This is a genomic window from Lentilactobacillus rapi DSM 19907 = JCM 15042, from assembly GCF_001436255.1.
Classification (GTDB): Bacteria; Bacillota; Bacilli; order Lactobacillales; family Lactobacillaceae; genus Lentilactobacillus; species Lentilactobacillus rapi.
Genome location: NZ_AZEI01000086.1, coordinates 1 through 42,961, shown reverse-complemented (window position 1 = coordinate 42,961; position 42,961 = coordinate 1). Strand labels below are relative to the sequence as shown.

The following is a 42,961-nucleotide window of genomic DNA, read 5'->3' as shown; positions in this document are numbered from 1 at the left end:
TCCTTTTTTGCAAAAGTATACCAAAACTCAATTTAGATCTCAAACAGTTTCTTAGGCTGCTGGAAACCACCGTGATTTTTTTGATTTGCTTATTTTTCACTTCAATCGGGTGGCCGGACACAATTGTTCCCTTTGGAATCGTGATCCACCGACTTTGAAACATGTGGGCAGTTGGATTATCGACCCCAATCCAAGTCTTGATCGGTTTCTTTGTTTTAAAGTAATATTCGGTTAATTGGGCATCTTTTGGTGGGCAAACTTCTTTTTTGGCATACGTTTGGCTTGGAAATAGTACAAGTAAGAAAGCTGTCGCTAACAGCATCAGAATAAGTCGGCTTGATTTCAAATTCATGGGTTATCCTCTCCTCGGCAATACGAAGATCATTGAGCTATTCAATAGTGGCCAGCAACACACAAAAGTCCGTTGTTCGACCCTTCATCTGAATTGTACAGCGTTATAGCTTTAAATTACTAGCCATTTGTTTTTTTATATCTCATTAAGAATAATTTGTTTCAATTTGCGCGAATCTTCATCGACAATTGTCTGCATATTCTTAAATCGCTTTGAATATGACGGATGATAAAGTGGAAAAATTTTGCGCTTCGCAGTCGTGAGTTTAAATGAGTTTGAAGCTTGGTCAAATTGTTGAATAGGTCGCTCCAAAAGTTGACCATGCAGCTCGCCAATCTTGGCGTGATTCCCCAACAGCCGCTGCAGGCTGGCATTGCCCATCGGAACCAACAGGATGCCGGGAAATTGGGCCAGCTCCCAGTCAAACATCGGTGCTGACTTTTTCACTTCCGTTTGGTTAGGCCGCCGATCCCGTTTGCGGCCGGTTTTGCCAATCGAAAATGGGCGAGAATTCACGACTCCTGTGATGTAAATATCTTCCCGTGTTAAGCCAAGAGAGGCCAGCCAACGGTCGAGTTCCTTACCAGCGGGTCCCATGAATGGGCGACCCTGTTTGACCTCCTGATCGCCAGGAGCTTCTCCAAGCAATAAAATTCGGGGATGCAGTCCGCCTTCGCTGGGAACGAAACCCTCTAACCGCGGATTTTCCGCGGCGATGAGTTTGGCATTTTTGATCCAATCGGGGGTTAAAATTGTATGAAGAACCATGGTGTGAGCTCCTTTCACTTTGTCATTTCAATTATTAGTATAGACCAAATTTAAAAATAATGGTAAAAATTTTCATCTTCACTTATTGGCCATAATCGGCGCAAAATCAAGGATCATTGTCTCAGATAATTTTGATTTTACCTTTTTTTGATCCAGGTTCGTTTTTAAAAACGCTTTCGTCTGTGATATAATCTCACCTGTTATTTTATTTTTGAGGGAAAATCTGAAATGAATATGGAGAAAAGTCATGAGTATTTTATTAGCATTAATTCCACCCCTCGCATGGGGAGCTACTGGAATCATCGGTACGAAAATGGGCGGATCTGCTGCTCAACAAACCTTCGGGGAATCCTGTGGCGCTTTGCTACTGGGAATTGGTGTCTACCTGTTCTTTGTGATGCCCAATGGTGTTGAAGTCACTGGCCGAATTTGGCTGGTTGGTCTGTTTTCCGGCTTATTCTGGTCAGTCGGAACCGCCGGCCAATTTATTGCCTATAAAAAGATGGGCGTCTCGGCGGCCTTCCCACTCTCGACGGCTGGGCAAATCATTGCCAACGCCCTTCTCGCAGCTGCAATTCTCAACGAATGGATCACCATTAAGATGTGGATATTCGGAGTACTTTCGATCGCCTTGGTCACTCTTGGCGCATTGCTAATTGCAGCCCGTTCCAAGGCTGAGAAAAAAATTACCAAAAAGCGGCCAGTCTCGTACGGCGAAGGGATTGCCGCAATCTTAGCTTCAACGGCTGGTTTTGCCCTGTATTTTATTTTTCCAAACATGTTATTCAAGTTCGGTTTTATTAGCCCGGCCATCCATAACGCCAACAACGGCATCAATTACATGACGGCGATCGTGACCCCACAGGCAGTTGGCCAAGTTGTCGGTTCATTTTTAATCGGCTTCTTCTTCCTTCAGGAGCGCAAACTATTAACGAAGCCAGCAGCCAAGAACATCGTCACGGGAATCGATTGGGCGATCGGAAATTTGTTTATGTTTATCTCCGCCGCCAACCCATCAATCGGCCAAGCCACGGCTGCCACTCTTTCCCAGTTGGGAATCATTGTCGGCACCTTTGGTGGGATTTACATCCTTCATGAACACAAGACCGGCGATCAAATGGTCAAGATTGTGCTGGGAACTATTTTGGTGATTGTGGGAAGTATTTTGATTACTAATTTGAAGGTTATTTAGAAAACTTTCTTAGCATAAAAGAAAGGCTGGACATATATTGATTTTCCATCAGTAACCATCGGCTTTGATTGCCGCAACTATTCGGTAAGAAAGCTGTGACAAATAGTTGACCCTTGCCATTTAGCAAAAGCGGCGATGCATTCCAAAATCCGAATGCATCACCGCTTTTGTCTAAATTTTGAGATTAAAACACTATTCTCCCAGTTTTTTGACTACAATGCGTATGCCGATGGAGATGATGCTTTGTACGACATATTTGACCTACCTAAGCCTGCAAGCAAACCATAAAGATAGTCTTCAGAAAATTCGCCCAGATCCCAGGGGTCACCGTTAGCGTCATTATGCCTTGTTTGGTAATGGTTATATTGGCTTTGTGACCAAGTTGAAATTTCTTTTAACTTGCTGGCATATCGGTCGGCACCTTTTAAGGACTTCATTTCCTGCTTAAATCGTGGCCGGAAATGATGATAAATCTTGTAAAGATCGGCAGCTTGCCAAGTTGGATAAAAGTCCTCATCATCGGTTTCGATTGATGCATCAGGAATGGCATTTTCAATATCAGAGATTGTTTGTTCATTGTTCAGTGCCGCCATCAGCTTCTTCATATTTTTGGGCGTCATCCGACCAGACATGTCGCTATCAGTATAACCAGTATATGCAGTCCCCAAATGGATCTTGGAAAAGATTGGCAAAATCTGTTTTTGAGCGCTTTCGGGCATTGTGCTTACTAATTCTCTGAGATAAGCAAGGTCACGTTTAGGCTGAGCCTGACTTCTTCGATGATAAAGCTGTCCTTTCTTAATCCAACCGCCTAACGGTTTATAACCAGTTAACCCAGCATTTTGGTCAAGTTGTGGTATCGACGTCCCAATATAATAATAAACCACCTTTTTCCCATTAGGTTGACGAATGAGCGACTTCTGTTGAGTCTCAAACCAAGTAGCCTTCTGACGGTACTTGTGCGAAACAAAGCCAGAAAACGACTTTTTGTAAATTTCACCCTTCACGTGATATTGCTGCGGGCTGAAATAATAATTTTTAACGACTTTATATTTATTGTCAGCACTCACTGATGTCGTCGTGGCAACCACCGAAACAAGAATCGCAGTCATGATTGAAACCAATATGAGCACCCGTTTTAATATGGAATTTTTCATTAGACAGCCCCTCGTTTAATCCGGTAACTTTTCATAAAAATTGTCTGAAAACGAAACTCGACCATTCTTCATCACAACAGCGTTTCCTTCTGGGTTCCCTTTCGGTGCCTCATCCATAACATTCCACCAATATCCAAACGAAAGCAGCGCATTGTGATACTTACTTGGGTTCTTACCAAAGTAAGAAACATTCATGAAAATTGCGTCAGTAGCATCGTTGGTCATCCCTTTAACTGGAGTTGTCTGCTCATTAGCGTAAGATTTACCATAATACCCCATCACACGATTAAATGTGATCGTGCCTTTATAGTTTTTTCGCAGCAACTTAGCCGTCTTGGAATTAATCACAGATACCTTGGTATAAAATTTTGACCGTTTTTGATAATGTTTCTTATATTTGCTAGTGTTCTTAAGTTGATAAACGACCGAAACAATTTTACTGCCCTTCTTGTGAACGGTAACCGTAGCGTTATCGCGATGATCACGGTATGTCTTTGTACTAGCATTAGCGGTTGTTGAAGTAAAAAATAAGATAATCGCTAGTGTACTTAAGACTGCTATAGCTGCTCTTCGTAGTTTATTGTTTTCCATGTGAAATTCCCCCAATTATTTTACTTTCGATAATAAAGAGTATCAGTAGTTCCTTGCCAAACATGAATGGCCGAACCATTCACTTTTACAGTAAAACGATCCTTCTCCTTGCCAGCAAAACCAGTTAGTTTATAAGTCGTCCCGCTACTCTTCTTGTACTTAACATTCTTCCAGTATTCAGAAGACCCATAATCCGCCGCACTTTTATCATTGTTCCACGCTTTAATCTTTGTGGCTGTAAATTTCCAGTTATACCATTGGGACTTTCCATACCCTCGCCAAGTATGTCTCAATATTTTTGGCGTGCCACTATGCCAGCTGGCAGCATTGGCCGGAGTGACCGCTGTAACGCCCAAGCCGATTCCCACCGATAGCAATGCAACTGCAATTACTTTGTTTCCCCTCATAATTGATCCCTCCAATAAATGTAAATTGCTAACTATATTATCAACAGTTAACGATTTAATTATACAGCTTCCAAATATTACCAACACAATCATTTCACAGTTTGTTAAATTATTTCATGAAAAAAGAAGCCATCTCTGACTTCTCGTTTAAATTTCACTCCAATTAACTATCTAATCACTCAAATAAGCCCGCGTGTAATCATCCTCCCCAACTGGATGACGCAAAACGCCTTTCAAATTCGGATTAACCAAGTGGCTTTCAACCATTTGATACAGCGGGACAACCGGCATCGTGGTGTTCAAGCGCTCTTGGAGATTGCGCATGTTTTGCCAGTACTGTTTTGGATCCGCAGCATGAGAACTGCTTGCTTCCTGGTATTGTTTATCGAAGTAACTATCTTTATATTTCCCGTAGTCCTGAGGGTTACTGCTCTGCAAAATTCCCATGAAACTGATTGGATCAGCAAAATCAGCTAACCAGAATATCTGCTCCATGTCGAAGGTTCCGTTAGCTTCAGCCGATTGTTGGCCCTTCGTTGGCAAACTCTTAACAGCAACGTCTGCTCCCGGCAATGATTTCTTAACGGAAGCCTGAACAAATTGGGCAACGTTCTTCGTGATGGTTTGATCATCGCCAACGACATCCATCTTAACGGTTCCTTTTTGACCAGATTCCTTAACCCCCTCTGCCCACAACTTCTTGGCTTTGGCAACATCGTAGGTATCGGCTGGCTTGGTTTCTGTCGCAAAATCTTTGCCAGTTGTTGGATCCTTGGTTAAGTCGCGTGATGTATAGGTGTAAGCTGGTTCAGATCCGTCCGCAAGAACATCCTTGGTTAATTGTTCCCGATTCAAAACGAGGCTCAGGGCTTGGCGCATCTTTTGATTGGTCAATGGTCGGCCCTTTCGTAAATTCAATCGCAGATAATAGGTGCCCGCTTTTCGTTCATGAATTAAGTCCTTGTTCTTCTGAAGGCTCTTGGCGGTTACCCCGGTAATCGTCGCATCATCCAGTTTCTTTTGGTCAAATAGTTCATGAGCCGTATTGGCATCCTTGACCACACTATATTTCAATTCATTCAAGTGAATGGCTTTTTGATCGTAATAATACTTATTGCGCTTTAACGTCCAGTTATCATTGGTCCCATTCCAGCCGGTAACCTTAAACGGACCGTTGTAATACATATATTTCGATTGCGTGCCGTATTTAGAGCCAAATTTCTTTAATGCCGTTGGATTCTCGGGGAAGAAGGCTGGCAACACCATCATCTTGTTGAAATAAGGCATTGGGTGATCCAGCTTAACCTGGAAGGTATGTTTGTTTAAAGCATAGGCACCAAGGGTCTTAGGTGACTTTTTATTTGCTGTAATCGCGTCAGCATTTTTAATTCCAGAGAATATGTAATTGTATCCAGATTTAGAAGTTGGGGATACCGATCGCCGCCAGGCAGTCACAAAATCCTGGGCAGTCAACGGATCACCATTGCTCCATTTGGCATTTTTACGAAGATGGAACGTATAGGTTAACCCATGATCCGTGGGCTTAACCACGGAAGTTGCCGAAGCCGGCGCCGGTTCATTTTCTTTGTTAGCCCGATATAGGCCTTCCATACTGTTTTCCAACGTATTCCAAGTTGTGAAATCCGCATGCTCCGACGTATCCAGCGACAGGAGTTCCGACGTCTGCATGAGTGAGACTGAATTTCGTTTGGAACTGGAAGTTTTACTGCCACAAGCAGCTAGTAACACCGTTGAGGCGCCAACCATCAAAGTTAATAATAATTTTCTCATCTGTAATCCCTCCAACCATCAATTTTTGAATCATTAATCTTTAAAGTTTCCGGTTTCAACATCCGTGAGGAATTCTCCAAGGGTGCTGAAAAACGCCGTCGGATTGTCGATACTATGACAATGCCCGCCATCTGGGGTAAGTACCAACCGGGAGTGGGGAATCTCTTTGTGCATCCGTTGGGCGGTCGCTAGAGGCATAGTGTCGTGATCCCCAAATGTTAGTAGTGTTGGTACGGTGATGTTATGAATATCAGCTCGGCGATCCCACCCATTCAGGGTGCCAACCATCACAAACTCGTTGTTTCCCTGAAAAATGGTTATACACCGGGGTTGCCATTGTCTCGACTAAATGCCGTGGCGCTCGCTCCGGATGGCGATTGACATAGATCTTATAAAGTTGGGCAACCAATTCTTGATACTTCGGATCATCAAACCGCTCGTGTTCTTCAACATCTTTCATGTAATCAACTTCAAACTTGGAGAATGTTTTCTCGCGAAGCTGATTAATGTGAACCGTGTACTCCTCAATGTTATCGATCATGCTCATAACGACAACGCCTTTGAGATGGTCACCGTATTTCAAGGCATATTCCTGAGCTAACAAGCCGCCCCAAGAATGACCCAACAAGTAAAAGTTGTCTAGGCCAAGTTTCTGGCGAACCTCTTCTAATTCCGACAAGTAATAATCAAGGGTCAAATACTTTTGATTCTCCGGCTTGGTAAAGTCGGGTTGATCGGAATAAAACGACCCCAGCTGATCGTACATTGAAACTTGGACACCATATTTAGCAAGTCGTTCACCAAAGTTTTCAAACTCCTCGTGATTACTCCCCGGCCCGCCATGGACACAGAGCAACTTCACATCCCCTTCACCAACTGTTCTTGTAAATAAGTGGAATCCATTATCCAACGTTAAAATCCGACTACCTTCATGCATCTAACTGCCATCTCCTTTGATCTTGACAAGAAAAAAGCGCCCTCTCAGAGAAATAAGTCTCTGAAAGGGCGCTCAACGCACTGTACCACCTTTGTTTGCTAAAAAAGCCTCACACAAACGGCAATCCCGAATTGCTGGAATTGCGATTTGCCGCATTTGTAACGGTTGCGTACCGATGGTTACCTACTTAGTTCAGCCCATAGCTCAAAAGTGATTTTCGTCCACGAATTGTTGTCCCTGCTTTCACTCATCCAGGTTCGCTACCCAACGTCTTCATGCACTACTTTCTTCGTCAACGCTTTATTTTTTCTCATCAACATTTAATGTAACCACCATAATCCGTTTCGAATTATCTGTCAACCGTTAACTATATTTAATTTTTTGCACTGATTGTCTTGATTCTTTGTCATTTATAGAAGTAACTTTGCTACTTGTCTTTCGAATTTAAATGATTATTTTCAAATAATTCTCTAATTTTTATTAATTCGAGCATCAACTCGATTAACGCCTTTTAATTACTTTTGGGAAATATCTTCTTCCCTGGGCTTAGCAGGATCTATTGAAGAGGATGTTAATTTGTCCTGAATCACAGCATCATGACGTTCGGTGGGCTGGGCCAAATGTTTATAGTGGGCCGTCTTAGCCCAATCTCTCTTTCCAAGCAGCTCCCGACTCATTGAAATGTATACAACTGGGCTCTGAATAAATGCATACAATGGTTGTAGAAACAGGATAATTACTTTTTGCTTAGTTGTGTAAGTTTCTGTGGGCGCACTCAAATGAGCGGCATAAATCATTGCGCCATTGATAATTATACTCAAAGCCAGCAATAATCCGAGGACGATTAAAGTTGCTCCCAGATGAACCAATAAGCTATGACCAAACACAATGATCGATATAATTCCTGCTAACGTATAAATCAGTGATGCAAACGGCAATGCCAGGAGTAATAAAATGTCAATCTTCAACGAAGCCTTGATTTGTTTGCTGGCCACGATACGCCTACCGTATTGTTTGAAGCATTGAATGCCACCCTGGCACCAACGAGTTCGCTGTTTTATAAGCGGCCAATAATGATGGACACCCATTTGGGGAACACTCACATTTGGCAAAAAAACTGCTTTATACCCATGCAACATCCCTCTCAAGGAACAATCCATATCGTCCAACAAGGCTGATCTGCTCCAGCCAATTGTTGTTGCCATCTCATAAGTCATAAATTGCCCATTTCCACTGGCAATTGCGCTTTGCATCTGACTTCGGGCGGTCTGGGCTAATCGATTAATGGTATTGAACCCAAAGTTTTGCAAAATCGTCCACCAACTATGATCTTCATAAACATGAACCCCGGTTTGTAACATATCTCGATCCGAATAATTATAGGCATGAACGACTTGTTCGAAAAAAGCTTGATTTGGCTGCGAATCAGCATCAATGACCCCGATTAACGTCGCAGAAGCTTCATCATCCTGAACTTGATTTCGAATATACTCAAGACCGGTATTTAACGCATCTCCTTTGCCATGGCGGGCAGTCGGCATTTTTCTCGTAATGACATGCAAGTCAGGATCTTTAAAATGACGAAGCACCTCACCGGTCCCGTCATCACTGCCGTCATCGATCACGACCAGTTTTACCCGATCCAATTGAAGGTGTTTTAAATCTTTTAAAATGGTCTTAACAGTGAAACCAATCGTATTAGCCTCGTTTAACGCTGGTACCATCAGATACAGATTTCTTAAATTCCGTTGCTGATGTGGACTGATAGCTGGCGTTTTACCGCGAAAATGAAACAAAAACAGATCCCAAATAATGTATAAAATCGTGGCCACTAAACTTATGTATAACAAAATTTGCACGATAGACATCCTGATTCCCTCCCAATTATTGTCAACATCCCGAGAATACTGTCGTAACCTTTCATATTACCAATTAATAAGTTAAACCAAATAAAAGGTTAACACTTTAGTCACAACTATTTATGTTATCGCTCTCCTAATTCCAAATCAAGCACTCTTAAAATTCAAGGCCACCCCCAAATTTATTAGAACGGGGCTGGCAGGATTTGCTATAATGAAATTAATTACTGTTTGTGATCATTTATTCATTCTTTCTTTTGGGGGACTTAACATGAAATCAATATGTAAAGTGCTGACCTCATTGGGGCTGGCGTTAGGATTCTTATGTGCTTCGGCTTCAGTGGCGAACGCACAGACTATTAAAGCAATGACCGTTAATTATGTTTCAACGACCGGCCAACAAGTTCGCGCACCACTCACTTATCATCGGTCGGTCAACGGCGTGTCGGCATTTGGATCCGGTTTGGCTTATTCTGCAACCGGTGGTTATACCTCATCGAAGGGGTACGTTAAAAAGGTAAAAGGCTACGTCCCTTATCAGCTTCAGAAAGACTATGCCTACGCCCAAATGCCCGCCTCACTGACCGTGAAGTACATAAAAGAATCGACATTGGCTCGTCGAGTTGAGAAGCAGTACCTAAAGCAGATCAACGCCTACAGAGCAACCCAAGGCTTGAAGTCATTCAAGCACAACAAGTCTTTGAAATCAAAAGCAATTGTCCGCTCAAAGGAATTATGGCAAAAGACAAGCCATGTCCGTCCGAATGGACAATCTTACAATGCCAACCTCAGTGGGTACGCCGAAGTTATGGCAGTATTGCCAGCTTACTTTTTGTCGACAGGAATTGCTACAACCAATACCGGCCTAGGAGCAATGTTGGTCTATAACAGCAACGGCCTCGTTTCATACAAGAAGACCGCCAAAACTGCCAGCAACGAATTGTTGACTTGTGATCAGGAACACCGAGACACTGAATTAAATAAATGGGCAACCTATAGCGAGCCAGCATTTAGTTTCCACGCGGATGGCTCGGGCATGATGGCCCAGTTGTTTGAACTGGGTAAGTAGAAAAAATGTCTAGCTATCAATTGTTTTTTTAAATATGAATTGTCAGCCTCCGCAATAACTGTCAATTCAAACCTATTTTGGCCGCTTAAATCAGCGGCTTTTGTTTTACCTTCATAAACCGAATTGAATAAAGAAAAAGGCTGGGATCAAAATGCCTATTCCCAGTCTCGAGTGATTAATATTTGTAATAAGTATGATTAATATCCTTACGTAATTGATGCAATTGCTTAAAGTAGATCTTGTGGCGGTTATAAACTTTGATGCGATAAGAAACTTTAATGCCACCAGCTGGGGCGTTATTGAAGTCGCGCCCGACAAGATGGTAGACATGACCGACCTTCTTGTAATAGACCTTCATAACACTGGACGGATCGACGGGCGGTAAGGCAGGTGAATTAGTGAACCAGGTTTGATGAACTTTTAGATACGCGTGCCCAGTCATTTTATACTGCTTATATGGTCGCCAAGTTTTCGTCTTCCAGTGGCCACGTAATACGGTTGGTGTCCCTCGATGCCAAGTAGCGGCGTGAGTCGGCGCACAGGTTATCGTTAATAATAAAATTGGTAGCAATGCAATTAGTAAGAGTCGTTTAAATTTGATAATAATCACCATCTTTCATTTTGGGAACAAGAAACAATTTTATTATAGGATATTTTGAAACATTTGACGTGAATATTTTAAGTTAATGAATTCAAGAAATTGTTGGATCGGTGAACATTCAAAATAACGGGATTCTCACATGCGTGGGGAATACCGAATTATTGACGGTTCATTGACTGCACAAGGAGGATCACCCCCACATACGTGGGGAATACAATATCGCATCATCAAATTGTATAAGGATACTGGGATCACCCCCACATACGTGGGGAATACTCAAGTTCGTTTATCAGCAGCGTGTGGAACTCAGGATCACCCCCACATACGTGGGGAATACGGTCGGTCAAATTATCCAAATAGGTGTCAACCAGGATCACCCCCACATACGTGGGGAATACACCACGCCCACCTCGCAGAAAGATTGTGCTATAGGATCACCCCCACATACGTGGGGAATACGCGACGTTTTGGCATTGGGAGAAACCGTTATTAGGATCACCCCCACATACGTGGGGAATACATCTTCACCTTACCTAATCAGTTATTCCGTAGAGGATCACCCCCACATACGTGGGGAATACCTAAGTACGAGCAAACCGGCGGCAAGCTGAAAAAGGATCACCCCCACATACGTGGGGAATACCTGGTCAACAGATTCAACAACTGGCAATGGGTGGGATCACCCCCACATACGTGGGGAATACTCAACTTCCAAGTTCTTGAGTCGCTCCTCATGGGGATCACCCCCACATACGTGGGGAATACCTTTCTCAGCTATACCAGCCTGCATCGTAGTAAGGATCACCCCCACATACGTGGGGAATACTTGTTCCTGATTCGATATCAATGATCAATGATAGGATCACCCCCACATACGTGGGGAATACTTAGTAGAAAATATTTGCTGCTTACTAAAAGTAGGATCACCCCCACATACGTGGGGAATACACTAAAGAAAGCCTGTCATCTCGGCATTTGAAAATTCCAATTCAACTGTTTTTCATTAGTTTGAACTAGAAAGTTCCTTCCTACACCAATCCATACCCCTAGCCAATTAGCCACCTTAAGAATAACAAAAAATATTTGCTGGTGCTACGAAAAAGGGATTGTTGAAATGGCAAATGGTGGACCACTCACAAAGGCCCATCTCAAATCCCTAATCATTTTACAAAAGCACAAAAAAGCCCCCGCTAACACGCAGGGACTTAAGGGATTTTTTTCATATTGAGGGGTAATTCATGAAGTTAAGAAATCGTTGGGGTTTCTTAGTAATTATTTGAGGGGTGAATTATTATATTTGGGTGTATCGTTGCCAATCGGCTTATTGATTCACGGGCATCCCTTCTTTCAAAATAGATTTCGAGTTTCGGCTCACGGACCGGGTTAACTCACTTCGGTTTTAGTAGCAACTCCAAACAATAATCTTCTGATGATTGGAAGTTTCTTGTCGATCATATTTAAAATATAATTTTCGGTTTGTTGTTGTAGGCACTGTGTGCATCCTTCCTTTCGTATAAATCATTATTGGAGAAGCTGGGTTAGAAATCATGTTGGGTTGTGCTGTTGTTATCGCCTTCCTTCATATTTGATTGTCTATATAATATCGAGTTGAGCTTAACTGAAGCTTAAATCTGGAAAGAATCTCAATATTTTTTTATTTGGTCATCACCTTTCTTGTTGATCTCCTGTTTTAACTGGATTGGGTATATCTGATACTGCTTTGGCTGCTATTAACATTGCCATTGTCGGTCAATCCCGAATCAGCCGTCTTATATGATGAATTGGTGAGCTTTTCAGGTCGGTGCTCGAAGCCGCTGTTATTGGTTAAAGTTTCCGCCGAGGTTTCCGACTGAGTGGTTGCTATTTTAGGTGGTTCAACGTTCTTTAATGAATTGTCTTGGTTGATTGTGAGATCCACTTTAGCCATCAGGTCAGGATCGAGATGCTGACTTTCAGTTTCAACACTCGGCCGAAACTTTTTGGCTTGTTGAGGTTGTGTCGAGGTGACCGCTGCGTTAGCGGAAATCACCGATCCGAAGATAGTTCCCGTCATCACCAAGCTGGCACCTGCTGTAAATAATACTTTCTTCAGTTTAATCGTGTTCAATCTCCCCTTTGTTTCAATATAGGTATTTTGGTTGTTCTCTGCATCCCGTCCTTTCATATTTGATTATCCCTAGATTAATTGAACTGACTTAACCGAAGCTTAAAAACACAAACTAACGCTCAAAATTCACTTGAGTTTAAGAAAACCGCAAACTTCTTAATGGAAACTGAAGTTTGCGGTTATTTTTGGTTATTCGATTGGTGAAACATCATTGACTTTGTTGGGTTACTTGACTCACTACATGAACGACGGCTTGTCTCCATCCGTATTCGGCTGGTTAATGCCAACTGAATGGCGAACCTGAGCGCTTGGATCATTAATCAAATGCACGACAAAGTCTGCAATACTCTTACGTGACACCTTGGTACCTTTGAACGGCTCGCCCTTTTGAGTTGTTTCATAACTCACAATATCATCGTTTGACAACCAGGCTGGCCGGATGATGGTATAATCCAAGCCCGAGCTTTCGATAACTTTTGCGGCAGCAGCATAGGGTTCAAGATACCCACCATCCAACTGCTGATGATTCCATTTACCAAAATTGCCAGGAACTTCATCGTAAATCCCTAAAGTTGAAATCCAAATCAACCGCTTAACGCCGGTTTGGTCCATTGCGGCCAACACTGCCTTGGCCTCTTCCTCAATGTTGCGACCAGCCAAGTTTGCATAAACGATGTCAATACCATCTAAGGCGGCCACAATGTCCTTGACATCAGTCGCATCCCCATCAATCACCTTTTCACGACTCGGATCACTAATCGAGAGCCGTTTAGAATTTCTCAAGAATAACGTCAAATGATGATCTGTTTCATTTAACAATTGCTTTTCAGCCAGTTTTGCAATCTGACCATTCGCACCTAAAATTAATACATTTGCCATAACTTACATATTCTCCCTTGTTCATTGTTGATGCTAATATCGTTAACCCATGTCGGTCCCAGACATTGCATTCAGTGCCTGCATATCTTCCGGGCTAATTTCAAAATCCAATTTGGTATTGTTTTCAATATGTTCTTGATGAGTTGCCTTTGGTAGTGGTAGAACGCCATTCTGCAGAACAAACTTAATCGCTAGTTGGGCAACACTTACCCCATATTTGTCAGCCATTCGGGTGATGTCTTCGTTCTCCAAAATTCCTCCGGTTGCTAAAGGTGAGTAAGCTTCAACCAGCATCCCGTTATCTTGGGCAAATTTGGTAATCTGCGGTTCTGTGTACCCAACGAAGTAGCGAATTTGATCAACCATCGGCTTCACATCTGCCATCTGCAAGATATTTTCGAGATCATGCACATTAAAATTGGAAACGCCAATTGCCTTAACATCGCCGCTGGCATAAATATCCTGCATGGCCTTCCACACTTCCACATTTCCTTCATCATAGTTGGCGCCACGTTCATTCCATGGCCACGGCGCATGAATGAGATACAGGTCAAGATATGAAAGGTTCAGTTCCTTCATGGTTGACCGAAAGTCGGCAATTGCGCCATCGTATGTTTTAGTAGCCGCTGGCAGCTTGGAAGTCACAAAAACGTTCTCGCGATCAACATCGGAATCTAAAATGGCTTCACCAACGCTTTTTTCGTTGCGGTAAGCTTTAGCGGTATCAATATGGCGGTACCCAGCCTTAAGCGCCAGACTAACGGCGTCGTATGTTTGTTGACCACCTGGAATCTGCCAGGTGCCAAAGCCAACTTTAGGAATGGCGATTCCGTTATTTAATTCGTAGGTATCAGTTAAGATTGACATGTTCGTCTCCCCTTTTTAATTTAATTGTGATGAGTAACTTTATTATGACGCTTTTAGGAATGAAACGCGAGAATGTCGCACCAAAAAAGACCCAGAAATCGTCATTTTGGGCCTTACTCGGAGAATATTTAGCATGCAGCAGTTTTAACTTTAGCTGAACAACATTAATCTTGACAGTCGTCAATCCCCCGTAATGATTCAGCTATGTCAAATGAGCATCCCCTGCGATCCACTGCGTCATGCCGTTATAACAGTCGGGAAAATTAACTACTTGCAACCAGAAATTATCCCGATAATCATATTAGCATGTGATAAATAATGTTGTCATTTATTCTGCCTGCAAATTATGAAAACAAAAACCAACCCCTATCAGACTAGAGGCTGGCTTCGTTGTACTCAGATTATTAAAAACACCTCACTGTTACTGTCGTTGCATATAATACAGTTTCAGCGTGTCACCATAACGAGCGTTAGCATTTTCAGTAAGTGTTCGATTCTTGTCAAAGTAATAGGTTGTTCCGCCAACACCATTTAAAGTAGCAAGCTTACCAGTTGTAAACAACTGATTATCAAATAGTGATGTCGCAATCACACCCTGGCCGTTACTAGAGAAGAGGGCTTTTTCTGAATCCGACAATGCTGGATACGTGTTTCCGACGAGTTGACCAGCGTTAATTTGACTATTGGTGTTAGTCAAATAATAAGTAACTTGTGATGTATATTGGGCATTCGCAGCATCAACATAAACCGCATAGTTATCACTACCAACTGTCAGATTAGCAAGGCTTGTATTAGGTTGGGTCTTGCTTACCACATAACCTGCAGGGACGTTCTTGGAAACGGCTGAAGTGAGTGAATCAGTTGTGTTCAAGATGTCGCCTAGCTTGGCACCATATAATAACTTAGCACCACTCTTTAAATCACTTGGTTGGATAATCCACTGGTAACTACCAACTGACTGACCCTGAGCATTAAGATAATTAATCTTTAAGCTGTTGTTGGAAGTTGGCGTGTTGTTATTTGCGGGAGCATTCAAGCCGCCTGCGTAAACCCAGCCAGTAATCGCAGTATTGTTATCGTCAGTCACTTGATAATAGAGATAACCCTCACGAGTCTTGGTAGCAGCACCGGTAATTGTAAATGTATCGCCAGTCTTGTACCCACTCATGTTCGTTTGCTGAGCCTTGTACTGAGACCACTTAGGGTTGACCCAAAGTGTGTTCTTGTTATTGTCTTTTAAAGTATAACCAGTTGTAACGGTTGGCATGTTCGCATTCGTCATGGTATTAGCGGTTGCAAGTCCCCCACCAAAACTACCGGTTGACTTACCACCGTAGATCCATCCACGATAATTTCCATTGAATGAAACGACCTTATAATAGACAGATCCCTTATTAGTGGTTGCCACTCGATATGCTCGGAAGTATTTAGTTGAGCTCTTGGAATTTCCATAGCTCTGCAATGTGTACTTGGAAGCAATCAAACGAGCGCCACGCAACGTACCAGCTTTTGTATACAAAGCGTTCGACCCATTCGTCGTAACGTTACGACTTGCTGGCGCACTTGTCATTGTTTCGTTTGACGTGACTTTTGCATATGATTTGGCACTTGCATTCGTTGTGGCCAAACCTGACGCAGCTAACATTGAAACAGCTGCCAACCCAAAATATAATGATTTTTTTAATCCTGAATTCATAAGTTCAACTCCCCACATATTTTCACGTCCAGAATATCTGACGCTATTTAAATGTTAACACGATCAAGATTGCCAGGGAAAATATATGCCTGAACTTAATGAGAAAGTCTTTTCTTTGTAACTATTCAGAAATAAAATGATAAGAAACGAGTCACAATAATGGCTTACTCCGAAATCGAAGTCACATTCACTTTGTCCTTCTTATAGGCGATCACTACGACCAGCAAGTTGATCACAACCAACAGCGTTGTCATCAAGAATACATAACGGTAATCCAGCACCCCGGCAACCCCAGAAGCCAGCATTGGGCCAACAACCGCACCAATTGCTTGAAACGATTGATTATAACTAAAGATCCGACTAACAGACCTCGCGGGTGCCTCAAGGGTCATGACCGTTTGAGTGATTGGCAATAAAGCCGCGTTGGCAATGCCAATCAAGAATCGCAAAATGCCCAACATTAACACGGTCGTAACGAAGAACATCGGGAAAAAGACAACCGCCGAGAAGATTAATCCGGCTAATAAAATCTTTTCCGGTCCGATATGATCACCTAGCCGTCCAAGGTATGGGGCCGAGAATAGGGTGGCGATTCCTGGCAATGCCGCGATAATTCCACTGGCAAACGCAACGTTACCATGACTGTGCATCAATTCTTTAACAAACAAACTGATAATAGGATTGATCGAAGTCGTCGCCGCCATAATGAGCATTGAGGAAGCAATCATCGCAAGAACGACGCGCTTATGTTTAACGCCTACAAACGCGTCCTTGATACCGGTTTTTGCAGTCTTTGGCCGAGGCTTAAAGTCTTCCTTCACAAATATCCAGGTCGTCAAAGAAGCGAGTAGCATCATAAAACCGAACATATAGAATGGTAGTCGATAGCCGAAAATGCCAGAGAGAAAGCCACCAATAATTGGACCAATCAATTGACCGCCAACGTTTCCAGTGGTTAATGCGCCCATCGTCCGGCCGCTTTGTTCACGGGGAACTTCACTGGCAACCAGTGCATAAGCATTATTAATGTAACCAGAAAATGTCCCCTGGATGAGTCGAATGGCAATGAGCATCCAGACGTTCGTTGATAGGCCGGTTAAAGTTGCACTAATCGTCATCCCAATCGATGCCCGCAGCAGCATTGGCTTTCGTCCCGTTCGATCGGCTAAGTTGCCCCAAAGCGGCGACACAATCGCCTGACTAAGGAACACACTGGAAAAAGCCAGCCCAGCGTAGAGGGTCAGTTGCCATTTGGGAAAGTTACCCATTTCATTGATAAATAATGGTAGGAACGGCATCGACATACTCGCGCCAGCACCAGTTGCAAAGTTGCCAAACCACAAGGCCCACATGTTTTTTTGCCATTGAGGTCGTTTATTTTTTGTCATATTTCAAGATCCTTACTAAAATCGAATTTCTGCATATGGAATTCATTATAGCGATTATCATTGTAGGTATCAACTTGTTGCCGGCGATGAACTAATTTTGAAATCCTTTCCAACTGGTTAAGAAAGTTATTTTACTAACTGAAAAAATAATTAATCAGCTCGACCAAAAATTAAAACGTAATTGTGTGCAATCGATTCACAAGCGAGGTATTATGTAACTGTATTCAAATGCTTTAGTTACCTGTTGGGACGGCTTTTCCAAGTGGAGATCAACGTGTAAGTGTCCATGTGAAATTAGTGGATTCTGGCTTTCTGCTTGTGGAGACTTACGTTCCGGTTGCTAACCGCCTGGATCCGCTCACTTGTTTTAGGACAGCTCCTCCAAGCAGAGATCTGCATGTAAGCACCTCGAACAAAAATTCCCCAAACCGGAATTTCTGTTCGAGGAGACTTACACTCGGATCTCTAAGCGCTTGGATCCACTCACTTGTTTTTTAGGACAGCTCCTCCAAGCAATAATCTGCATATAAGCACCTTCGGCAGAAATCCCCTAAACCAGGATTTCCACCGAAGGAGACTTATATTCCGATTATTCCCGCTTGGATCCGCTCACTTGTTTTTGGGGAGGAATTAATCATGGCAGAAAAAGTTGCAGTTATCACTGGTTCAGCAGGTGGTTTGGGGAAAGGCATCGCTGAACGACTGGCAAAAGATGGGTTTGCAATTGTACTTCACGATATCAATAAGGATTTATTAGCTGAAACTGAGAAAGAATTTAAGGACAAAGGAATTGAGGTAACCAGTTTTTCTGGCGACGTCTCCAAGCGAGATGACCAATTTGCCTTGGTAAAACATGCGGTTGATACTTTTGGCCGCTTGGACGTATTCGTTAATAATGCTGGGGTAGAAGCGGTTAAGCCGTTACTTGAGATCGACGAAAACGAACTTCAACGGCTGTTCTCAATTAACGCCTTCGGGATGCTCTTTGGTACCCAGGCAGCCGCCGACCAGTTCATCAAACAAGGTGGAGGCGGTAAAATTATCAGCGCCTCCAGTATTGCCGGCCACGAATCCTATCCAATGTTAGGCACTTATTCCGCTACCAAACACGTGGTTCGTTCGTTTACCCAGACAGCTTCAAAAGAGCTCGCTAAGTACAAGATTAATGTCAATGCATATGCACCCGGCGTTGCCAAAACCAAAATGTGGGATCGGATTGACGCCGAGATGGTTAAGAACGATCCATCCCTCAAACCAGGTGACGCTTTTGCCCAATACACGGCTGATATTTCATTAGGTCGTTACGAAGTACCATCAGATGTTGCCAACCTCGTTTCATTCTTAGCATCCCCAGATTCAGACTACATTACCGGTCAAACAATTCTGGTTGATGGTGGGATGGTTTACAGATAATTTCAATAACGATGCAAAAAGAACCGCTTCCCTCGGGACAACGGTTCTTTTTTGTTATTAACCTAGTGGCTTACTGTTCTTCATTCTCCCGACGATAAGCGACTAACTCATGGGTAATCTGCTTGGTACTTGGATAAATCTGCTTATAGATGTCATGCAATTTCTGATACTTGACAACATCGTCTTCTTCTGGCAGGAATACATCCTTAAACTTCACAAAAACTTTGGTACATTCTTGCATATTTTCAAACCAGCCGAGACCAACAGCAGCCAACATTGCGGCACCTAGGCCTGGTCCCTGTTCATTTTGCAGGGAAACCACTTTGGTATTGAAAATATTAGCTTGAATTTGTTGCCACAATGGGCTCTTGGCACCACCACCGATTGACACAACCGTATCAAACTTGGCGCCTTCCTTTTCATAGATGTCCAAGATATCCCTGAATGAAAAGATGATCCCTTCCAAGACGGCCCGAACAAAATCATAGCGTTTGTGAATGCCGTCAATCCCGATGAAACTGCCTCGAACATCAGCATCGGCATAGGGGGCCCGCTCACCCACAATGTATGGAGCAAACAATAATCCATTGGCACCAACTGTTGATTTGGCGGCACTATCTACAACTTCAGTGAAGTCTTCTTTTTCAGCAAACGTCTTTTTGAACCAGCTGAGTGAAAAACCAGCGGCCAAAGTAACCCCCATTGAATAGTAAGCATCTGGAATGGCATGGTCTTCATACTGCAAGACACCATTATAATTGGTTTCCTTTTGGGGTTCGTATTTTAAAATAACGCCAGAGGTCCCAATACTTGAAAGTACTTTGGAAGGACTATCAATTCCGGCTCCAACGGCCCCACAGGCATTATCAGCGCCACCACCAAATGTGACCGTATCGGTTGAGAGGCCGGAATACATTGAATACCATTCGTCAATATTACCAGTGTTATCGATGGACCGAACCAACGGTGGGCAGAGACTGGCTGGAATATCGAAGGCGTCCAAGATCTCCTGGCTCCATTCCTGTTTATCTACATCCAGCATGACCGTTCCAGTAGCATCCGAATAATCGATCGCTAACTTGCCGGTCATTCTAAATCGCAGGTAATCTTTGGGCAGCAGCATGGTCTTCGCTTTGGCAAAGATTTCTGGTTGATTTTCCTTCACCCAAAGGAGTTTTGGCAGCGTAAAGCCTTCGAGCGGCTGATTATGGGTAATTTCAACAAAGCGGTCACCCATCTTAGCCATAATTTCTTCGCGTTGTTTGGTAGAACGGGTGTCGTTCCAGAGCATGGCTGGCCGCAAGACCTTATTATCTTCATCTAATAAGACCAATCCGTGCATTTGACCCGAATAACTGATCCCCCTAATTTGTTCTGGTTTCAGTGAATCATTTAAAATCAATTTAACAATCGCCACAGTCGTTGCGTTCACCCAGTCGTTGGGGTTTTGTTCCGCATAGCCTGGCTTGGGTTGATTGAGCGGGAAATCCATCCCTTCTTGGGCGATAATCTCCCCGGATTGGGTGACGGCCGAGACCTTGACGGCACTCGTGCCGAGATCCACTCCTAATACGCAGTCGGTCATATGTGTTCCTCCTTCATCTAAAAATGGGAATGGAAAATTAATTCCATTCCCATTATACGTTGTGTTCAACCATTATATTGCTGAAACGTGCTCCACCAAGCAGCAATCTGCGCATAAGCACCATCACCAAAAATTTCAAACCTGGTAATGGTCCCCTGGCAACATAGTGGAAATGTGCTCCACCAAGCAGAGACTTGCACCTAAGCATTCTCCACCAAAAATCCAAGCCCAGGATTTCTGGCGGAGAAAACTTAGGTTCCAGTCTCTAACCGCTTGGTTCCGCACTCTATTTTAGTGTCTGGATAATATAATGATTAATCGTATCTTTAATCTCTTCCAAATGATCAGAATGCGTTGCGTCACGCAATTCTTTTTGGGTCTTATCTAATGAGTAATTTTCAAGGTCAGCCATGCTGGCCTTGCCACTTTCGATATCGGCACCAATTCCTGAATCAAATGAGCTGTAACGGTTCTTAACAATGTTATCAAGAACGCCATCACTCTTCATAGCAACAGCTACCCGCAAACCAGCAGCAAAGCTATCCATACCAACAATGTGGCCATAGAAGAGGTCTTCTGGTTCGAATGATGAACGACGTGGTTTAGCGTCAAAGTTCAAGCCACCACGAGGGCCAATGCTGCCATTTTCAACAACTTCAGTCATTGCAGCGGTTGTCTCGTAAAGATTTGATGGATATTCATCGATATCCCAGCCAATTAACTTGTCACCTTGATTAGCATCAAGGGAACCAAGCAAACCAGCTTCTCTAGCAACGCGGATTTCGTGTTGATAAGTGTGTCCTGCCAAGTTGGCATGGTTGCCTTCCAAGTTCAGCTTGAAGTCTTTGTCCAAGCCGTATTCCTTCATGAACGCAATAGTGGTTGCGGCATCAAAGTCATATTGATGAGTGGTTGGTTCCTTTGGCTTTGGTTCGAGCAACATCTGAGCGTCGAAGCCAATTTCGTTAGCGTAATCCTTAGCCATGTGGAATAATTTGGCAGCATGTTCTTGTTCACGCTTCATATCAGTGTTCCAAAGTGATTCGTAACCTTCACGGCCGCCCCAGAATACGTAGTTTTCAGAGCCAACTCGCTTACCAATTTCAAGACTGTGCTTTAATTGAGCAGCTGAGTAGGCAAAGATGTCTGCATATGGAGAAGTACCGGCACCTTCAACAAATCGAGGGTTCGTGAACAAGTTTGAAGTATTCCAAAGAACTTTCATTCCGGAAGTCTTTTGGTTCTCAACAATCTTATCAACCACTTTGTCCAAGTTCTTGTTAGTTTCACGAAGGGTGTCACCTTCAGGAGCTAAGTCACGATCATGGAAGCAAAGGAAGTCAACGCCTAATTTGTCGTAGAATTCAAAGGCAGCATCCACTTTTGCCAATGCTTGGTCCATTGGATCTGTGTACTTGTCATATGGACGAAGGGCAGTTCCGTCGCCAAATGGATCGACTAGTCGTTGATCAAATGTGTGCCAGTATGCTACGGCAAAGCGTAACCAGTCACGCATTTTCTTACCACCAACAACTTCATCTGGATTGTAATACTGGAACCCTAATCCTGACTTTTTTTCTCCGGTACCAACGTACTTGATTTTATCGACATTCCAATAACTCATTTAGAAGTCCTCCAATTTTTAATTAGTTTGTTTGCACAACCAACTTACAAGCTATATTCTACAACATTAGAATTTATTTGCAATCCCTTTCACTGATTTTTTGACATAATTAGCTGAAATGCCTAGATCAGCAAACCCAATTTAGTGATGATATAATGTAATTTATCATTTGGTTTACGAAGGGAGCCCGATTAGATGGACAAATTAGATCGCAAAATTCTCAACATTATACAAGAAGACGGCCGCGCTTCTGTTAAAAGTATCGCGGAACGCTGTTTCATTTCTGCGCCATCGGCTTCCGTTCGCCTACAGAACTTGGAAAACCATGGATTTATCAACGGCTACACCGCTAATGTTAATTACGAAAAATTAGGCTACCTCATCAAAGCATTCGTCCGGCTGGATGTCAGCTACAAGCAGATGCCGAAGTTTGTTGAATTTATTTCAAAAGTTCCTAATGTCGTCGAGTGTAACTACATCACTGGGGACGCCGCCGTTCAGCTCAAAGTCTTTTACAAAACGATGACTGAGCTGAACGAATTTAACGCGTCGTTAAAGGAGTTTGGAAATACCCATACGAACGTGGCCTTTACGACCAATATTGGCCCCCGACCGCTGAAGCTACCGGAAGATAAGTAGCAGAAATCTGCTCATCAGAGACTGATGGTCCAACTCCCACTACTTGCTTCCATGCTTTGAAAGAATTTTTTTATTTTCATAGGAAGATTGCTCACTTTTCCTTATTTCCATAAAAAATATTCTAAAATTAAAAAATGATGTTAAAACTTCCTTTCAAAAATGCCACCACAATGATCATCTGTGGTAGGATAATGCCAATTTGATTAGAGATTCTCTAATTTAAGCTATTATTTAAATTTTTGAAAGGAAGTTAGTTCATGGAAAAATCTCAGATTACTGAAAATGCAGATGGTACGATGCGGTCCTTAAGCAACCGCAACGTTCAAATGATTGCGATTGGTGGCACGATTGGTACCGGGTTGTTTCTTGGCTCCGGAACCACCATCAGTAAGACCGGACCCTCTATTTTATTAGTTTATTTAGTATTAGGAATCTTTTTCTTCTTAATGATGCGGGCAATTGGCGAAATGCTTTATTCTGATCCCTCACAACATACATTTGTTGCCTTTATTACCCGATATTTGGGGCCAACAGTTGGTCACTTCACAGGCTGGACTTACTGGCTGGGGCTTTCATTTTGTGCCATGGCTGAAATCACAGCCATTTCTACTTACATTCAATTCTGGTTCCCCAATATCCCCTCGTGGATTATTCAATTAGTCTTCCTGGGAACTTTGGCTTCAGTTAACCTAATCGCCGCCAAAGTATTTGGCGAGGCAGAATTCTGGTTCGCTTTAATTAAGATTATTGCCATTCTTGCCTTGATCGCTACCGGGGCATTCATGATGTTCAGTCATTCAGTTACCCCACTTGGTCATGCATCCATTCAAAACATTTTTCATAACTTCACAATGTTCCCTCATGGTGGCTTAGGATTTATTTCCGCCTTTCCGATGGTCTTCTTTGCCTTTCAAGGAATCGAATTTGTCAGCATTACCATTGGTGAAGCCGAAACTCCTCACAAGATTATCAAGAAGGCTGTTAATGAAACCTTACTGAAAATCTTGATCTTCTATTTTGGCGCTTTGATTGTCATCATGGGGATTATTCCTTGGACTCACCTCAACGCAGCCAGCAGCCCATTTGTTCAGGTATTCAAATTGGCTGGTTTCCCTGCAGCGGCTGCCATCATTAACTTTGTTGTGTTGACGTCAGCTTCATCATCATTGAATAGTTTCATCTTCTCAGCTGGCCGCCACATGTATCAAATTGCTCAAGAAAATCCGGAAGATAGCTGGATGCACCAACATATCGCCAAGATTTCCAAAAATGGCGTTCCCGCTGCCGCAATCATTGTCTCGGCACTCTTCTTGTTGATCACCCCGATCATGAGTTTAACCAGTGCCACTGCTTCCGTCTTCACGATTGTTGCCGGCTCATCTAACGACATGTACATCATCGTTTATGCACTGGCCATGATCGCCCACAGAAAGTATCGTGAGTCGACCGACTTCTTGCCAAATGGCTTCAAAATGCCTTGGTATTCGGTCACTAGCCCACTCACCATTGCCTTCTTTGCCATTATCTTTATCACGTTGTTCTTCATTCCACAGAATATCATCGGTGCGGTCGGTGCCATCATCTGGACCGTCGTCTTCGGTGGCGTGACCTACCTGCATCAACGCAGTCTGGTTACGGCAAATGCGGAACAGTAATATAGCTCTCGTGTTCCATATAATATGATCAAAAAGCCATTAATTGAAAGTTAGCCGACTTTCAGTTAATGGCTTTTTATTGATTTGTTATATTATTATTCGCGGGTACTAACAAAAAATGGCCGTGCTTTTGACCGCACTGCCATCTCAGCTCCGCCAAAAAGTCAGAATTTTTAGCAGCAAGCTTATTTTAATTCTTCATCTCTCCGTAAATGGGGTTACACGGAGGATAAAGGATTAACCAAATTGAATTATTAACCAATACACTTATTTGACGAACTGTACATTCCCCGTCACGTAATTGCCATTAGTTAATTGATAGCGAGTTGTGAGACGGTGAGTAATCAATCTCTTCACTCTCAATGTCGTCCCTCGTTTTACATGCTTAACCCGATTCTTCTTGGCCAACGTTCGTTCCTTATACGTGTATACACCTTCTGTTTTGATGACCCGCAATTGTTTAACTTTCTTTGTTAAGTATAGTGGGGCCACAAACGAATCCTTGGCTGTTACATAAGTACCATCACTTAACTGATAGCGCTTAGCACCATTAGTTGATTGAGCCGTTGCCACAACTTTCATTGTTGTATTCTTGGCAACCTTGCTTAAACGAGCCGAGTGAGTAAACGTGGCTTTATCGTACTTGTAGACTACTCGTTTGGCATAAGCCATGAATGGTTTGACTTTTGTAGGTTTAGCCGCTTGATTAGTTGAAGTCGGCTTAGTGGGCGTATCTGTAGTCGGGTTGGTCGGATTAGTCGGCGTATTCGAATTAGGTATAATTGGCCCGGTTGGCGTACCACTCGACTGGATCGTTCGATAGCTCACCGTAATATCGATTGGGTCAGCACCAAAATTACCAGTTACGTCATCTTTGCCAGTCGTAATGCCCGTTAAGGTATAACCATCAATTTGTTTTGCTGTCTTAGCACTTACGTCATAACTGGTACCAATTTGACCACCTTTTAACACATCATCAGGAGCTATCGATTTGCCGTTTTGGTCAACATAATGAACGGTGACATTGCCGCCAGTTTGTTCCGTGTCCCCAACGTCAATCGTTTCAACATCAATTCGACTTGGATTCCAATTGGTTTCATGACCATTGGCAATCAGCAGCATCCCATTAGCTAATGGTAATATCTGACGATTGTAGCCAATTCCTGTTTGTGTTGAATATTGCTTAGTTGGGTGCCAGGTCCCTTTTAACAAGCTTTCCTGATCCTTAAAGACAAATACATATCCGCCTTTGTTATCACTCGTGCTATTTCCATTGTTATTAAAGGCAATGTCGCCATTGTTTAATTTTGTCACATATGGAGCACCACCTGGGGCGATCGTCGTACCAGCATCTGCACTATTGAAATTGGTTGGGTCGTCAGAAATCTTGGCTCCCGAATTTTTGCCCCCCTCTTGTTCGTAAGTTAGGACCCACTTACCATTCGATAACTGAGCTAAAGTTGCCATCCCAGGGCGACTATCACTGATCTTATTCGGATCAACGTCAAATTTGATTGGCGACCAAGTTTTACCATCCGTCGTCGTTTGGTGAACTAAGGCTTGGGCTTTTGGTTTAAGACCACTACTATCCCGTTCATCCGAGTAATAACAAACTAATTGATGATTATAAACCATTAAGTATGGTTCCCAGACTGGATCGCCAAGTAACTTGCTAGGACCAGCGGTGGCAATTGAACTTTCAAACGTCCAATTTTGACCAGCATCGTCGCTTCTCATCATCTCAAGGTCAGTTGCGGCCTTAGGATCGTTGAAGTCATTTGGTGTGGCATTTCCTGCCAACACAACTGTTCCCTTTGGCATGTCACCAATCTTTTCTGGCAATTCATAAAGCTGTGGGCAGTTCATGAATCCCCATCTAGGACTATTGCCTTGGTGATTGGTTGGCAGGACGCTAGAAACCTTCTTCCAACTTTTACCACTATCATCACTTTCATAAATTGGAAAACTTGGACTTCCCGTTTTGGCCTGATTATTTGTAATGACCTGTTCAAAAGTCATTAGCAATTTTCCGTTATCTTTGGGGTTTGCTTGGTGTTCCAATTGAATGACTCGTGGTGATAGGGCAGCATAATTCTTGCCATTTAACCAACCACTACCATCATTCTTAGGCGTGTACACATTAGTGTTAATTGGTGTTAGCTTACTATCAGCTTGGGTTGATACTGACAATCCGGTTGTTTCAACGACGGCCACTGCAGCGGCTATAACTGCCCCTTTAGCCAATCGTCGGAATCTTCTTGCTAGTTTCACGATACGATTCCTCCATTAGTTAATAATTCTTAACAAATAACCATTCAAGATTTTTGTAAAGAAGAGAGACGAGGAATCAAGATCCCCGTCCCTCCTTTTTGTTTGTAAGTTGGTTGATACCATACTAAAATTTTTACTTAAATATAAACGTACTGAATGAATGTGCCTTTAGATGGGCCTTATATGTGTCACCCTTAACATTAATCGTAATATCACGATCATGATTCATGCTGTTTGACATAACCACAACATTGCTGCCATCTGGGTTTTCATACGCCGTCGCTTCACCAGCGGCGTGACCACCATATGAAAGCAAGTGGGCACCAGGTTGAACATAATGCGCATAATGTCTCATGACATAGTACTCAGGGTTCAACGTCGATTGTCCAGTCTTAGAATCAACTGAGATCATGCTGTTTTGCAGCCAGCCCCAGGTACTTTCACCATCTTGTAAAACGGAGTTCCAGTACATATAAGCATTTACGCCGTTACTGATATAGTGACGGAACAGGTTAAAGACATATTCCCCATACGTCCAAGTATTGTTACCATTACCACATTCAGATTCTGACTGGAAGTAATTCAGTTCTGGGAATGATTGAACAGTCCGTTGCAGCACTGACTTGCCTGCCCACTGGTAGGTAACCCCTTTAATGTACTTGTAAGCATCTGGATCTGAAAGAACCGTTTCGGTAATGACGGGATAGTCAGTGGTTTCATCCTTGGTCATTTCCGTATCTTCGAGTGGTGAATTGATCGTTCCTAACCAAATATCGGTATTCAACCCTGCTTTTTCAAAGGTTGGTCCAAGATAATTCTTAATGAAATCACGTAACTCTTCACCAGTCCAGTAGCATGATGGGAATTTCTGATCCCGTTGTGGTTCATTTTGGGGGAACAATTGGCTGATATGAATTCCTTCAGCCTCATATGCTTGAATGAACTTTACAAAGTAATTGGCATAAGCTTGTTGGGTCTTCTCATCATGTTTCAAGATTCCGTAGTTATACACGGGCTTAGTCTTCATCCATGTAGGCGGACTCCATGGTGAAGCGGAAAAGACGATGTCTGGGTTCCGCTTTTGGGCAGCCTTGATATACGGAATTAAATACTTTTTATCACGTTCGATGGAAAAATCTGTTAATTCATAATCATCCGGTGTTTCGTCTAATGAATACCAGTTTAAAGCATAATCACTGGCACCAACCGGGATCCGGCAGATTCGATAATTTTCGCCTTCACCAGGCTTGAACAAATCGTCCAAAATCTCATTGCGCTTTTCTTCAGAAAGACTTTGTAATGCCTGCCAACCTAATTCGTTAAAAGTTTGGCCAAAGCCCCAAATTTCTTGACGCTTTTCAGTGCCAACTTCGAGATTATTATGAAGCTTCTCGGTCGTGGTGCTCAACTCACTCTTTACAAGTTGTGAGTCTTGAGTACTTTCGATTTGTGTTGCACTCATAAATAAAATTCACCTCTGTTTTGTATTTGTCTTTACATCATTTATGACAATCCTAAGGTGGCAAAGACAATACACCTTAAGGACTGATTGATACCATTCTGACTGTTACTTGGCATTTGCTTCTTGCGTCTTCACGTCTCGATGCTCATTAACAAAGAGAATCATCACGCCACCGATAAGGGCAAGACCGGCACATACCGGGAATATTCCAAAGTAGCTGCCGTGGTTAGCTGTAACGATTGAGGCAGCCACAATTGGTCCAATAATTTGTGAACCAGTGTTAGCTAAATTCAAGATTCCTAAATCTTTAGCGGCTGTTTGTGGATTTGGCAAAACTTCCAAGTTCAAGGCTTGGTCAACCGCAAAGAAGATTCCCATTCCAAGACCGGCAAGTAATCCGTAAACTAACATAGTCCAAGGGTTACGGCTCAACATTGGGAAGGCAACCCCGACAGCAACTAAGAACGCTGCAATGAATACGGGGATTTTACGACTCTTCATCCAGTCAGAGACCGGACCAGCACTGATTGACATAATAATTGCAGTTACCATCAGCATCATGTTAATGATTGAAATGTACTTCTGTTGACCACCAGTATTTAACTGAATGTAATCACTCAAGATGTACAATTGATAACCCATGATGGCAGTCGTCGCCGTGTTGATTAATAACTTACCAAACAGGGCTAAGTAAAAGTCTTTTGCATGATGTAATGGGAAAATAAAGTTTTGAACAACCATTCCCATGGTAAAGTGCTTCTTCGGCATTCCTAAGCTAGATGGTTCCCGAACGATAATTGCGGCAAGCGGTCCAGAAAGTAATGTTAAGAAGGCCATGACAACAATCCCAGTCCCTACATGACTTAAGAATTGCGCACCAACAACTTGACCACCATATTGCCCGATTACATAACCAAAGGCGTAAATTGATGAAATTGTTCCCCGGTTCTTCGGCGCAACCTGGTCTTGCAAAAATGCAAGCAATGGAGCAACAATCGCGTTCAAACAAATTTGATACGAACACCAGGCAACCACCATCATTGTTACCGTGCCAGCCATGTTAAACCACAGCAATGTCAGCAAACTTCCAACAGATCCTGCAATGATCCAGGGGGTCCGGCGACCAAATCTTGATCGGGTAATATCAGAGAACCCACCGATAACAATGTTCGCCAACGTTGCAGCAATCATTGCGGCCGAAGCCAGTAACGCGACCACTTGGGCTTTTTCAGAAGGGATAATCTGTTGAACCTTGGCAGGAAGCAAAACACCGTTAACTCCTAAATAAGGTCCCAACCATAAGAGTGCGCCAATCCCGGTGGCAATCCCAATTTTGATTGGTTTCTTGGGTTGCTCACTATCTAGAACCGTCCCATGCCATTCTGGGACATTTTCATTTTGTGCCATCATCTTCACCTTTTCTATTTATTGACATGCTCACTGCAAGCCTGATTCCGCCCACCTGGGTGGATCCGCTTACAATTTTATTTATGAAACGCGTTAAACTATCTTGATTCCGAACAAAAGTGATTTTTAAAAGCCCAAACATTTGTTAAAATTGCAAATCATTCAGACGGTCGTCACCGTCATTTAGCTGCGTTTAGTTGTATCGCCAATAAACTCCAGGGCTCTTAGCAACCGCTTTCATTCATCCTTAAAAAAAGCCAAACCTAATGAATAATCTCGAAAACCGTAACTTAATTAAGTACAACGTTAGTTTATTCCCAAAACAAACTTGTCGATATGCTGCTATTTGTTTTCTATTGGACAATAATTGTCATCTGACTAATTTGCTCTCAAATCATGTCCGGCGAAAGAGCTGGTATAGCAGGATGTGTCGTTACGTTAGCTTAAACTCAACAGACAAAAATAAGATTCCAATTAGTGAGCTCTGCGCTCATTATTGGAACCTCACTTTATCTGTTAACCATCCTTCACTCGCCAAATGACGAAGCTGGTGAAATGTACAAATTTAAAAACCACTGAATTTAAGCTGATTCATTCCGGGCTTTAGCTGATTAATTGGGCCCGCAATTCTCAGACTCGCATTTTTATCACGATTAATATCTTCATCAATTCTGACTTCAGAACCATCGCGATTTTCAAAATCTGCATCTGCCAATCGAACTTTTCCAAGCGATTCGGTATCTTGAATTGGCACTAAAAAGTCAATTAATTCTGGTGGAATGTTGATTTGTAGCCCAACCGTTGATTTCTGAACTGACGCCTTCAATTTGGCCTGCCATTCAGTTTGTTGAATAGTCGTTTGTTCCTGATCAAAGGCTTGGGCACCGCCAAGATAAACGTTGTGATCAATATATGCTGGCTGACGAATCGTTTCAAACAACTCGATATCTCCAGGAAGTCGTTGCTCGACAGCAGCCTTAAATTCAGCCATCGAGGTGGGACTCCCATTGTAGATAGCAGTTCCAATCTGTTTATTCAAGTCAGGGTCATTTGGCTTGCCAATAAAAATATTATTCAAATATCGATCATCCCCACCATAAATACAGGCGTATCCCTTGATGAGGGTCGAGTGTGGCTGATGGTATGGCGTCGTTCGATTCAAGACAGATTGAATCAGGACTTTGCCCGCAATCAAATTGTTAACAAACGCCCCACCCTGTGAGAATTCATTAATCGCCTCATTCGACAAGAGCATATTATTATCAACCAAGAAAGGACCATGATTCACCTCGAAAAGTAAATCGCGCAAATTTTCTGCATACACGTTTTTGGTGATCCTGGTTCCCTGCGCCTGCCAATCCAGCCATGTACCAAGTGAACATTGATTGCACAGGTTATGTTCGATGATGGTATCAATTGGTGCATGCAATTTTAAGGCCGCAATTTCCCAGCCACCAAATTCATAACGGGTCCCAATTTGGTAGAAATGATTATCAGAGATAGTTGAAAAGGCCCCACCCAAGAACCCAATCACACCAGCCTGACCGCAATCATGAATTTGGTTATGGCGAATGATATGGGACCCAATATGGTCCTTGTCCCAGTTTTGAGCATACGCATGAAACATGGCTTCGATTTGATACTGATATCCCGGCCGATCATGCTTGGCCGCAAATTGATTTTGTTTTGACTTGCTAATTGGCACAGACCCCAGACTAATTCCACAGCACTTTGAATCATGAATGTCATTGTTTTCGATGACCCAGCCTTTGGACCAGTTGACGCCAATCAAGCCTTCTTGTTCTGCAGTTGGCGGCGCCCAATTTGTGGCTGCCTGCGCCATTTCAAATCCGGCAACCTTGATATAATTCAGACCCGTTTTTTGAGGATAAAAGCAAAACTTTCGAACACTGATTTCCACGGTTTGTTTATTAACATCGATCTCATGACAATTGATATAAATCGTCGTTTGGGTAGCTCCAACCTCGGCAAACCATTTATATTTGCCACTTTGGTGATTTGGATTAGGAACGGTCTTTTGGGTAATGTATTCCCGTACCTGACCTGCAGCAATCCCCGTTGCCATCTCGTTGTAATCATGAGCTTCAAATAGCGCCTTGCCATCTACAAACACCATTCCCGCGTGACAGCCATTTCCCTGTTCAAGCCAGTCGCCATTCAGCTCAAACGCAAAGGGATTAAAATTCCCAAAAATCTGATTGTCAACAACTGCTTTCCAAATGCCATGCCCCATATCTTCCCAATGAGTCACAATCTCAGAGCCTTTAATGATTACGCGCTCATTGCTTGCGGCTTGGTAAGTGATCATTTTTTTCGGACTGCTTCCGCCGACTTGTGGATTGACCCACTCTCGATAAGTTCCCTGATGGACAAGGATCGTATCGCCAGGTTGAGCCGTTTGTGCTGCCTGATTAATCGTCAGAAACGGGGCTTGCTTTGACCCAGGATTTTGGTCATCGCCACTCTTTGAAACATGATAAATTGTCAATGAATAGCACTCCTCCCAAATTCAATGATTGAACGACCTGTACGCTGTTCCTCTCTAACTTTACAGCGCTTACAATTTGCATGATAGCTTGATTTTTGTTATAAATGAGACAATATTTGTCATTATCGAGGTGACTTCAAATGGTATTATTCCAGCATTTTGGCTTGGAATCCAAACCAATCTTCAAACATTTTGATGTTACAGACTTAAATTATCCGATTCATCTACATCGAGCATTTGAAATTCTCTACGTCAGAAGAGGTCAAGTTCAAGAGCAAGTTGACGATCATGTCTATCATATCAATCCCCGCCAATTCATCATCGTTTTTCCAAATCAAATTCATGGATTTGACATGGCTCCGAACACAACAGCGACCATTATTTTATTTTCTCCAGAAATCATCAGTGCGTTCAGTGAGCAGTACACTGACCAAGTGCCAGATAATCCGGTTATTTTTGATAGTACCCCGCCAGAATTTGAACATATGAACAATATTTTTGGCATTAAGAGTTTTCTTTACGGATTGTGTAATAAGGTTGTCGAACAAACCCGCCTTGCCCCTCGAAAAGCATCTTCCCAGTTGACAACTATTCATTTAATTATTGACTATATTAACAACCATTACCAAGAAGAATGTACGCTAAAGCAAATTTCAGCTGCGATTGGCTATGATTACGTTTATTTGTCTAAATTATTCCAAAAAACGATGAATATTTCATATACAAAATATTTAAATAGTTTTCGAATTTCAAAAGCCCGTGAATTGCTTAAGAACTCTAATGAGGCCATCACTGACATTGCTTTTGCTGTTGGCTATTCCAACCTGCGAACTTTCAATCGCAACTTTAAAGAATTAAACGGCAATAACCCTGCCGAATACCGGAAATCTTCTAAAACAACCAAGTATGCCAAGGCGATTCAAGAAAATTATATTTCAGGTTAATCTTCAATAATAACCATACCATTTCACAACCGCTTCAATGCGACTACTACCTCATATGAAAGGCCCTGCAAGCAAAATCCTCCAATTAGGATTTACTTGCAGGGCCTTTTATTAACCGTGTCAACCGGTCGCTCACTACTCTTTCAATTCAAACGCCAAATCATAGTCGTCCATATTCAATACCCGATGAGTCACCAACGAGCAGCAACCCAACAAGGTCGCGTAACCTGAATGCACGATTAATCGAATTGGAATCTTCATCCCCAATTTCTGAGTGTTGGCAACCACATCATCAAAGAGTGCTGGGATCGCTTCAATGAGTGGTGAATTGATATACAGCTCCTCGGGGGCAAAACTAATGGCCACGTTGTAGATGACCCGAGAAATGGCATACGTAAAGTGAACCAATTCTTTTTGAACAATCTGATCACCGGCTTGATTCATCTTAACCAAGTCTTCTCTGGTCAGGTGTTGCCGCTTTGTTTGAGCTTCCACCTGATCAATAATGGCATCCTCGGAACAAAAATCTTCCACTTTATCATTCTTATTATCCGTGAAATTTTCGGTAAACATCAATGAGCGGCCAATTTCACCCGCTTCACCGTTAAAGCCACGATACAACTGCTTATCGAGGACAATCCCGGCACCGATTCCTTTATGAATACTAATGGCGACAATATTATCCTTATCGCGGCCATCGTTAAAGTCCCGCTCATAGATGCCTGAAAGATTGGCTTCATTTTCCAAAATAACGGGAACATCAAACTTGGTTGAATATCGGTCAGCTAAATCCACCCCGTCCATATCAATGAAAGGTGAATTCAGAATTTGATTATCCTGCACAATCCCGTGAATTGAGAACCCAATTCCAAACAGGCCGTGCTTAGTTTGATCATTTTGAAACGAAGCCGCCAGTTGCTGGTCAATTATGTCCACAATTTGATGAATATTGCGGCCACCAACCTCAATTCGTTGGTAGTAAAAGACTTTACCATTGACATAATTGCCCATCACGTGAAGGTGACGAAACCCTAGGTCAAAGTTCATCGTGTAACCATAGCGCTCATTGATTTTAACCAACACCGGCTTGCGGCCACCGGCACTGGTAGATTCACCGGAACCAACCTCTTTCAGGATGCCTTTTTCATCCAACTCATTATAAAGGGCCGAAACCGTTGACTTATTTAAATTCAACGTTCGCGAAATGTCGATTCGTGAAATATTTTTATTATTAAAAATTTGTTGGAGAACCAAATCCAGGTTTTGCTTGTGAAATAGCTCCCTCCCCGTTGCATTTGTCATTGATTTTATTCCTTCCCTTTTACGTTTACTAAAATTTCATTCTTTACTAACTCTATACTCTACAACTAATATACCAAGTTTGGCAACAATGATGTTATCAAAAGTATAAGCCATTTATCTTGGTGAAAATTAGGTTGAGATGTAAGCGATTGCTTTTCAAAAATAAATGTGCTAATATTCCCTTCGTTGGAAAGTTCATTCAACAAACCAACTATCTCAATCAACTTACATTGTTTGTTTCCCAGTGTCAATAGTTTAAAGCCAAGAGACCTTTCAAAAGTTAATAATCAGTCAATTATTGGCGCAAGGATCGCCTCCTGGTGGCAGTGAATTAGGACAGCTGCTCAAAGCAGGAATCTGCATGTAAGCACCACTGAGAAAAATTCCAAAATCGGGAATTTCCCTCAGCGGCCACTTACACTCCGATCCCTAACCGCTTTGTTCGGCTCACTATTTTTAGGACAGCTTACCAAAGCAGAAGTCTGCACGTAAGCACCTCAAGCAAAAATTCCCAAACCCGGAATTTCCGCTTGAGGAGACTTACGCTCCGACTTCTAACCACTTTGTTCAGCTCACTATTTTTAGGACAGCTCCTCCAAGCAGGGATCTACATGTAAGCACCTCGAACAAAAATTCCAAAAACCGGAATTTCCGTTCGAGGAGACTTACACTCCGATCCCTAACCACTTGGATCCGCTCACTATTTTTAGGACAGCTCCGCAAAGCAATAACCTGCACATAAGCACCACAACCAAAAATCCAAACCCAGGATTTCTGATTGTGGAGACTTATGCTCCGGTTATTAACCGCTTTGCTCTGCTCACTTATTTCTAGGACAGCTCCGCAAAGCAATAACCTGCACATAAGCACCACAACCAAAAATCCAAACCCAGGATTTCTGGTTGTGGAGACTTATGCTCCGGTTATTAACCGCTTTGCTCTGCTCACTTATCTTTTTAAGGGGTGCAAAATATGGAAAATTCTTCAAAGCCACAAGTTAAGATTCATAAAGTATCAGCTGGATTTGTCTACTTCTTTGGAGCTTTGGGTGGACTACTATTTGGATACGATACCGGAGTTATTTCCGGAGCGATCCTCTTTATCGAAAGGCAACTACATCTAGATTCATGGCAGCAGGGCTGGGTCGTTAGTGCCGTATTACTTGGCGCGATCTTGGGAGCTGCCGTGATTGGACCAATGTCTGATCGGTTTGGTCGGCGAAAACTCGTTTTGTTATCAGCTATTATCTTCTTTGTTGGGGCGATTGGCTCCGCTTTTTCACCAGAATTTTGGACACTGATTCTATCGCGAATCATCTTAGGAATGGCCGTTGGGGCTGCCTCTGCCTTGATTCCAACCTATTTGGCAGAACTATCACCTGCCGATAAGCGAGGCTCAATGTCTAGTCTATTTCAATTAATGGTTATGACTGGAATCTTCTTGGCTTACGTTACTAACTATGGCCTATCCGGCTTCTACAGCGGTTGGCGTTGGATGTTAGGATTTGCGGCCGTTCCAGCAGCCTTGCTATTCTTTGGTGCCTTGATCTTGCCAGAAAGCCCCCGTTTTCTGGTTAAGGCAAACAAGCCTGAAGAAGCTAAACAGATTCTTAAGATCATGAATAAAAAGAACCCTGGTGTCGTGGACAGTGAACTCGCTGACATCAAGGAACAGGCAGCCATCAAGAGTGGCGGCTGGAAAGAATTATTCGGTAAATTAGTTCGTCCTTCCCTCGTGATTGGAGTTGGGTTAGCTATCTTCCAACAAGTCATGGGCTGTAACACCGTGCTTTACTACGCCCCAACTATTTTTACCGACGTTGGCTTTGGTGTGTCTGCCGCTTTAATTGCCCATATCGGGATTGGAATTTTCAACGTAATTGTAACCGCTATCGCCGTGGCAATTATGGATAAAATCGATCGCCGCAAGATGTTAAACATCGGTGCGCTGGGAATGGGCGTCTCTCTACTGGTTATGAGTTTTGCCATGAAGTTCTCTGGTCACAGTCTGACCGCCGGCGTAATCTGTGTTATCGCCCTCACCATCTACATTGCATTCTTCTCCGCAACTTGGGGCCCTGTAATGTGGGTAATGATCGGTGAAGTCTTCCCATTAAACATTCGTGGGTTGGGTAACTCCTTCTCAAGTGTGATCAACTGGAGTGCCAACATGATCGTTTCATTAACCTTCCCACCATTGCTTGACTTCTTTGGTACCGGAAGCCTGTTTATCGGGTACGCCGTTCTCTGCTTTGCTTCAATCTGGTTCGTTCAAAAGAAAGTCTTCGAAACCAGAAACCGTTCTCTCGAAGATATCGAGGAAACCTTGCGAACTCGAATGGCAAAATCAGATGCTAAAAATGTGGAAGCACACACTAGTAACTAATTGCAGTTAATGTGAAAAAAGCTGAGGGTGGGACCTATGTTGATCTTCAATCAGTGATCATCATTTGGACCGCCACTGATATTCAGATAAAAGCTGCGACAAACGGCTGATCCCGGCCATTTAACAAGAAAAACCAGTTATTCCAACATCAGGAATAACTGGTTTTTCTCGTTAAATTCTGGGATCAAAACGCCTGTAGTCCCAGTCTGAGCTTTTTCATATTGATTTTCAAATTAAAGGCCTTGATGATCCCTGCTAACCAAAGCTTTCAGTCGTTTGGTTGCCAAGGCACAAATTAATAAAAATAATAACAAGAAGATCGGAAACAACTTCATCCCAACCATCCCCGCCAACCAGCCAAATACCGGTGGCATCGTGGTTGTTCCTGTGTAGGCAGCCGCCATTTGAATTCCCATCGCCGTTTGCGAATGCTCAATGCCAAAATTAGTTGGGGTTGAGTGTAAAATTGCCGGCCAAATTGGCGCACAGCCCAGCCCCACAATCACTAGGCCAACCATGGCAAATGCGTAACCAGTATGAGGCAATAGCAGCATGACAATCCCAATTGCAATAATTGAATAACCCACACTGGTTAGCCAATAATCGCCAACTCGATTCGAAATGATCCCGGCAATGAACCGACCAACAGTGATCCCAATATAAAATAGAGATCCAGCCTTGGCAACCGTGACAATATCCAAATCGTGCGTCTGAACCAGAAAAGTGCTGGCCCATAAACCCGTTGTCTGCTCAATCGTCGAATAAGCAAAAAAGGCAAGAATTGCGGCCCACATCCCGGGAACTTTGGTCATTTGTCGATTTGAAATCTGCTTAGACTCACCAACAATTTTCCGGTGGTGAGCCTCAGTTTGGCGCCACAACGGTAAACTGCAGAAGACAATCACGGCAATCGTCAGTTGGATGCTTCCAACTATGACGTAACCGAGATGCCAGCCACCACTGGTACTTAAGCTCTCGCCCATGATAGCTGGGCTGATAATTGTCCCGACACCCCAGAAGCTATTTAACCAATTGAGCTGCCGAGAATTATAATGCAGGGCAACAAAATTGTTGGTAGCCGCGTCGATTGCACCAGCACCCAGTCCATAAGGAATTGCCCAAAGACATAGCATGAAGAACTGATTGGAAAGTGAAAATCCCAACATGGCAATCGCCGTTAGTAAAATACTTATAAAAGTCACAACCCCGGCACCAAATTTAAGGGTCATTCTAGTCGACAGCAAGCTTGATATAATCGTATTAGCCGCGATGATCATCGTGATAAAGCCAGCGTACGAGGCCGGCACATTCAGATCCAAATGCATGTCTGGCCATCCCGATCCGAGCAACGAATCTGGCAACCCCAGACTGATATCAACTAAATAGATCACCAAAAGCAGTAGCAACACCTTTGAGATTAACCCGCGCTTTTGCGTTGAACGTGATTGTGGCATGTGGCTTTCCTCCGGGGACTCTGATTGATTTCAGCATATCAAATGGGGAGGGAATACTCAAAATTAATTTGAATTCAAAACGGCGTCCATTTAAGATTGGTACTTCTCAAATTGCGCCCTCAGATACCTCGTCGTCAAACTCCGGGGATTTTTAATCAATTCCTGTGGCTGGCCTTTCGCCACAATTTTGCCACCTTGATCACCACCGCGGGGACCCATGTCAATCATGTAATCCGCGTTGGCCATTAAGTCTAGATCGTGGGTGATCATCAGCACGGTGGCACCTTGGTCGATGAGTTGAGAGAACACCTTCAGCAACACCCGCACATCCAGTGGGTGCAAGCCCACCGTCGGCTCGTCAAAGATAAATAACGTATCATTCTGGCTGCGTTTCATGTGCGAAGTGAGCTTCAAGCGCTGGGCTTCCCCACCGGACAAACTTGGAGTGGCCTCACCTAAATGGAGATACCCTAATCCCATCTGCTGCAGCACATTCAGAGTCTGAGCCACCGATGAATTATCTTTAAACAACGCAATTGCGTGATCAATATCGTAATCCAAGACATCCGCAATTGACATTCCCCGCCACTTCACCGCGAGGACTTTATGATTGAAACGTTTCCCATGACAAGTCGGACAAACTTCAACCATATCCGGCAGGTATTGAATATCCAGTGAAATCTCGCCGGTACCCCCACACGTTGGGCAAGCGCCTTGTTTATTGTTATATGAAAAATAGCTGGCAGAGTAGCCGGCTTTTTTGGCAGCTGGCAAGCCTGCGTACAGTTTTCGCAAATTATCCATAATATTGGTGTAAGTTGCCACAGTTGACCGGGCATTCTTCCCAACCGGCGTCGCATCCACACTGACGATGTGTTTTAATTTCGCGGGCTCAAACTTTGAAATATAATCTGGCATCGTCCGGTGATGGAATTTTGCTTGAAAGGCATCCAACAACCCATCAAGGACAAGGGTTGTCTTACCCGCACCAGAAAAACCAGTAATGGCAATGAGGCGATTGACGGGGAACTGGGCAGTCACATCGTTTAAATTGAATTTGTGGGTAATCGTCAAAGAAACGCTGCCCTTGGCAAATACATCGTCTTTTGCAACCTGGCGGGTCACCAATTTGCCCTCACCAGTCAAAAATGGCCGAATCAACGACTGTTGACTATGATGAATTTGTTTTGGGGTTCCCTGATCAATCACAGTCCCACCATTGGCGCCGGAACCCGGACCAATTTCAATGATCCAGTCAGCGGCATCAATAATTGCCGTTTCGTGATCAACGACGACCAGCGAATTACCCTGATCGATTAATTGATGAAAGATTTTGATCAACCCAGCGACGTTATCCGGATGCAACCCAACCGAGGGCTCATCCAATACATAAAGGACGCCAGTGGTCTGGGTGCGCAATGTCCGCCCCAACTGAATTCGTTGCAGTTCACCGGTTGAAAGGCTGGCGCCAGCTCGATCCATCGTTAGGTAATCGAGACCCAGATCCAACAGTGGTTGAACTTGATTGAGTAACTCGGTAGTCAGGTTATTCGCTAATTTTTGCATATCCGCCGGCAGCCAAGCTTTAATTTGCTTCACGAAATCTGGCAGGTCGCTTAATGGCATTTTACTTGCTTCGGCGATATTCTTACCAGCTACCAGCTGATTGAGGCGGTCAGGGTTAATTCGCGTCCCATGACAAACCGGGCACGTGAAGAACCGGTAAAATCGATTCAACCGCTTCAAAGCAACCTCACTTTTAGTTGTTCGCATACTATCTTCGATGGCATTATAGGCATTTTCGTACAGCGCGTTATCCATATGAAAGACGCGGCCATTTTTGCTGGGAATGTCGATCGCATAATGCTTCTGGCCACCATGCAAAACCATTTCCCGTTCCTTATCAGTCAGCTGATTATACGGAACGTCGATTCGAACCCCGGCGGCTTGAGCAACAATTGGCATGAAGTTTCGCCCAGGCGTTCGCCATGCAGCAACTGCGCCATCTTTAATGGTTTTGGTTTCGTCGCCAATCAGCCGGTCAGGATCAAGCTGTTTGGTGATCCCCAGCCCCTGACAATTCTTGCAGGCACCATCGGAATTAAAGGCAAAGTCTTCCGCGCTAAAAGCATGAAATTTGACGCCACAAGTCGGGCAAGTGATGACGCCCATCGTGTCGTCTTGTTTATCCATTGCCTCGGCAATATTGATTGTTGGTGGTACTTGGTGACCATTGGGACACTTTGGTGAGCCTAATCGGGAATAAATCAACCGCAAGACATTGAAAATTTCGGTCATGGTTCCAACTGTCGACCGGGCACCTGGAACAGTTGGCCGTTGACGCAGTGCGAGTGCAGACGGAATATGGCGGACTTCTTTGACATTTGCCCGGCCAACTTGGCTGATCCGCCGGCGGGTATAGGTTGCCAAAGAATCAAGGTAGCGGCGAGCCCCTTCTGAATAGAGGATCCCCATCGCCAGTGACGATTTCCCTGATCCCGATAAGCCGGAGATCGCGACAAATTGATGTAACGGAATGTTGACCGAGATGTTTTTCAGGTTATTGACGTTGCCGCCGATGACTTCGATTTGAGTTGGTTGAGATTGATATGACATATTGGACTCCTTTCGAAAATTCATTTGGACATTGTTATAATCTAGGTTATCACTAGAATTTAATTCCCGCCAAAGATTCCACATCATTTCGATTTTCCAAAATGAGTTGACAAACCGAAATGAACCTGTTAGTTTTATCAGTGTTATCTCATTTGATTTTAATAATGTTATCTAAACAATTTGATTCGGAAAGTAATTACCAAGCATTGTTCAGAGAGTCGGCAGTTGATGAAAGTCGATCTTTGTGCGGGAATGAAAATGGCCGATGATTGGCTGACGCGATCGGGATCCTCGAAAGCGGCAGACGGAGTGGTCTTCGTTAATAGACACACCATTTCTTACGAGAGATGGTTGAAGAGACTTTTTTAGGTAACTGATTAAGTGAACTCAGGATGGCATCGCGATCAAGCGCTTCTGTATTTGATACAGAAGTGCTTTTTTTATTGAAAAATTTAAGGAGTGATAATGATGACAAAATTAGCAATTGTGACTGGTGCGGGACAAGGAATTGGTGAAGGAATTGCTCATCGGCTGGCCAAGGACGGTTACGCCGTAGCTGTCGCCGACATTAACCAGCGGACGGCCAAGAAAGTTGCCAAAGATTTGAAAGACGCTGGCTTCAAAGCAAAAGCCTACTACGTTGACGTTGCCCATCGGGATGAAGTCTTTGACCTGGTTAAAACAGCCGTTAAAGATTTGGGTGAACTGGCTGCTTTCATCAACAATGCTGGGGTTGCCTTTATTGATTCATTTGTCAACTCGCGCCCCAATGACGTCGAACGCTTATTAGATGTTAATCTGAAAGGAACCTACTGGGGTGTTCAAGCAGCTGCAGAACAGTTTATCAAGCAAGGCCACGGTGGTCGGATTGTCAACGCAGCCTCGCTGGCCGGTGTTGAAGCCTCTGCCCTGCAAAGCGCCTACTCAGCCTCAAAATTTGGTATCCGTGGTATCACCCAATCCGCGTCCAAAGAATTGGCAAAATACCAAATCACTGTCAATGCATATGACCCGGGAATTGTCCGCACCCCACTTCGAGACGGTATCGACAAGCGAAGTGCCGAAATTAACGGAATCACCGTCGAACAGCAACGCGCCAACTGCCTTTCGGAAATTTCCCTGGGTAGAGAGGCGACGCCGGCAGATGTTGCCGAAGTCGTTTCCTGGTTTGTTTCCAAGCACGCTGCCTATATCACCGGCCAGTCTTTGCTGGTCGATGGCGGTATGAGATATCAATAAAATAAACTCTAACTAAGGGAAGTGAAAATATGCTAAAAGCAACAAATCCAATTATCGACCTTCACGACGTCAGTGTAACGTTCCAATCAAATGGGAAGACACTGCACGCCGTTAATCACGTTAACCTACAAATTAATCAAGGAGACATTTATGGCATTATCGGTTACTCAGGAGCAGGTAAAAGTACCCTGGTTAGAACGATCAATCTACTGCAACAGCCAACCACTGGTACCGTGACGGTTAGTGGCCGCCACCTTCAGCAGCTTAGCAATCCCGATTTGCGAACAGCCCGCAAAAAAATTGGGATGATCTTTCAGCACTTCAACTTACTCAATTCCAGAACTGTGTTGAATAACGTTGAATATCCCCTCTTGAGCCAATCAATTAATAAGCATGATCGCCGAGCAAAGGCGAAAAAACTCCTCGAATTAGTTGGGTTGGGTGAATTCGAAGCTTCTTATCCCGAACAGTTGTCCGGCGGCCAAAAGCAGCGGGTCGCCATCGCCCGGTCGTTAGCCAACGATCCAGATATCTTAGTCAGTGATGAAGCCACGAGTGCCTTGGATCCTAAAACGACTAACGATATTTTGAAATTGCTCAAGCATCTCAATGAAACTCTTGACCTCACCATCGTCTTAATCACTCACGAAATGCAGGTCATTAAATCCGTTTGCCAACACGTTGCTGTTATGGATCAAGGCAAAATTATTGAACGCGGTCCTGTGGCTGACGTGTTCTCAGAAACTGTTTGAGATCTAAATTGAGTTTTGGTATACTTTTGCAAAAAAGGAAATT

Annotated in this window: 30 protein-coding genes, 2 pseudogenes and 1 CRISPR repeat array; of the genes and pseudogenes, 9 read left to right on the top strand and 23 right to left on the bottom strand. The window is 43.4% G+C overall.

All coding sequences use genetic code 11. The features are described 5' to 3' along the window. Together FD12_RS13325 and FD12_RS13320 are read right to left on the bottom strand one after the other, a co-directional pair. A partial coding sequence (locus FD12_RS13325) for a hypothetical protein (protein WP_056983453.1) occupies positions 1 to 352 on the bottom strand: 352 nt, incomplete at its 3' end. 135 nt (positions 353 to 487) lie between these two features. Then, positions 488 to 1,120 (bottom strand): uracil-DNA glycosylase, encoded by a 633-nt coding sequence (locus FD12_RS13320; protein WP_054748440.1) that lies wholly within the window; start codon positions 1,118 to 1,120, stop codon positions 488 to 490. A 247-nt stretch (positions 1,121 to 1,367) separates the two neighbouring features. Between FD12_RS13320 and FD12_RS13315 the strand changes: the two genes are divergently transcribed. After that, entirely contained in the window at positions 1,368 to 2,312 is a 945-nt protein-coding gene (locus FD12_RS13315) for a GRP family sugar transporter (RefSeq protein ID WP_056983452.1), read from the top strand. A gap of 212 nt (positions 2,313 to 2,524) precedes the next feature. Here FD12_RS13315 and FD12_RS13310 read toward each other — a convergent pair whose 3' ends face one another. The 6 genes and pseudogenes from FD12_RS13310 to FD12_RS13285 form a co-directional block, all read right to left on the bottom strand. Then, the gene (locus FD12_RS13310; RefSeq protein WP_054748438.1) at positions 2,525 to 3,469 is read right to left on the bottom strand and encodes a hypothetical protein; all 945 of its coding nucleotides are present in this window, start codon (positions 3,467 to 3,469) and stop codon (positions 2,525 to 2,527) included. Between the two features lie 15 nt (positions 3,470 to 3,484). Beyond that, positions 3,485 to 4,060, bottom strand: coding sequence for a hypothetical protein (locus tag FD12_RS13305; RefSeq protein ID WP_056983451.1), 576 nt, complete (start codon positions 4,058 to 4,060; stop codon positions 3,485 to 3,487). Positions 4,061 to 4,080: 20 nt separating this feature from the next. After that, on the bottom strand, positions 4,081 to 4,467 hold the full coding sequence (locus FD12_RS13300) for a hypothetical protein (protein ID WP_054748434.1): 387 nt from the start codon (positions 4,465 to 4,467) through the stop codon (positions 4,081 to 4,083). 171 nt (positions 4,468 to 4,638) lie between these two features. Beyond that, positions 4,639 to 6,258 carry a peptide ABC transporter substrate-binding protein gene (locus tag FD12_RS13295; RefSeq protein WP_054748432.1) on the bottom strand — a complete coding sequence of 540 codons (1,620 nt, stop codon included), beginning with the start codon at positions 6,256 to 6,258 and terminating at the stop codon, positions 4,639 to 4,641. A gap of 33 nt (positions 6,259 to 6,291) precedes the next feature. Further along, a pseudogene (locus FD12_RS13290) lies at positions 6,292 to 7,195 on the bottom strand (proline iminopeptidase-family hydrolase). Positions 7,196 to 7,710: 515 nt separating this feature from the next. Then, entirely contained in the window at positions 7,711 to 9,063 is a 1,353-nt protein-coding gene (locus tag FD12_RS13285; protein ID WP_056983450.1) for a glycosyltransferase, read from the bottom strand. A 262-nt stretch (positions 9,064 to 9,325) separates the two neighbouring features. Here FD12_RS13285 and FD12_RS13280 point away from each other — a divergent pair, with 262 nt between their 5' ends. Continuing rightward, the gene (locus tag FD12_RS13280; RefSeq protein WP_056983449.1) at positions 9,326 to 10,123 is read left to right on the top strand and encodes a spore germination YkwD domain-containing protein; all 798 of its coding nucleotides are present in this window, start codon (positions 9,326 to 9,328) and stop codon (positions 10,121 to 10,123) included. Positions 10,124 to 10,298: 175 nt separating this feature from the next. On the opposite strand, the gene FD12_RS13275 is transcribed toward FD12_RS13280, so the two are convergent. The 6 genes from FD12_RS13275 to FD12_RS13245 all read right to left on the bottom strand — a co-directional run bounded on the left by FD12_RS13275 (position 10,299) and on the right by FD12_RS13245 (position 17,661). Then, positions 10,299 to 10,733, bottom strand: a complete 435-nt coding sequence (locus FD12_RS13275; protein ID WP_146986036.1) for a hypothetical protein — start codon at positions 10,731 to 10,733, stop codon at positions 10,299 to 10,301. Positions 10,734 to 10,911: 178 nt separating this feature from the next. Then, positions 10,912 to 11,672: a CRISPR direct-repeat array (repeat unit 28 nt; unit sequence GGATCACCCCCACATACGTGGGGAATAC). A gap of 742 nt (positions 11,673 to 12,414) precedes the next feature. After that, positions 12,415 to 12,888 (bottom strand): hypothetical protein, encoded by a 474-nt coding sequence (locus FD12_RS13270; protein ID WP_054748424.1) that lies wholly within the window; start codon positions 12,886 to 12,888, stop codon positions 12,415 to 12,417. A gap of 180 nt (positions 12,889 to 13,068) precedes the next feature. Further along, complete coding sequence (locus FD12_RS13265; protein WP_054748422.1) at positions 13,069 to 13,710, bottom strand: SDR family oxidoreductase; 642 nt, start codon at positions 13,708 to 13,710, stop codon at positions 13,069 to 13,071. A 42-nt stretch (positions 13,711 to 13,752) separates the two neighbouring features. Continuing rightward, on the bottom strand, positions 13,753 to 14,577 hold the full coding sequence (locus FD12_RS13260; protein ID WP_054748420.1) for an aldo/keto reductase: 825 nt from the start codon (positions 14,575 to 14,577) through the stop codon (positions 13,753 to 13,755). Positions 14,578 to 14,998: 421 nt separating this feature from the next. Continuing rightward, complete coding sequence (locus tag FD12_RS13250; protein WP_054748416.1) at positions 14,999 to 16,273, bottom strand: hypothetical protein; 1,275 nt, start codon at positions 16,271 to 16,273, stop codon at positions 14,999 to 15,001. 164 nt (positions 16,274 to 16,437) lie between these two features. Continuing rightward, positions 16,438 to 17,661: an MFS transporter gene (locus FD12_RS13245; protein ID WP_056983448.1), complete on the bottom strand. Its 1,224-nt coding sequence runs from the start codon at positions 17,659 to 17,661 to the stop codon at positions 16,438 to 16,440. A 636-nt stretch (positions 17,662 to 18,297) separates the two neighbouring features. On the opposite strand from FD12_RS13245, the gene FD12_RS13240 reads away from it, so the two are divergent. After that, the gene (locus FD12_RS13240; protein WP_054748412.1) at positions 18,298 to 19,074 is read left to right on the top strand and encodes an acetoin reductase; all 777 of its coding nucleotides are present in this window, start codon (positions 18,298 to 18,300) and stop codon (positions 19,072 to 19,074) included. Positions 19,075 to 19,144: 70 nt separating this feature from the next. On the opposite strand, the gene xylB is transcribed toward FD12_RS13240, so the two are convergent. Together xylB and xylA are read right to left on the bottom strand one after the other, a co-directional pair. Then, the gene (gene xylB / locus FD12_RS13235) at positions 19,145 to 20,659 is read right to left on the bottom strand and encodes a xylulokinase (protein ID WP_054748409.1); all 1,515 of its coding nucleotides are present in this window, start codon (positions 20,657 to 20,659) and stop codon (positions 19,145 to 19,147) included. 286 nt (positions 20,660 to 20,945) lie between these two features. Beyond that, positions 20,946 to 22,283 (bottom strand): xylose isomerase, encoded by a 1,338-nt coding sequence (gene xylA / locus FD12_RS13230; RefSeq protein WP_056983447.1) that lies wholly within the window; start codon positions 22,281 to 22,283, stop codon positions 20,946 to 20,948. 195 nt (positions 22,284 to 22,478) lie between these two features. Between xylA and FD12_RS13225 the strand changes: the two genes are divergently transcribed. Together FD12_RS13225 and FD12_RS13220 are read left to right on the top strand one after the other, a co-directional pair. After that, the gene (locus FD12_RS13225; protein ID WP_054748407.1) at positions 22,479 to 22,922 is read left to right on the top strand and encodes an Lrp/AsnC family transcriptional regulator; all 444 of its coding nucleotides are present in this window, start codon (positions 22,479 to 22,481) and stop codon (positions 22,920 to 22,922) included. 257 nt (positions 22,923 to 23,179) lie between these two features. Then, positions 23,180 to 24,577, top strand: a complete 1,398-nt coding sequence (locus tag FD12_RS13220) for an amino acid permease (RefSeq protein ID WP_056983446.1) — start codon at positions 23,180 to 23,182, stop codon at positions 24,575 to 24,577. 267 nt (positions 24,578 to 24,844) lie between these two features. Here the strand turns inward: FD12_RS13220 and FD12_RS13215 are convergent, their stop codons facing one another. The 4 genes from FD12_RS13215 to FD12_RS13200 form a co-directional block, all read right to left on the bottom strand. Further along, entirely contained in the window at positions 24,845 to 26,848 is a 2,004-nt protein-coding gene (locus FD12_RS13215) for a DUF5776 domain-containing protein (RefSeq protein WP_056983445.1), read from the bottom strand. Between the two features lie 133 nt (positions 26,849 to 26,981). Continuing rightward, entirely contained in the window at positions 26,982 to 28,310 is a 1,329-nt protein-coding gene (locus tag FD12_RS13210; RefSeq protein ID WP_054748399.1) for a glycoside hydrolase family 30 protein, read from the bottom strand. A gap of 105 nt (positions 28,311 to 28,415) precedes the next feature. Next, positions 28,416 to 29,717, bottom strand: coding sequence for an MFS transporter (locus tag FD12_RS13205; protein WP_056983444.1), 1,302 nt, complete (start codon positions 29,715 to 29,717; stop codon positions 28,416 to 28,418). Positions 29,718 to 30,282: 565 nt separating this feature from the next. Beyond that, on the bottom strand, positions 30,283 to 32,226 hold the full coding sequence (locus FD12_RS13200) for a DUF1565 domain-containing protein (protein WP_056983443.1): 1,944 nt from the start codon (positions 32,224 to 32,226) through the stop codon (positions 30,283 to 30,285). Between the two features lie 140 nt (positions 32,227 to 32,366). Here FD12_RS13200 and FD12_RS13195 point away from each other — a divergent pair, with 140 nt between their 5' ends. Next, complete coding sequence (locus FD12_RS13195) at positions 32,367 to 33,170, top strand: helix-turn-helix transcriptional regulator (protein WP_056983442.1); 804 nt, start codon at positions 32,367 to 32,369, stop codon at positions 33,168 to 33,170. A gap of 135 nt (positions 33,171 to 33,305) precedes the next feature. Here the strand turns inward: FD12_RS13195 and FD12_RS13190 are convergent, their stop codons facing one another. After that, positions 33,306 to 34,472 carry an ROK family transcriptional regulator gene (locus tag FD12_RS13190; protein ID WP_054748398.1) on the bottom strand — a complete coding sequence of 389 codons (1,167 nt, stop codon included), beginning with the start codon at positions 34,470 to 34,472 and terminating at the stop codon, positions 33,306 to 33,308. Positions 34,473 to 35,474: 1,002 nt separating this feature from the next. Here FD12_RS13190 and FD12_RS13185 point away from each other — a divergent pair. Next, entirely contained in the window at positions 35,475 to 36,857 is a 1,383-nt protein-coding gene (locus FD12_RS13185; protein ID WP_202813474.1) for a sugar porter family MFS transporter, read from the top strand. Between the two features lie 233 nt (positions 36,858 to 37,090). Here the strand turns inward: FD12_RS13185 and FD12_RS13180 are convergent, their stop codons facing one another. Both FD12_RS13180 and FD12_RS13175 read right to left on the bottom strand, forming a co-directional pair. Further along, entirely contained in the window at positions 37,091 to 38,311 is a 1,221-nt protein-coding gene (locus FD12_RS13180; RefSeq protein ID WP_056983440.1) for an MFS transporter, read from the bottom strand. Positions 38,312 to 38,401: 90 nt separating this feature from the next. Continuing rightward, positions 38,402 to 40,927 (bottom strand): excinuclease ABC subunit UvrA, encoded by a 2,526-nt coding sequence (locus FD12_RS13175; RefSeq protein ID WP_056983439.1) that lies wholly within the window; start codon positions 40,925 to 40,927, stop codon positions 38,402 to 38,404. A 468-nt stretch (positions 40,928 to 41,395) separates the two neighbouring features. On the opposite strand from FD12_RS13175, the gene FD12_RS13170 reads away from it, so the two are divergent. Together FD12_RS13170 and FD12_RS13165 are read left to right on the top strand one after the other, a co-directional pair. Next, positions 41,396 to 42,166: an acetoin reductase gene (locus FD12_RS13170; RefSeq protein WP_056983438.1), complete on the top strand. Its 771-nt coding sequence runs from the start codon at positions 41,396 to 41,398 to the stop codon at positions 42,164 to 42,166. Positions 42,167 to 42,195: 29 nt separating this feature from the next. Next, positions 42,196 to 42,906: pseudogene (locus FD12_RS13165) on the top strand (methionine ABC transporter ATP-binding protein); the annotation flags it as partial. Positions 42,907 to 42,961 lie beyond the last annotated feature (55 nt).

Bases quoted from the DNA above. Each gene is read 5' to 3' on its own strand.
- xylB (WP_054748409.1), bottom strand. From the start codon at position 20,659: ATGACCGACTGCGTATTAGGAGTGGATCTCGGCACGAGTGCCGTCAAG.
- FD12_RS13260 (WP_054748420.1), bottom strand. From the start codon at position 14,577: ATGTCAATCTTAACTGATACCTACGAATTAAATAACGGAATCGCCATT.
- FD12_RS13180 (WP_056983440.1), bottom strand. From the start codon at position 38,311: ATGCCACAATCACGTTCAACGCAAAAGCGCGGGTTAATCTCAAAGGTG.
- xylA (WP_056983447.1), bottom strand. From the start codon at position 22,283: ATGAGTTATTGGAATGTCGATAAAATCAAGTACGTTGGTACCGGAGAA.
- FD12_RS13210 (WP_054748399.1), bottom strand. From the start codon at position 28,310: ATGAGTGCAACACAAATCGAAAGTACTCAAGACTCACAACTTGTAAAG.
- FD12_RS13240 (WP_054748412.1), top strand. From the start codon at position 18,298: ATGGCAGAAAAAGTTGCAGTTATCACTGGTTCAGCAGGTGGTTTGGGG.
- FD12_RS13305 (WP_056983451.1), bottom strand. From the start codon at position 4,060: ATGGAAAACAATAAACTACGAAGAGCAGCTATAGCAGTCTTAAGTACA.
- FD12_RS13285 (WP_056983450.1), bottom strand. From the start codon at position 9,063: ATGTCTATCGTGCAAATTTTGTTATACATAAGTTTAGTGGCCACGATT.
- FD12_RS13190 (WP_054748398.1), bottom strand. From the start codon at position 34,472: ATGACAAATGCAACGGGGAGGGAGCTATTTCACAAGCAAAACCTGGAT.
- FD12_RS13175 (WP_056983439.1), bottom strand. From the start codon at position 40,927: ATGTCATATCAATCTCAACCAACTCAAATCGAAGTCATCGGCGGCAAC.
- FD12_RS13195 (WP_056983442.1), top strand. From the start codon at position 32,367: ATGGTATTATTCCAGCATTTTGGCTTGGAATCCAAACCAATCTTCAAA.
- FD12_RS13280 (WP_056983449.1), top strand. From the start codon at position 9,326: ATGAAATCAATATGTAAAGTGCTGACCTCATTGGGGCTGGCGTTAGGA.
- FD12_RS13225 (WP_054748407.1), top strand. From the start codon at position 22,479: ATGGACAAATTAGATCGCAAAATTCTCAACATTATACAAGAAGACGGC.
- FD12_RS13265 (WP_054748422.1), bottom strand. From the start codon at position 13,710: ATGGCAAATGTATTAATTTTAGGTGCGAATGGTCAGATTGCAAAACTG.
- FD12_RS13310 (WP_054748438.1), bottom strand. From the start codon at position 3,469: ATGAAAAATTCCATATTAAAACGGGTGCTCATATTGGTTTCAATCATG.
- FD12_RS13170 (WP_056983438.1), top strand. From the start codon at position 41,396: ATGACAAAATTAGCAATTGTGACTGGTGCGGGACAAGGAATTGGTGAA.
- FD12_RS13270 (WP_054748424.1), bottom strand. From the start codon at position 12,888: ATGAAAGGACGGGATGCAGAGAACAACCAAAATACCTATATTGAAACA.
- FD12_RS13205 (WP_056983444.1), bottom strand. From the start codon at position 29,717: ATGGCACAAAATGAAAATGTCCCAGAATGGCATGGGACGGTTCTAGAT.
- FD12_RS13245 (WP_056983448.1), bottom strand. From the start codon at position 17,661: ATGACAAAAAATAAACGACCTCAATGGCAAAAAAACATGTGGGCCTTG.
- FD12_RS13300 (WP_054748434.1), bottom strand. From the start codon at position 4,467: ATGAGGGGAAACAAAGTAATTGCAGTTGCATTGCTATCGGTGGGAATC.
- FD12_RS13320 (WP_054748440.1), bottom strand. From the start codon at position 1,120: ATGGTTCTTCATACAATTTTAACCCCCGATTGGATCAAAAATGCCAAA.
- FD12_RS13250 (WP_054748416.1), bottom strand. From the start codon at position 16,273: ATGAATTCAGGATTAAAAAAATCATTATATTTTGGGTTGGCAGCTGTT.
- FD12_RS13295 (WP_054748432.1), bottom strand. From the start codon at position 6,258: ATGAGAAAATTATTATTAACTTTGATGGTTGGCGCCTCAACGGTGTTA.
- FD12_RS13220 (WP_056983446.1), top strand. From the start codon at position 23,180: ATGGAAAAATCTCAGATTACTGAAAATGCAGATGGTACGATGCGGTCC.
- FD12_RS13315 (WP_056983452.1), top strand. From the start codon at position 1,368: ATGAGTATTTTATTAGCATTAATTCCACCCCTCGCATGGGGAGCTACT.